Origin of the sequence: Klebsiella sp. CN_Kp097 (assembly GCF_040064495.1) — a bacterium.
Lineage (GTDB): Bacteria > Pseudomonadota > Gammaproteobacteria > Enterobacterales > Enterobacteriaceae > Klebsiella > Klebsiella aerogenes.
This window is the reverse complement of the sequence record NZ_JBEAIL010000019.1, coordinates 1-57,671: the sequence shown is the minus strand read 5'-3', so window position 1 is coordinate 57,671 and position 57,671 is coordinate 1. Positions and strand designations below refer to the sequence as shown.

Sequence of the window (57,671 nt, the reverse complement as noted above, 5' to 3'; positions counted from 1 at the left end):
GCCTGCCCGACCTGCGACGGCCTTGGTGTTCAACAGTATTTCGATCCCGATCGGGTGATTCAGAATCCGGAGCTATCGCTGGCTGGCGGCGCCATCCGCGGCTGGGATCGCCGCAACTTCTACTATTTCCAGATGCTGAAGTCGCTGGCGGATCACTATAAGTTTGATGTCGAAGCGCCCTGGGGCACCCTCAGCGCTAATGTTCAGAAAGTCGTGCTGTACGGTTCAGGTAAAGAGAATATTGAATTCAAATACATGAACGACCGCGGCGACACGTCAGTACGCCGCCATCCGTTTGAAGGCGTGCTGCACAACATGGAGCGCCGTTACAAAGAGACGGAATCCAGCGCGGTGCGCGAAGAGCTGGCGAAATTCATCAGCAACCGTCCGTGCGCCAGCTGCGAAGGCACACGTCTGCGCCGCGAAGCGCGCCACGTGTTTGTGGAGAACACACCGCTGCCGACCATTTCCGATATGAGCATCGGCCACGCGATGGACTTCTTCAACAACCTGAAGCTGTCCGGGCAGCGGGCGCAAATCGCTGAGAAAGTGCTGAAAGAGATTGGCGATCGTCTGAAATTCCTCGTCAACGTCGGTCTGAACTACCTGACGCTCTCTCGTTCGGCGGAAACGCTCTCCGGCGGTGAAGCGCAGCGTATTCGTCTGGCGAGCCAGATTGGCGCGGGGCTGGTTGGCGTGATGTACGTGCTGGATGAGCCCTCCATCGGCCTGCACCAGCGTGATAACGAACGCCTGCTCGGTACGCTTATCCACCTGCGTAACCTCGGTAACACGGTCATTGTCGTTGAGCATGACGAAGACGCTATTCGCGCCGCCGACCACGTGATCGACATCGGCCCCGGCGCTGGGGTTCACGGCGGCCAGGTGGTGGCCGAAGGGCCTCTGGACGCCATTATGGCGGTACCGGAATCCCTCACCGGGCAGTACATGAGCGGTAAACGCAAAATCGAAGTGCCGAAACAGCGCGTCGCCGCCGATCCGGAAAAAGTGCTGAAGCTCACCGGCGCGCGCGGCAACAACCTCAAGGATGTGACGCTGACGCTGCCGGTCGGCCTGTTTACCTGTATCACTGGCGTTTCCGGTTCCGGTAAATCAACGCTGATTAACGATACTCTGTTCCCCATCGCCCAGCGCCAGTTGAACGGCGCGACGATTGCCGAGCCTGCGCCGTATCGCGATGTTCAGGGGCTGGAGCACTTCGATAAAGTCATTGATATCGACCAGAGCCCAATTGGCCGCACGCCACGCTCAAACCCGGCAACCTATACCGGCGTCTTCACGCCGGTGCGCGAACTGTTCGCCGGAGTACCGGAATCACGTTCACGCGGCTATACGCCGGGCCGCTTCAGTTTTAACGTCCGCGGCGGCCGCTGCGAAGCCTGTCAGGGCGACGGAGTGATCAAGGTTGAGATGCACTTCCTGCCGGATATCTACGTGCCGTGCGACCAGTGCAAAGGCAAACGCTATAATCGCGAAACGCTGGAGATTAAGTACAAAGGCAAAACTATCCACGAAGTGCTGGATATGACCATCGAAGAAGCGCGCGAATTCTTTGATGCCGTTCCGGCGCTGGCGCGCAAGCTGCAAACCCTGATGGATGTTGGCCTGACCTATATTCGTCTCGGCCAGTCGGCGACCACGCTCTCCGGCGGTGAAGCCCAGCGCGTGAAGCTGGCGCGCGAACTCTCCAAGCGCGGAACCGGCCAGACGCTGTATATCCTTGATGAGCCGACTACCGGCCTGCATTTCGCCGATATTCAGCAGTTGCTGGACGTACTGCATCAGCTACGCGATCAGGGCAATACCATCGTGGTCATTGAGCACAACCTCGACGTGATTAAAACCGCCGACTGGATTGTCGACCTCGGCCCGGAAGGCGGTAGCGGCGGCGGGGAAATTCTCGTTTCCGGCACGCCGGAAACCGTTGTTGAATGTGAAGCCTCGCACACGGCGCGCTTCCTGAAGCCCTTGCTGAAGTAACCTCTCAGGCCTCTTCCTTCGTGGAAGAGGCCTCATTTCATCTCATTTCATCTCATTTTTTTACGCTGAGACTTCGTGATTTGCCCGGTGCGCTCACTCTGGCGTCTGATAGTCGCTATCGTCCACCGATGCCGGGAAAACTATGCGAGTACCACGCCTCATTCCGTTATTTGTTATCGCCGCCGCGCTATGTACGTTAAGCGCCTGCTCATGGGTTGGCCGCTACAGCGATACGGCCTATCAGCAATTGCTCACACTCAAGCAGTTGCATTTGCAGTTCATCGCCACCGCAGCGACGGAGGACGATCAACAATTGAACAAGGAAGATGAACAGATTCGCCAGCAGTTCACGCAGGCGATCGCCCAAGGCGACGCGCTGCGCCAGGAAAATTTCAGGATACTTGAAGGTAACTATTTACGCGTTTACGCCCATCGCCAGATGCTGGGCGCGCCCTTTACCCCTGCCGAAGCGCAATATTTAACGCGGCAGACCATTTATCTCTATCAACAGGCTATCGCTGGCGAATGTCAGCGTACAGGGAGGGAATAATGCCGACAACCATGGAGATTCGCGCACTGTTGTCCGCTTGCGCGATTGATAGCGCCGAATGGATGCCATTACTGAATAGAGTACTTGGCGATGAGCAGCGCGAAGTACGCGATAGCGCCATCTTTTTGCTACAGGCATTGCAGCAAAAAGCTCAGGGCTGGCTGACCGAAGACGATCTACGGCTACTGCTGGAAGGTCAGCGCGATATTGCCCGCATTCGCGCCAACAACCAGAGCATCGCGCGCCAGGCGCAGCTGAAGGCGACGTTGTTACGGCTGCTCGATATCACGCTGCTGGCGCTGGCTGGCAGGCTATAAGCTAGGCCAACTGCCTCCGCTTATCCTCCGACAGCAGGTCGACCGCCTGTTGATAGGAAGCATCCACCAGGTAGTAAATCTGCGAGTCTGGCAGAGAGCCATCGAGGAAAACCGTGCTCCAGTGAGCTTTATTCAGATGCCTGCTGGGGCGAACATCGCGATGTTGTTCGCGCAGCAGCTCGGCAAGCTCCGGGCTGGTCTTTAACGCAACGGCCGGCCGCTTATCCTCCACCTCTTTCACCATGGCGAATAACACATCCGCGACCTTGATTTGCGTCGCTTTCCAGTCGCTATGAACACTTTGCTCCGCGCCCGGCTTCGCCATGCAGTACTGCAGTAGATCCGATATGGTCATTTTTTATTCTCCCATGAGCGTTGCGACAATATGCCGCGAATCGCCGTGAATACGATGCTCCCCCAGCCAGATCCCCTGCCAGGTCCCTAACATGACGTTGCCGTTCTGCACCGGCAACATCAGGGAAACGCCCAGCAGCGATGATTTAATGTGCGAGGGCATATCATCAGGACCTTCATAATCGTGTTCATACGGCGCGTTGTCTGGTACGGCATTGAGGAAATGCTGTTCCATATCAAAACGGACCGTAGGATCGCAGTTCTCATTCAACGTCAGGGAAGCGGAAGTATGCTGGAGTAACAGATGCAGCAGGCCAACCTTGATATGCGAGAGTTCGCGGATTTGACCAATAATTTCATTGGTTACCAGATGGAAACCACGAGATTTCGGGCCTAATGTCAGGGTTTGCTGATGCCACATAAACGACTCCTGTAATGTGTGAATCCTTCTAAGTTTGCAGCAAGAAGCGAAAAGGTAAAACCTCAAAGGCTGAAATTCGTACAAAAAAAAGACAGCCTGCGGCTGCCTTCTCGTATTCAGATGCGTTGCGTTTTACACGCCTTAATATTCTGAATTCACAATCACCTCTTCTCCTTGCGACCCGGCCATCGGCAGCGGTTTATAGGAGGAGTTTGCCGCACGCAGCACGCGAATTCCTCGCGCATCGGCATCGCGGGCCGCCGAGATATCGTTGTCAGAGTCACCGTAGAAGACTTTGATATTCTTCTCGCGTAACCACTGAGTTTTCGTGTTCTGGCCGGGCTTATCGCCGGCAAAAATCACCGGGTTCATGTTAGCACCGGGGATCAGGAAATCATCCTGCAGGGTTTTGGAGACGGTCTCAGTTTTGGTCTGGCTGCGGCCGGTGACGAAATAGATGCTGTCGCCGCGCTTAATATGCATCGCGATCAGCTGGCGGCCCACTTCTTTCGGCATACTGAACTCGTCCCAGCCGTTATTCATCTTTTCCCAGAACTCCGGGTTCTTCAGATAGGCTTCGCTGCCGGGAGAATAGGTTTTTTGCCCGCGCCAGAAACCGGGGCTGGAAAATAACACGGTATCATCGATATCGAAACCCACCGCCATCGGCGCGCGACCCAGCAGGCTATTTTCGATTTGCGCCACCGATACCCAATGGATCGGCGCCTGTTCGGCGAGTTTCGCAACATTCGTCCCTTCCCAAATGGGCTGTGGAGTGGACGCGCGAGCGACAACGGAGCTATTTAAAGCAAACAACAGACAAGTGGCGCTAATGGCCAAAGTTAACTTACGCATATTTATCCCTATGCCCCTCATGCGCCAGGCCGCTTAGCGGCAACCTGAGTTATTTTGGGTCTAAATAATCGATTCGTTATTATTTTTAATAATGAGTGAGCGCATTAATGCCCCAAAACCTTAACGCCTGCCCACACAGATAGAAAGGACTTTCTGCTCAGATGTCATATAAAAAGAGCATGATCACACTTCGGAGGTAATACTACCCTCGCCTTAACGCTGGCGAGGGCAAGTTAGTAAGTAAGCACTTACATTACGACAGCAAACGCCTGAGCGACGCGCTGGACGTTACGCGAGTTAAGTCCCGCCACGCACATCCGGCCACTGGCAATCAGGTAAACGCCAAACTCTTCGCGTAGACGCTCCACCTGTGCCGCGCTCAATCCGGTGTAGCTAAACATGCCGCGCTGCTTCAGCAGGTAGTCAAAGTTTTTGCCGGGAACGGCCTCTTTCAGCGCATCCACCAGCGTCTGACGCATCACCAGGATGCGGGTACGCATCGCTTCCACTTCCGCCAGCCATGAGGCTTTCAGCGCCGGGTCGTTCAATACTGCCGCCACCACCTGCGCGCCAAAATTAGGCGGGCTGGAGTAGTTACGACGCACCGTCGCTTTCAACTGGCCCAGCACGCGGCCAGCGGTTTCCGCGTCATCGCAGACGATTGACAGGCCGCCGACGCGTTCGCCGTACAACGAGAAGATTTTGGAGAATGAGTTGCTAACCAGCATCGGCAGGCCGGCGCTGGCAATCGCGCGGATAGCGTAGGCATCGTCTTCCATGCCGGCGCCAAAGCCCTGATAGGCGATATCGAGGAAAGGAATTAAATTACGTGCTTTCAACACTTTAACAACTTCATCCCACTGTGCGTTACTCAGATCGGCGCCCGTTGGGTTGTGGCAACATGGATGCAGCAGCACGATATCCCGCTCAGGGAGCGTCTGTAGTTTGGCGAGGAAGGCTTCAAAACGTACGCCGTTGGTCTCATCATCGAACCATGGGTAAGTACTTACTTCGAATCCAGCCCCTTCAAATATGGCGATGTGGTTTTCCCAGGTCGGGTCGCTAACCCATACGCGAGACTGTGGGAAGTAGCGTTTAAGGAAATCGGCGCCAACCTTCAACGCGCCGGAGCCACCCAGGGTTTGAATTGACGCTACGCGGTTTTGTTTTAGCACCGGATGATCGGCGCCAAACAGCAGCGGCGCAATGGCGTGGCGGTAGCTATTGAGCCCTTCCATCGGCAGATACAGCGAGGCGCCGTGCGGCTGGGCATTGAGTCGTGCTTCGGCATCCGCCACGGCCTGTAGTTGCGGAATAATGCCGTCTTCGTTGTAGTAAAGACCGATGCTGAGGTTCACTTTGTCACTACGCGGATCTTCTTTGAAACGCTCCATCAAGGAGAGAATGGGGTCGCCGGCGTAGGCGTCAACTTTTTGAAACACGAGATGTATCTCCAGGTTTACGAAAGCAGGTATTTACACAATAAACCGGAAGTTGGGGAAGGTCGAGGGGATGTTGGTAAGTTATCGACAAAGATCGCTGCAAACCTGGGCGACGCCGCGCGCCGCCCCTGCTCATTACCCCGATAAGCGTAGCGTAATCGGGGAAATATGCCACTGACCGTAGTTAGTCGAGGTAACGGATAGCCAGCCTGGAGGTCAGGCGAGTGATAAGTTCGTAAGCACTCACTTTCGTTATTTCCGCGATGCGCTCAACGGGGAGCCCTTCCCCCCATAACACAACCGGATCGCCGGCTTGATCCTGCGCCTGAGGGCCGAGGTCGACGCAAATCATATCCATCGCCACGCGGCCGACTATCGGCACTTCGCGGCCGTTGACCAGCACCGGCGTGCCGGAGGGCGCGGCGCGTGGATAGCCATCGCCATAGCCCATCGCCACGACGCCGAGGCGGGTATCGCGCTCGCTAATCCAGGTGCCGCCGTAGCCCACCGGCTCCCCGGCTTTATGCTCGCGCACCGCAATCAGGCTGGAGGTCAGCGACATGACCGGCAGGCAGCCGAAATCCTCACCGGTAGAGTGGTTCTCCAGCGGCGAAACGCCATAGAGAATGATGCCCGGCCGCGCCCAGTCGAAATGCGACTGCGGCCACAGCAGGATCCCGCCCGAGGCGGCAATAGAACGCAGCCCCGGCTTACCTTCGGTAAAGGTGGTGAAAATATCCAGCTGACGCTCGGTCGCGCCGCATTCAGGCTCATCGGCGCGAGCGAAATGGCTGACGATATTCACCGGCTGGCGGACATTTTTGCACCGGCTTAGCCGCTGATAGAACGTTTCGGCCTGTTCCGGCAGTACACCAAGACGATGCATACCGGTATCCAGCTTCATCCAGACGGTAACCGGTTCGGCCAGTTCCGCTTGTTCGAGCGCCGCCAGCTGTTCCGGGCTATGTAACACGGTATGCAGGCGCTGCGCGGAAATCAGCGCCAGATCCGCCGCTTCAAAGAAACCTTCCAGCAGCAATATCGGTTGGGTAATACCCCCTTCACGCAGGCGCAGCGCCTCTTCCAGGCGGGCGACGCCGAAGGCATCGGCGTCGGTCAGCGTTCGCGCGGTCTCAAGAAGGCCGTGTCCGTAGGCGTTCGCTTTCACCACCGCAACCAGTTTGCTGGCAGGAGCCAGTTCACGCAGGCGTTGCAGGTTGTGTCGCAGAGCGCGGCGGTTGATAACTACAGTTGCCGCTTGCATTTGAATTCCTTAAAAAAAGACAGACAGAGGTTTACTCATCGTCATACTGAGGGCCGGCATAATTATCGAAACGCGACCACTGGCCGTTAAAGGTCAGTCGTACCGTACCGATCGGGCCGTTACGTTGTTTACCAATGATAATTTCAGCAATCCCTTTTAAATCACTGTTCTCGTGATAAACCTCATCACGGTAGATGAACATGATTAAGTCGGCATCCTGTTCAATAGAGCCGGATTCACGCAGGTCGGAGTTGACCGGGCGCTTATCGGCGCGCTGTTCCAGAGAGCGGTTCAGCTGCGACAGCGCCACCACCGGCACCTGCAACTCTTTTGCCAGCGCCTTCAGCGAGCGGGAGATTTCGGCGATCTCCAGAGTACGGTTGTCGGAGAGCGACGGTACGCGCATCAGCTGCAGGTAGTCGATCATGATAAGGCCGATACCGCCGTGCTCGCGGGCGATACGTCGGGCGCGCGAACGCACTTCCGTCGGCGTCAGGCCGGAGGAATCATCAATATAAATGTTCCGTTTTTCCAGCAAGATACCCATAGTGCCGGAGATACGCGCCCAGTCTTCATCGTCCAGTTGGCCGGTACGGATACGAGTCTGATCGACGCGCGATAGCGAGGCCAGAGAACGCATCATGATCTGCTCGGAGGGCATCTCCAGACTGAATATCAATACCGGCTTATCCTGCAACATCGCCGCGTTTTCCACGAGGTTCATCGCAAATGTCGTCTTACCCATCGAAGGACGCGCGGCGACGATAATCAGATCCGAAGGCTGTAGCCCAGCGGTCTTTTTGTTGAGGTCGTCATAGCCGGTATTCACCCCGGTGACGCCATCGTGCGGCTGTTGGAACAGCTGCTCAATACGGGCGACGGTGGCATCGAGCACATCGGCGATGTTCTTCGGCCCTTCATCTTTGTTGGCGCGGCTTTCGGCAATTTTAAATACCCGCGATTCCGCCAGATCCAGCAGATCCTCGCTGGTGCGCCCCTGGGGGTCGAAACCGGCTTCGGCGATTTCGTTGGCCACCGAAATCATTTCACGCACCACCGCGCGTTCGCGCACGATGTCGGCATAGGCGCTGATGTTCGCCGCGCTTGGCGTATTTTTGGAGAGTTCGGCCAGATAGGCGAAGCCGCCGACGCTATCCAGTTGCCCCTGACGCTCCAGCGACTCCGCGAGGGTGATCAGGTCAATCGGGCTACCTGACTCTTGCAGACGCGCCATCTCGGTAAAGATATGACGATGCGGACGGGTATAGAAATCTTCCGACACCACCCTTTCGGCGACGTCGTCCCAGCGCTCGTTATCCAGCATTAAACCGCCCAACACCGACTGTTCCGCTTCAATCGAGTGCGGCGGGACTTTCAACCCGGCGAGCTGCGGATCGCGTTCGCGAGGTTCTGTCTGTGGTTTGTTGAAGGGTTTATTTCCTGCCATAGTGAATGGAGTTACCTGTAAATGAGAGACACAAAATTATAAAGGAGTTCACATGGCAACACGAATTGAATTTCCCGCGCATGGAGGCCCCGAGGTGCTGCATGCGGTCGAGTTTACCCCCAACGATCCTGCCGAGCACGAAATCCAGGTAGAAAATAAAGCTATCGGTATCAACTACATCGACACCTACATCCGCAGCGGCCTGTATCCGCCGCCCTCGCTGCCGAGCGGTTTGGGCACCGAAGCCGCCGGTATCGTCAGTAAAATCGGCAGCGGCGTTAAACATATCAAGGTTGGCGATCGGGTGGTGTACGCCCAGGCCGCGCTTGGCGCTTATAGCTCGGTGCATAACGTGCATGCCGATAAAGCGGCGATTTTACCCAATGCGATTTCCTTTGAGCAGGCCGCCGCCTCGTTTCTGAAAGGGCTGACGGTATGGTATCTGCTGCGCAAAACCTACGAGATTAAAGCCAACGAGACCTTCCTGTTCCACGCGGCGGCGGGCGGCGTGGGGCTGATTGCCTGCCAGTGGGCGAAAGCGCTGGGGGCGAAACTTATCGGCACCGTCGGCAGCGAGCAAAAAGCGCAGCGCGCCCGGCAGGCCGGCGCCTGGGAAACCATTAACTACCGCGAAGAGAATATTGCCGAGCGCGTCAAGGCGCTGACCGGCGGCAAAAAAGTCGCCGTGGTTTACGATTCCGTAGGTAAAGATACCTGGGAGTCCTCGCTCGATTGTCTTCAGCGGCGTGGGCTGATGGTCAGCTTCGGCAATTCATCTGGCCCGGTAACCGGCGTAAATTTGGGTATCCTCAATCAGAAAGGCTCACTCTATGTGACCCGCCCTTCTCTGCAAGGCTACATCACCAACCGGGAAGAGCTGACGGAAGCCAGCAATGAACTGTTTTCGCTGATCGCCAGCGGCGTGATCAAGGTCGATGTCACGGATAATCAGAAATACGCCCTGCGTGACGCCCGGCACGCGCATGAGATTCTGGAAAGCCGGGTGACCGAGGGGTCGAGCCTGCTGCTGCCGTAACGGGGTGAGATCGCCAGAAAAGTTTAGGGCCTCCTGACGGAGGCCCTGACTTTTTTTGTTCGGCTGTATGTAGGGTACAGCGCGATGAATTCGTTATCGCGCTAATAGTGACAGATTTAATACGCAATGCCTACGCTGTTTTATGCAAAATTACTCAGGTTGTGACATACCGCTCAATACCCAAAATGTTGGCTTAATAGCGCCAGCGATCTTCACGACGATAGCGGGTGGTCGTCGGCGATTTCATCGCCCGAATGACCCATACGACAGCCACCGCCAGCAGCAGCCAGGGTAGCAGTTTAAACATTAATGCGAACAGGCCGCCGAAGAACATCAGCGCCGTGGCGACAACCAGCGCGGCAATAATGCCAAGCAGCGAGATGCCGGTGACCAGCAACATGACAAAAAAGCCAATAACAAATAAGAGTTCCAGCATGGTCTTCTCCCGAAAAAATAACCAGATAGCCGATTAGCTATTTCAAGAGTCATTTTCAAGAATCATGCCAGGTATAACTCATTGAATTAAAACAAAACGCCCTGCAGCAATAGCGCAGGGCGTGGCGAAAAAGACCAGGTTTTAGCGAAAAAATTAACGCTTATCGGCAACCAGCTTCAGCGCGTGCTCCAGCACGTTGATATCGGCGCCCGCTTTGTGGGCGTTTTCGCTGAGATAGCGGCGCCACTGACGCGCACCGGGGATCCCCTGGAACAATCCCAGCATATGGCGGGTGATATGACCCAGATAGGTACCGTTGCTGAGCTCACGCTCGATATAGGGGTACATTGCGCGCACCACCGCCACCGGATCGGCATCCGCGCCGTTGACGCCGAAAATCTCACGATCCACCGAAGCCAGAATGCCCGGATTTTGATAGGCTTCACGCCCCACCATCACGCCATCCATGTGCTCAAGCTGCAGTTTGGCCTCTGCCAGAGATTTAATTCCGCCGTTAATCGCCATCGTCAGATGCGGGAAATCACGTTTTAGTTGCCAGACGCGCGGATAATCCAGCGGCGGGATTTCACGGTTCTCTTTCGGGCTCAGGCCGGAAAGCCAGGCTTTACGGGCGTGAATGATGAACATTTCACACTCCCCTTTGCCGGAGACGGTCTCAATGAAATCACACAGGAATTCATAGCTATCCCGATCGTCAATGCCAATACGGGTTTTTACCGTTACCGGGATCGACACCACGTCGCGCATCGCTTTGATGCAGTCCGCCACCAGCGCGGCATTGCCCATCAGACAAGCGCCAAACATCCCGTTCTGCACGCGGTCAGAGGGGCAACCGACATTGAGGTTAATCTCATCATAGCCGCGCGCCTCGGCGAGCTTCGCGCATTGCGCCAACGCCGCAGGATCGCTACCGCCCAGCTGCAGCGCTACCGGATGTTCTTCCTCGCTATAGGCCAGATAGTCGCCTTTACCGTGAATAATCGCGCCGGTGGTGACCATTTCGGTATACAACAGAGTATGGCGCGACAGCAGACGCAGGAAGTAGCGGCAATGTCTGTCGGTCCAATCGAGCATGGGCGCGATAGAAAAACGGTGGGCGGCAAAAGCGGTAGACGTGGATTCTGGCATCATGGCGAATAAATAAGCATCCGGGTAAAAAGGGGCGCTACTATAGCACAAACACAAACCACGGCGCATAGCGTCGAACGCCACGCGCCATGGTCAAAATGTTGCCTATATTTTACGCGGTTTACCGTCGTGCGGGCCAAAGAACTGCGGAGGGTGATCCACCCAACGGTCCTGGCGAGTCGCTGCATAGCCCGGGTTCAGCGGATAGTAAATACGGTTGTGCTTTTTATTTGCCTCGCCAACGACCAGCAGTCGCACCTCCTGCTCGGTATTATTCAGGAAGGTATGACATACGCCAGTTCCCGCCGGAAAGCCGACGCTATCGCCCGGTTCCAGCTTCCATAGATAGCCATTGATCCAGACTTCCGGAAAGCCTTCCAGCACGTAGATAAACTCTTCTTCATCGCTTTCCGCGTGCGGATAAGAGGTTCTGCGTCCCGGCGGTAAACGTTCATGATGGATGCCCAGCCGATTTAGCCGTAGGCCGCGGGCAAGAGGCGCGCCAATAGAAAAAAGCTCGTGACTATCGGGGTAGGTGGAATCATCCGCACCTTCCAGTTCGCGCCAATGTCGAATGCAATCAGGTCGTTTCATCGTTTTCTCCCGAAAATGAGATACATCAGGTATAGCAAAGCTTGCAGGTTCTCGGCGTTTTACCTGGTTCGTGATAAAGTAACAGTTTCAACATCACGCAACCAGAGGATGCTCATGGATAACACCACTTCGCAAGAAATGTTAGCGCAGGCTGAAAAGCTTTGCGTGCAACGTGGCGTACGCCTGACCCCGCAGCGTCTGGAAGTGTTGCGTCTGATGAGCCTGCAGCAAGGGGCGATTAGCGCCTACGATCTGCTGGATCTGCTGCGTGAAAAAGAGCCGCAGGCGAAGCCGCCGACGGTCTATCGCGCGCTGGAGTTTCTGCTGGAGCAAGGTTTTGTGCACAAAGTGGAATCGACCAACAGCTATGTGCTGTGCCACCTTTTCGATCAGCCAACCCATAGTTCGGCGATGTTTATCTGCGATCGCTGCGGCGTGGTCAAAGAAGAGTGTGCGGAAGGCGTAGAAGATATTATGCATACGCTGGCGGCCAGAATGGGCTTCGCTCTACGGCATAATGTGATTGAAGCGCATGGCCTGTGCGCGGCCTGCGTGGAAGTCGAAGCCTGCAGTACTCGCGAACACTGCCATCACGATCATACCATCCAGATTAAAAAGAAAGCCCGCTGAGTCGGGCGACGTCAGCGGGAAGCTACGGCATATCACTATGCCGTTAGACAGGCATAAACAGGGGGTCAAAACCGCGTTCGCTACCAGCGCGTATCGTTCTTACGCTCCCAGTCAGACACCTCTTTTTCGGCCTGATCTTTCGCATAGCCGTAGCGTTCCTGAATTTTACCGACCAACTGGTCGCGCTTCCCTTCAATGACCGTCATATCGTCATCGGTCAGCTTACCCCACTGTTCCTTGGCTTTACCTTTCAACTGTTTCCAGTTACCGCTGATTTCGTCTTTATTCATCATTACGTCCTCATCATTCGGTGGGTTAACAGCCCGTTTTGTTCCGGACATGGTAATAACTATAGATGACAATGCTGGCACCGATTCGTTATTCGGAATTTTTAACCATCAGGTCGATTGAAAACGCTGGGGGGATTTTCCCGGCTCGCGCTACGCTGAGCCGGGCTTTTTACATTCAGGAGGGTGAGTTAAACCAGGTGCCACGCTGCCAGTGGCGGCGCCAGATGAGCGCCAGCGAAAGCCCACGCAAAGCCAGGAACACGGCCAGCGCCAGCCACAGGCCGTGATTGCCGAGCATGGGCACAGAGAGCAACGTCACCGCAAACCCCGCAGCGGCAACCGCCATGCTATTACGCATCTCCGCGCCGCGCGTCGCGCCGATAAACATGCCATCCAGCAGATAACACCAAACGCCAATCACCGGTAGGATCATCTGCCAGAACAGATAGCGGTCTGCCAGCTGCTGCAATGATGGGATAGAGGTCAATAGCGCGATGATATGCTCACCGGCCACGCTGTAGATTAACGCGAACGCCAGCGCTACCATTCCCGACTGCCGACAGGCAGCGCGCCAGACTTCCAGCAGTTGGCTACCGTCACGCGCGCCGTAGGCTTGCCCGGAATGAGCTTCGACGGCATAGGCAAAACCGTCCAGCGCGTATGCGGTAAAGGTCAGCATGGTCATCAGTACCGCATTGACCGCCACCACGTCGCTGCCAAGACGGGCGCCGAAGACGGTGATGGCGCCAAAGCAGAGCTGCAGCAGCAGCGAGCGCAGCATGATGTCGCGGTTAAGCGCCAGCAGGCGCCGCATATTGCCGCGCCACGCCTCCTTCAACATGGCATACGTCACGCCACGCAGCGCCAGCACCCGTTTCGCCATCAGCAGGCCGATGATAAAGGTGGCGTATTCCGACAGCGCCGTCGCCAGCGCCGCCCCCTGCACGTTCATATGCAGCCCCATCACCAGCCACAGATCGAGCACGATATTCAGCACGTTGCCGACCACCAGCAGGATGACCGGGGCGCGAGCGTACTGCACGCCAAGCAGCCACCCTAACAGCACCAGGTTGGCCAACGACGCTGGGGCGCTGAGCCAGCGGATTTCCAGGAACCGCCTGGCCTGTTCCAGTACCGCCTCGCTGCCGCCGACGATATGCAGCGCGAGGTCAATGAGCGGCATGCGGAACAGAACGATGAGCAGCCCGGCGGCCAGCGCCAGGATCAGCGGTTGCACCAGCGCGCGCGCCAGGCGCTGCGGATCTTTGGCGCCATAGGCCTGAGCGGTTAAGCCAGTGGTGCTCATTCGCAGGAACAGCAGCAGCATAAAGAGGAAACTGGTGGCCGTCGCACCGACGGCAACGCCGCCAAGATAGACGGGGCTATCGAGATGACCGACAACGGCGGTATCGACCAGCCCTAACAGCGGAACGGTGATATTGGAGAAAATCATTGGTAGCGCGAGGCGCCACAATGCTTTATCGGCGGCGTTGAGCAGCATGAAGAGGGACCAGACAGAGGAGGAACATCGCAGCGTCATGCATCATGCATCATGCATCATGCATCATGCATCATGATGACGCTGCGTTAAGACGGGAGTTACAGCCACTCACCGTTACGGATCACGCCGACGGCCAAACCTTCAATGGTGAAGCTCTGCTGGCGCAGATCGACGACGATTGGGGAAAACTCGCTGTTTTCCGGCAGCAGTTCAACGACGTTGCCCTGCTTTTTCAGACGCTTAACGGTCACTTCTTCATCGATACGCGCGACAACCACCTGGCCGTTACGCACGTCCTGAGTTTTATGCACCGCCAGCAGATCGCCGTCGAGGATACCGATGTCTTTCATCGACATCCCGCTTACGCGCAGCAGGAAGTCGGCATTCGGTTTAAACATCGCCGGATCAACCTGGTAGTGACCCTCAATATGCTGCTGCGCCAGCAGCGGCTCGCCGGCGGCAACGCGGCCAATCAGCGGCAGGCCATGTTCTTCTTCCGTCAGCAGACGAATGCCGCGGGAAGCGCCGGAGACGATTTCAATCGCGCCTTTACGCGCCAGCGCTTTGAGGTGTTCTTCCGCCGCGTTTGGGGAACGGAACCCCAAGCGCTGAGCAATTTCCGCACGCGTCGGCGGCATGCCCGTTTGGCTGATGTGATCCCGGATGAGATCAAACACCTCTTGCTGCCTGGTCGTTAACGCTTTCATTCCGCCCCCTGGGTGTATATACAGTTATGCTGTGAGTATATACAGCTAATGGTGATTTTGGAACCACATATCATATAAAAATCAGGAGATTCTTTCCGTTTTGCGAGCGTTGCCGACAAGACTTAACGGTAATGCGACCACAGCAGCATGGCCCAGGTGATCAGCGCGATGATTATCGCCAGTAGTACCGCTGCCGACCCCATATCCTTGGCGCGCCCGGAAAGTTCATGGTGTTCAGGCCCGATACGATCAACCACCGCTTCAATCGCGCTGTTAAGAATTTCGACTATCATCACTAACAGGACCGAGCCAATAAGCAGGACTCGCGTAATGACATCGACATCCAGCCAGCAGGCTATCGCCACGGCCACAATAGCGGCGACCCCTTCCTGACGGAAAGCGGCTTCATTAACCCATGCCGCGCGGAAACCTTTCCAGGAATAACCTGCTGCTTTAATGATTCTGGTTAACCCAGTGGTATTATTGGCCATCAAAAAGAACCTTTTAATGTAAATGACGTCGCTGAGTGTACGTGTTTGCCGTGTGACAACGGAAATTTTGTACGCTTTCTGTTATTCTTGCCGCGCATTTGCATGATTAACCAGAGGCTTCACATCGTTTATGTCCGGCTGGCAACGAATTTACTATAAATTACTGAATTTACCATTACGGGTGCTGGTAAAAAGCAAGTCTATTCCGGCAGAACCTGCTCAGGAATTAGGGCTCGATACCTCGCGTCCGATAATGTACGTCTTGCCTTATAACTCCAAGGCGGACCTGCTGACCCTGCGCGCCCAGTGCCTGGCGCATGATTTACCCGACCCTTTTGAACCGCTGGAAATCGACGGCACACTGCTGCCGCGCTACGTTTTCATCCACGGCGGCCCGCGCGTGTTTACCTACTACACGCCGAAAGAAGAGTCCATCAAGCTATTCCACGACTACCTGGATCTGCACCGTAACCATCCCGACCTCGACGTGCAAATGGTACCGGTGTCGGTCATGTTCGGCCGCGCGCCGGGTCGTGAAAAAGGTGAAGAGAATCCGCCGCTGCGGATGCTTAACGGTATTCAGAAATTCTTCGCCGTCTCCTGGCTTGGCCGCGATAGCTTCGTGCGTTTCTCGCCGTCGGTCTCTCTGCGCCGCATGGCGGATGAGCACGGGACCGATAAAATCATCGCCCAGAAGCTGGCCCGCGTGGCGCGTATGCACTTCGCCCGTCAACGTCTGGCCGCCGTCGGCCCGCGCCTCCCTGCCCGTCAGGATCTTTTCAACAAGCTGCTGGCGTCGAAAGCTATCGCCCGCGCGGTAGAAGATGAAGCGCGCAGCAAGAAGATTTCTCACGAGAAGGCCCAGCAGAACGCCATTGCGCTGATGGAAGAGATTGCCGCTAACTTCTCTTATGAAATGATCCGCCTGACTGACCGTATTCTGGGCTTTACCTGGAACCGTCTGTACCAGGGGATTAACGTGCACAATGCCGAGCGCGTACGCCAGCTGGCGCATGACGGCCATGAGATTGTCTATGTGCCTTGTCACCGTAGTCACATGGACTACCTGCTGCTCTCCTATGTGCTCTATCATCAGGGGCTGGTGCCGCCGCATATCGCTGCCGGCATAAACCTCAACTTCTGGCCGGCTGGGCCGATTTTCCGCCGCCTGGGCGCTTTCTTTATTCGTCGTACTTTTAAGGGCAACAAGCTCTACTCCACGGTATTCCGCGAATATCTTGGCGAGCTGTTCAGCCGTGGTTATTCGGTGGAATACTTTGTCGAAGGCGGGCGTTCCCGTACCGGCCGTCTGCTGGATCCGAAAACCGGCACCCTGTCGATGACTATCCAGGCGATGCTGCGCGGCGGTAGCCGCCCCATCACGCTGGTGCCGATTTATATCGGCTACGAGCACGTGATGGAAGTGGGTACCTACGCCAAAGAGCTGCGCGGCGCGACAAAAGAAAAAGAGAGCCTGCCGCAGATGATGCGCGGTCTCAGTAAGCTGCGTAATCTTGGCCAGGGCTACGTTAACTTCGGTGAACCGCTGCCGCTGATGACCTATCTCAATCAGCACGTGCCGGAATGGCGCGAAGCCATCGATCCTATCGAAGCCGTCCGCCCTTCCTGGCTGACGCCGACGGTGAATAATATCGCCGCCGACCTGATGGTGCGCATCAACAATGCCGGGGCAGCTAACGCCATGAACCTGTGCTGTACGGCGCTTCTGGCGTCACGTCAGCGTTCTTTGACCCGTGAGCAGCTAACCCAACAGTTGGATTGCTACCTCGACCTGCTGCGTAACGTGCCGTACTCCACCGATTCGACCGCGCCGACGGCTTCCGCCAGCGAGCTTATCGACCACGCGCTGCAGATGAACAAGTTCGAAGTCGAGAAAGACACCATCGGCGATATCATCATCCTGCCGCGCGAGCAGGCGGTGCTGATGACCTACTATCGCAACAACATCGCCCATATGCTGGTGATGCCATCGCTGCTGGCCGCTATCGTGACCCAGCATCGCCGCATCTCCCGTAGCGAAGTGCTGCGTCATGTCGAGATGTTCTATCCGTTCCTGAAAGCCGAACTGTTCCTGCGCTGGGAAAAAGAAGAACTGGCGGGCGTTATCGATGCGCTGATGGCAGAGATGCAGCGTCAGGGGCTGGTGGTGCTGAATGGCGATGAGATGAGCGTCAATCCGGCGCACTCTCGTTCCCTGCAGCTGCTGGCCGCCGGCGCGCGCGAGACGTTACAGCGCTACGCGATCACCTTCTGGCTGCTGAGCGCCAACCCGTCCATCAACCGCAGTACGCTGGAGAAAGAAAGCCGCACCATGGCGCAGCGTCTGTCGGTACTGCACGGTATCAACGCGCCGGAGTTCTTCGATAAGGCGGTGTTCAGTACCCTCGTGCTGACCCTGCGTGACGAAGGCTACATCAGCGATACCGGCGATGCCGAGCCGGCAGAGACCCTGAAGGTCTACCAGATGCTGGCGGATTTGATTACGTCGGATGTACGTTTGACGATTGAAAGCGCCGCTCAGGACGACGCATAACGTTGCGGCTTCTGTTCCCCGACTCGCGCCGCGAGCCGGGGAACAGAAGGATTTACTGCAGGTAACTCATCGCCAGACCGAGAAACAGCACCAGCCCAACGTAGTTATTATTCATAAACGCTTTGAAGCAGTTATCGCGTTCGCGCTTGAAGATAAGTTTCTGCTGCCAGACAAACAGTCCTGCCGCGATAAACAGCGACCAGTAAAACGCCCAGTTCAGCCCATTCAGCCAGCCTATCGCTCCCATCAATACCAGCACGGCAACCTGCAGAATACCGATAATCAAACGATCGTTTTCGCCGAATAGGATCGCCGTCGACTTAATGCCGATTTTGACATCATCGTCGCGATCGACCATCGCGTACTGGGTGTCGTAGGCTACCGCCCACAAAATATTGGCGAGGAACATCAGCCAGCAGCTGAGCGGCAGCGCTTCACTTACCGCCGAGAACGCCATCGGGATCGACCAACCAAAGGCCGCGCCCAGCACCACCTGCGGCAGATGGGTGTAGCGCTTCATAAAGGGGTAGACCCAGGCCAGCGCCAGCGCCGCGACCGACAGCAGGATGGTCATGGTATTGAGCGTCAGCACCAACAGGAAGGAGAGCCCCACCAGCACCGCGAATAATATGCGCGCCTCTTTTTCCGTGACCTCGCCGCTTGGTAACGGCCGGCGAGCCGTACGCTTAACGTGACCATCAAATTTACGGTCGGCATAGTCATTCACGACGCAGCCGGCGGCGCGCATCAACCAGACGCCAGCGACAAATACCGCCAGAATCCACAGCGGCGGCACCCCGGGCGAAGCCACCCATAACGCCCACAGCGTCGGCCACAGCAGCAATAGCGCGCCGATTGGTTTGTCAGTACGCATCAGGCGGTGAAACGCCAACAGCTTATTCTGCGTCAGACTCCACTCCATTTTCTCTTCCTCTTAATACAATGGCGATGCAGGCAGAAAAAGCTCTGTCAGCAGCAGCGGTTTGCCGCTCAGCCGGAGACGGGAACGTCGCCCCCACAGCTGTGCACTACGGCCAATCTCAATAAAATCACGGGTTAACGTCGACGACGTAAACAGATACCGGCCCAGCGGCGTCTGCCCCAACTGCTGCAGGGCTAATTCCGGGCCGCATAGCGTCGATTCCGGCACGAGAGTACGACCGGCAAGCCAGGGTTCGCCATCGGCGCAAAGAATGATCTCCCGCAGCCAATACCGCGCCTCTTCCGGCAGCAGGGCTTCTTCGCCCGCCAGCGCGTCGCGCCCGACGAAACCTTCGTTAATCATGGTCACGGTGACCTTTTTCCCTTGTTGCTCAAAGCGTTTGGTCATTGAGTCTTCCAGCAACAGCCAGTCGCGCAGCGGCGCGTCCAGCTCGGGTATGGCGGCAAAATAGCGCAGCGCACGCAGTTGCGTAAGCGCAGGATGTGGCATGCCTGATTCTCCGGTACAAAACGTGCAGGCATTGTATCGCAGAATAGCGTTTTGAGGGCGGGCAAACGTCAATATACGATCATCCGCGCAACAGGCATGCAACAGTTGCCGCTGCGCGATAAAAAAAAGTGCGTCCAGGCGGACGCACCTAAAGGCTGTGCCTAAACATCAGCATTGTGGGGAGACGGTCACCCCTTGCCTTTTACACTGCTGATAAAGGTGGAACGAGCAGATTTCGAGCCGAGGCGTTCAGCTTCGTTCATCAATTTCAGGGCTTTGTCGATATCACCTTGTTTCACCGCCTGCTTAATACCGTTGTTGAAGTAGGTTTCGGTATCGTCAAGCATCGGTTCGCTTTTGGCTGCTGGGGCTGGCGCGGCTACCGGCGCAGCGGCCGGGGCGTTATAGACCGGCGCCGCGGTATTGCCGACGGTCACCGGGCCCGGGCCGGAGGAGCCGAACAGTGGGCCCACCAGCACGCTGGAACTCGAAGACGTTTTCACCTTCAGGCTCAAGGTGCCGTCAGTGGTATGTTTAGCAATCGGATCCGGAATGTCCGGCACCGCGTTACCGGTGCCTTTCGCGTAGGCTTTCGCCGGGTCGATTAATTTGGTGGTCTGCTGCAGATCCTGCGGAGTGGTAAACACCAGCACATAAATTTTCTGCTGTCCCAGCGCCGGCGTCAGGCGCATTACCCCTTCCAGGCGGTCGGCGCTCATCACGCCCGGCTCCAGATAAGTGAAATAGCTGCTCGGGAAGAAGGCGGACGGCGTCATGCTCTGATCGAGGATCAGGACATTTGGCGCGTAGACGCTAGTCTGTTTGTCGACTTCGCTGGTCAGCGTCAGAGTTAACTCGCCGATATTGGCCGGTACGCTATAGGCCACCACCGGCCCGGCGATACCGGGGACATTCAGCGTTTGACCGGCGACCGCCACTTTAGAAGTTTGGGTTTTCGATTGATCGACAGGCGTCCAGGTCAACTGCTGCAGCGAGGAGGCCGGGATTGACGGCGCGGCAGAGGTATTCTGCGGCACGAAATTGACATCAGCAAAACTGACTGCGGGTACGCTGGCCAGCAGGCCGGCGGACAGGCAGAGGGCAACGAGACTTTTCTTCATATTCATTGTTATCACCTCAATTCCTATGGCCGAGCGTTAGCCAGGCAATAGCGCGCTGGGCCGAAAACAGAGGGGCTGCTGCCCCTCTTTTACTCATCATGATGCGGATTGCATTACCACCAGATTTCCATCTGGGCGCCGAAGGTCCACTCATCGTCGTCGCCGCGGCTGGAAGTGTTGATGCCGGTACCAGAGGTATCGCGCATGGCGACGCCGCTATCGGTGTAACCCCACTTCTCATCCCACTTCGCGTAGGTGGCGAACAGACGAATTGCCGGACGAGACCAGATGCTGTCGCCCGCCTGCCACTGTTGCGCCAGGGTAATTTTGTACTGGTTGTTGCTGTCGCCGGTTTTCTGCGATTTGACGTTGTCGTAGCCGACTTCCAGCAGGGTGCTCATGATCGGCGTCCATTTGTACATAGGACGTACGCCGACGGTCCACCATTTGGTACCGTTGTTGTTGTCCAGGTTGACGTCCTGGTACATGGCGACGTACATCATGTCCCAATCGTCCGCCAGAGAGACCGCGCCGTGGTCAAGCACACGCCACATGGAACCATCATTATTTATGCTGCCGCCCTGCGGTACGCCTTTACCGTTGGAGGTCATGGCGTCGGTCGCGTACTGCAGAACAAATTTGTTGTAGCCTTTCAGGATGCTCTGGGTATGTTCAGCGGTGAACATCCAGCCATCTTTCGATGCATCCGGCTGCAGGTAGTAGTCATCCGGCACGTTGGTGTGACCATAGTCCACGCCCAGCTCCAGCGTACCGCCTGGGTTGGTTTCCATCTGCGCTAAACGCACATCGAAGACGTCGTTCGGTACCAGATGATCATAAACGCGTTCGCCAGTCAGCGGATCGCGGTCAGCATAGGTTGCCGAGCCGCCGGATTCAGAAGAACGAGTGGCGGCCAGAGAGAGTTTACCGAAGCCCAGATCGATGTTTTCGATACCGGCGCCAGGACCGGAGATATCCCAGTAGTAGAAGTCGATCATGTGAACGTCATGACGCTGATAGAAGCGCTTACCGGCCCACAGGGTTGAACCCGGCAGCCAGTCGATCAGGTTCTTACCCTGCACGTTAACTTCACGGAAGGCCGGGCTGGTAGATTCCCAGTCGTTCTGCTGCGATACCGAGTAGGCAACGTTGGTATCGAAGTAGAAGCTCTTATCGCCCTCTTTCCACACTTCCTGGCCCAGTTTCAGTTCAGCGTAAGTTTCACATTCGTTACCGAGACGGTATTTACTTTGAGCGCCGGTGGCCTGGAAGCACTGCTGTTCGCCGCCGCTGCCGGTCCAGCCAATGCCGGAACGCGCGTAACCATGGAAATCGACAGCCAGCGCCTGGGCAGACATCACGCCCGCCGCAACGGCTACCGCCAGTGGAAGTTTGCGCAGAGTAATCATCATTCTATCTCCTGAGATCATTGCTTTTCTTTGAACACTTCCCCGTCGGCCGCCGCATGGTTGGCTGCGCGCTGGGTTCGCGTCTTCTTTTAATGGGGAACCTTATACGCCCGGCTCTTTATGCAACCGACGACAAGCGGTGCCATCCTCACGGAATAAATGGCAGCGCTCCGGCGGCAAACCGATGGCGAATGTGGCTCCCTCTTCTACCAACACCACGTCATTCTGGCGGTACACCAGGTTCTGACGGATGGCGGGGATCTGGATATGAATTTGCGTTTCGTGACCAAGCTGTTCGACCACCTGCACTTCGCCCTCAAGGGTGACATCGGCGATGTCGCTCGGCAGCAGGTGTTCCGGGCGGATGCCCAAAGACATATTGGCGCCGACCTGAACGTGGGCGCTGTCTACCGGCAGCCAGACCTGCTGGCGGTTCGGTAGTTCGACCTGTACCTGTTCGATAGCGGTCGCGGTGACTTTGACCGGCAGGAAGTTCATCTTCGGCGAGCCAATAAAGCCCGCGACGAAGCGGTCTGCCGGATAGTGATAGAGTTCCAGCGGTTTCCCGACCTGCGCGACGCGGCCGGCATCCAGCACGACGATTTTGTCGGCCAGGGTCATGGCTTCCACCTGATCGTGGGTGACGTAAATCATCGTGCGACCAAGGCGCTTATGCAGACGGGAGATTTCGATACGCATCTGCACGCGCAGAGCGGCATCGAGGTTGGACAGGGGCTCATCAAGCAGGAAAACCCGCGGCTCGGCGACCAGGGTGCGGCCGATGGCCACGCGCTGACGCTGGCCGCCGGAGAGCGCTTTCGGCTTACGCTCCAGCAGGTGCGCCAGCTGCAACACCTCGGCGACCTGAGTCACGCGCTGGTTAATCACCTCTTTTTTCGCCCCGGCCAGTTTCAGGCCAAAAGACATATTTTCGGCAACGGAAAGGTGGGGATAGAGCGCATAAGACTGGAATACCATGCCGATGCCGCGCTCGGCGGGCGGCACATCGTTCATTCGGGTATCGCCAATAAACAGATCGCCGCTGGTGACCGTTTCCAGTCCGGCAATCATACGCAGCAGGGTGGATTTGCCGCAGCCCGACGGTCCTACAAACACGACGAACTCCCCATCCTGGATCTCGAGATTGATATCTTTAGATACCACCACGTCGCCCCAGGCTTTCGTTACATTTCGTAGCTGTACGCTCGCCATGCCCTTCTCCCTTCGTTACAACCTGTCACTTAAAGACACATTCAAGATGGGCTGACTATGCGGCATTCATTACGTTGGCAAATCCTCCACCCCCCGGGTTTTTGATGGGGGAGGAGACGGGAGGATGAGAAATTGCCTCTCGCCGCCGGAAGTTCCCGGCAAAAGGTCATTTCGTGATCGAAGCGACAAAAACGGTGGCTTTTTTATGTGCTCCAGGGCCCATTACCGGCATTTCTGCAATACGGATCACATAAACGGCGGGCGGGGCGTAGACATAGGGAGGATGGAAAGAGGTTGTTAAAAAAGGAAACTCATCAGCGTTAAACCACTCAAGTGTATCCACGAGCACATCACCAAATAGGACGGGTATATGAAAATCAAAACTGGCGCTCGCATCCTCGCGCTGTCTGCATTGACGACGATGATGTTTTCCGCCTCTGCCCTCGCAAAAATTGAAGAAGGTAAGCTGGTTATCTGGATTAACGGCGATAAAGGCTATAACGGCCTCGCTGAAGTGGGTAAAAAGTTCGAAAAAGATACCGGCATTAAAGTTTCCGTAGAACATCCGGATAAGCTGGAAGAGAAGTTCCCGCAGGTTGCAGCGACCGGCGACGGCCCGGATATCATCTTCTGGGCGCATGACCGCTTTGGCGGCTACGCGCAGTCCGGTCTGCTGGCGGAAATCACCCCGGATAAAGCGTTCCAGGACAAGCTCTATCCGTTCACCTGGGATGCCGTACGTTACAACGGCAAACTGATCGCTTACCCGGTGGCGGTGGAAGCCTTATCGCTGATTTATAACAAAGACCTGGTCCCGAACCCGCCGAAAACCTGGGAAGAGATCCCGGCGCTGGATAAAGCGCTGAAGGCGAAAGGTAAGAGCGCGCTGATGTTCAACCTGCAAGAACCGTACTTCACCTGGCCGCTGATCGCCGCCGATGGTGGATACGCGTTTAAGTTTGAAAACGGCAAATACGACGTGAAAAACGTCGGCGTCGATAGCGCCGGGGCAAAAGCCGGTCTGACCTTCCTGGTCGACCTCATCAAAAATAAACACATGAACGCCGACACCGACTACTCCATCGCGGAAGCGGCATTCAACAAAGGCGAAACCGCGATGACCATCAACGGTCCGTGGGCGTGGTCTAACATCGACAAGAGCAAGGTTAACTACGGCGTCACTCTGCTGCCGACCTTCAAAGGCAAACCGTCTAAACCGTTCGTTGGCGTACTGAGCGCCGGGATTAACGCCGCCAGTCCGAATAAAGAACTGGCGAAAGAGTTCCTCGAAAACTACCTGATGACCGATCCGGGCCTGGAAGCGGTGAATAACGATAAACCGCTGGGCGCCGTGGCGCTGAAATCCTTCCAGGAGAAGCTGGAGAAAGACCCGCGTATCGCCGCCACCATGGCTAACGCCCAGAAAGGCGAAATCATGCCGAACATCCCGCAGATGTCGGCGTTCTGGTATGCCGTCCGTACCGCGGTTATCAACGCCGCAAGCGGCCGTCAGACCGTCGATGCCGCGCTGAAGGATGCACAGGGCCGTATCACCAAGTAAGACCGTCGCACACGTGCCGGATGGCGGCATAAATGCCTTATCCGGCCTACACGCTTTGTAGGCCGGATAAGCACAGCGCCATCAGGCACTCTTGTCGACAGATATTTAACGTTGTAGAGGATGATCCCCATGGATGCCGTTAAAAAGAAACACTGGTGGCAAAGCCCGCAACTCACATGGTCTGTGATTGGTTTGCTGTGCCTGCTGGTGGGTTACCTTGTTGTTTTAATGTACGCCCAGGGGGAGTACCTGTTCGCCATCATGACGCTGATTTTAAGCTCAGTTGGCCTGTATATCTTTTCCAATCGCAAGGCTTACGCCTGGCGCTATGTTTATCCGGGTCTCGCCGGGATGGGGCTGTTTGTTCTGTTCCCGCTGATCTGCACCATTGCCATCGCCTTCACCAACTACAGCAGCACCAACCAGCTCACCTTCGAACGCGCCCAACAGGTACTGATGGATCGTTCTTTCCAAGCCGGCAAAGCCTATAACTTCTCACTCTACCCGGCAGGCGATGAGTGGCAGCTGGCGCTGACAGACGGTGAAAGCGGTAAAAATTATCTCTCTGAAGCCTTTAAATTTGGCGGCGAGCAGAAGCTGGCGTTAAAAGAAGCCGATGCCCTGCCGCAAGGCGAACGCGCGAATTTACGCGTAATCACCCAGAACCGCGCCGCGCTGAACCAACTGACCGCCGTGCTGCCGGATGAAAGCAAAGTGATTATGAGTTCACTGCGCCAGTTTTCCGGCACCCAGCCGCTGTACGCGCTGGCTAACGACGGCACGCTCACCAACAACCAAAGCGGCGTGAAATATCGCCCCAACGCCGACATCGGCTTTTATCAATCCATCAATGCCGACGGCAGCTGGGGCAATGAGAAGCTGAGCCCGGGTTATACCGTCACCATCGGCTGGGATAACTTCACCCGCGTTTTCCAGGATGAAGGGATCCAGAAGCCGTTCTTCGCCATTTTCGTCTGGACCGTGGTGTTCTCGGTGCTGACGGTGATTTTGACCGTCGCCGTGGGAATGGTGCTGGCCTGCCTGGTGCAGTGGGAAGCGTTGAAGGGCAAAGCGATTTACCGCGTGCTGTTGATTCTGCCGTATGCGGTGCCGTCATTTATTTCAATACTGATTTTCAAGGGGCTGTTTAACCAGAGCTTTGGTGAAATCAACATGATGCTGAGCGCGCTGTTCGGCATTAAACCGGCCTGGTTTAGCGACCCAACCACCGCGCGCACGATGATCATCATCGTCAACACCTGGCTGGGCTATCCGTACATGATGATCCTGTGCATGGGACTGCTGAAGGCGATTCCGGACGATCTGTACGAGGCGTCGGCGATGGATGGCGCGGGCCCGTTCCAGAACTTCTTTAAAATTACGCTACCGCTGCTGATCAAGCCGCTCACGCCGCTGATGATTGCCAGCTTCGCCTTTAACTTTAACAACTTCGTGCTGATTCAACTGTTAACCAACGGTGGCCCGGACCGTCTCGGCACCACCACGCCGGCCGGTTATACCGACCTGCTGGTGAGCTACACCTATCGCATCGCCTTTGAAGGCGGCGGCGGTCAGGACTTCGGCCTGGCGGCGGCTATCGCCACGCTTATCTTCCTGCTGGTTGGGGCGTTAGCGATTGTGAATCTGAAAGCCACGCGCATGAAGTTTGATTAAGGGAGATAACGATAATGGCTATGGTCCAACCCAAATCGCAGAAGCTACGTTTATTTACCACGCATCTCCTGCTGCTGATTTTTATCGCCGCGATTATGTTCCCGCTGCTGATGGTTATCGCTATCTCGCTGCGCGAAGGCAACTTCGCGACCGGCAGCCTGATCCCGGATACCATCTCCTGGGAGCACTGGCGTCTGGCATTAGGCTTCAGCGTCGAACACGCCGATGGCCGGGTAACGCCGCCGCCATTCCCGGTCCTGCTGTGGCTGTGGAACTCAATTAAGGTGGCCGGGATTACTGCGATCGGCATCGTCGCCCTCTCCACCACCTGCGCTTACGCTTTCGCCCGTATGCGCTTCCCGGGTAAAGCGACGCTGCTCAAAGGGATGTTGATTTTCCAGATGTTCCCGGCGGTACTGTCGTTGGTGGCGCTGTATGCGTTGTTCGACCGCCTCGGTCAGTATCTGCCTTTCGTCGGCCTCAACACTCACGGCGGGGTGATCTTCGCCTATATGGGCGGTATCGCGCTGCACGTCTGGACGATTAAGGGCTACTTCGAAACTATCGATGGTTCACTGGAAGAAGCGGCCGCGCTGGATGGCGCCACTCCGTGGCAGGCCTTCCGCCTGGTGCTGCTGCCGCTGTCGGTGCCGATTCTGGCGGTCGTATTTATTCTGTCGTTCATCGCCGCGATTACCGAAGTGCCGGTGGCCTCGTTGCTGCTACGCGATGTGAACAGCTATACCCTGGCGGTGGGGATGCAGCAGTATCTCAATCCGCAGAACTACCTGTGGGGCGACTTCGCCGCGGCGGCGGTACTGTCGGCGATTCCGATTACCGTCGTCTTCCTGCTTGCTCAGCGTTGGTTGGTTAACGGCCTGACGGCGGGCGGGGTGAAAGGTTAAGTTTCATCATGTTAGACCCTTGTTTTATCGCCCCAAATTTCAGAGAGGGTGGGATGTGGTACACGACCCCAACCGGGTACGGCAGCCCACCTCTCCCTGAAAAAGTAGGGCAAATGCCACTGCAATCCTCTACTGGACCCTACATAAATTTCATTTGTGATTGTCGGTCAAGCGGCCCTGGAGGCCGCTTTTTTTATTCCCGTTTCAGGCGGTTGGAATTACACAACCACAGGGTAATCACCAGGATAAGGATCGCCGCAGAGTAAATCAGCACCGCCATCGGCGACTCATGGTCGACGATAATAAGCCGTACAATCGCGGTAATGCCGATATAGACGAAATAACGCAGCGGGAAGTGAAAACCGGACTCAAAGTATTTCACAATCAACGCGATAAATTCGAAGTAGAGAAAATAGACCACCAGCCCTTCGACCAGCTTGTACTTACTCACCGGCTCCGGCGTAAACAGCACGTGCGCCAGATGCAGGGTCTCCTTTCCCAGGAACACCACCAGAATAATTCCCAGGCACAATAGCGCCAGGTTGAGCACGGCCTGCATGGCCTTCGCAACAAAATTAACCAGCGGACGATATACCGACGGCATAGTGACACCTCAAATGCATGAACGTTATTGATCTGTATAGCGCAAAAGTGTGATCCAGATCTACTTCGCTTTGCGAGCAGCATCGGTCCTTCAACGCGGTAAATGCAACTAAGAGAAAATTTTACTTCCTACAATGCTGTGAGCAAGTTAACCAAATCATCCATTACGCTTAGGATAAAACCAAATAAACAACTGAAATTTAAAATATTTACCATTTGAAACAGTTATATCTTAAAACCTGCCACAAGATAAAATTTTTCTCTAATCCGCATTATTTATATGGCTATTAGGGTAAGATTTTTCTTATCCTTTGTCTTAGCATTATCGCAGTTGAATAAAATTTAATTTTGGACATTAAATCATTATGAACACCGATAACGCTTCCCTGTACGTAAAATGGCTCAAACAAGAAGTTGCCCCGGCTTTAGGTTGTACTGAACCCGTCGCTATTTCCTTCACTGCCGCCTACGCCGCACAATATCTGGATCAGCCTTGCACTAAAATTAGCGGTTTTATTTCCGCCAATCTCTATAAGAACGCGATGGGTGTCACTATTCCCGGCACCACCGTTTGCGGTGTAGCGCTGGCCGCCGCAATTGGCGCATTCGGCGGCAACCCGCAAAAGGGATTAAAAACGCTGGAAGATATCACCCCGCTACACGTCGAAATGGCGCAGAAGCTGATCGCCAATAATGCCGTTGATATTGCCGTCGAAGAAACCCCAGACTTTATTCATCTCGATTTAACCCTCTCTGCTGGCGAGAATAACTGTCGCGTTGTGGTGAAAGGAACCCACACCAACGTGGTCGAACTTTATATTAATGGCCAGCCACAGCCATTAAGTGCAAAACAGAATGCGAGCGCCCGGCACGAAACGCTGCCCACATTTTCGCTACAGCAGGCTTACGAATTTATTAATAACGCCGACTTTAATGATATTCGCTTTATTCTCGAAGCCGCGCGCTTAAACTCCGCGCTGGCGGCAGAAGGCAAAACCAAAAAATATGGCCTGAACATTAACGGTACCTTTGCTGACGCCGTGAAAAACGGCCTGATGAGCAACGATCTGTTAAGCAAGGTGATCATCAACACCGTCGCCGCTTCAGATGCCCGCATGGGCGGCGCGCCGGTGGTAGCGATGTCTAACTTTGGTTCGGGCAATCAGGGCATTACGGCAACCATGCCGGTAGTGGTGGTTGCAGAGCATCTCGGCGCCGATGAAGAGACCCTGGCGCGCGCTTTGTCTCTATCTCATCTCACCGCCATCTCAATTCATTCTCGTTATACGCGCTTATCTGCGCTATGCGCGGCCTCAACCGCCGCCATGGGCGCCGCCGCCGGGATGGCCTGGCTATTTACTCGCGACATCAACACCATTAACACCGCGATTATTAATATGGTCAGCGATATTACCGGCATGATTTGTGATGGCGCCTCTAATAGCTGTGCGATGAAAGTCTCATCTGTGGTATCCAGCGCCTTTAAGGCAGTACTGATGGCAATGCAAAATAGCTGTGCTGGCGCCAATGACGGTATTGTCTGCGCCGATGTCGAGCAGACTATTAATAACCTGTGTCGCCTGGTGATTAAACCAATGGCCCTCACCGATAAAGAAATCATCAGCATCATGGTCGCTAAATAATAATATTTAACGGGCCTGAACATTCAGGCCCTGATTAACCTACCCTACCCACACTATTATTTATAAATTAGCAGGTATAGCAGATGAATAAAAAAGTCATCTTACGCGGCGCCAGCGCCATTATGCCGCTGTGCATCGGCGACTTTCCATTTTCATTTATTGTCGGCGCATTAAGCGTCAGCGCCGGAATGAGCGTCTGGCAGAGTACGGCGTGGTCAGCGATTGTTATTGCCGGTTCGGCGCAAATGCTGGCATTAAATATGCTTAAAACCGGCGCCACGCTCGGGGTTATTATATTCACCACATTAATAATTAACCTACGTCACGTACTGTACAGCGCCTCTATTTCCGGTACCGTCCGTGAAGCATCGTTCTTTAAAAAATGCTTTATGTCCTACGCGCTGACCGATGAAGTGTACGCCACCACCGTCAAAGAGATGGAAGGCAATAAGCAGGATAAGTATCTGTTTTATGGCTCGGCGATGATCACCTTCTGGGCGATTTGGGTACTGGCCGATTTCCTCGGCGCGCTGGTCGGCGCCTCATTCCCGAATATTGAAAAGTATGGTCTGGATTTCGCCATGGTCGCCGCCTTTATCGCCATCGTGGTGCCGCAAATAAAAAGCCAGGCCTGTACCGTCGCCGCCGTGGTGGCCGCCGTCTCCGGCGTGCTGTTGGTCATCCTGCCCTACTCCCTGGGTATTGTCGTCGCCTCAGTACTTGGCGTGCTCGCCGGGCTGTGCGTCGACCTGGCTGAAGAACGTAAACAGGCAGCGATTGCCGAATCCGACATGCCGCTCGTGGAGGCGCTGGAACATGAATAATAGCTACTTTATCGCCCTGACTTTGGGTATGGCCGCCGTGACCTTCCTGATCCGATTTTCGTTTATCGGCCTGGCCGGAAAAATCCAGATGTCCGAGCGGGTGACGAAAACGCTGCGCTTCGTCCCGGTCACCGTCCTGCCGGCCATTATCACCATTCAGATCCTTAGCGTGAATTCCAGCATGGAGTTCGACTTAAAGAATCCGAAGGTGATCGCCGCCATTATCTGCACGCTCGCCAGCTTCCGTTTAGGCCTGGTGTGGGTGGTGGTGAGCGGCGTCGGCTCGCTGGTGTTGTTGAATTACTTTATGTAACCGTTTGAAGGATAACCCGTATGATTATTACCACCGCTGACGCGCCTGCCGCTATCGGCCCGTACGTGCAGGGCGTCAATCTCGGCGCGATGACCATCACCTCCGGTCAGCTGCCGATTAATCCGCTGGACGGCACCATGCCCAGCGATATCGCCGAACAGGCGCGGCAATCGCTGGAAAATGTGAAAGCCATCGTTGAAGCAGCCGGACTCACGGTCGGGCAGATTGTTAAAACCACGGTGTTTGTCAAAGACCTGAAGGATTTTGCCGCCATCAACGCCGCCTATGAGGCCTTCTTTACCGAACATCAGGCCACCTTTCCGGCACGCTCCTGCGTGGAGGTCGCAAGACTGCCGAAAGACGCCGGCGTCGAAATCGAAGCCATCGCCTTCGCTCGTTAATCTCCTGGCTGGGGGGGAAAACCTCCAGCCTCCTTCCCCACCGTTTTTCGCCGTTCCTCCTTGCTCATTTTGCAGGCACTATACGATGAGATCCGAACGAGGAATGCAGCATGTCGAATGAGCCAAATATTCCCCCTTTTACGCTTCGCGATACCGGCGTTCGCAACGTCATTTGCGGCGAAAACGTGGTCATATACCAGCCCGCCAACCTTTATGATTGCCAGCTTGACGATAACGTTTTTGTCGGGCCGTTCGTCGAGATTCAGGGGCACACGCGCATCGGTGCGGACAGCAAAATCCAGTCCCACAGTTTTATCTGCGAGTACGTCACCATCGGCCAACGCTGTTTTATCGGCCACGGCGTGATGTTCGCTAACGATATGTTCCGCGATGGCAAACCGAATGCCGACCGCGACAGTTGGGGGCGTATTGAAATCGGCAATGACGTGTCTATCGGCAGCGGCGCCACCATTCTGGCGGTGAGTATCTGCGATGGCGTGGTCATCGGCGCCGGGAGCGTGGTGACAAAATCCATCACCGAGAAAGGCGTTTGGGCGGGCAACCCGGCGAGGCTGCTGCGGCGACTATAAATAAAAATGCCGACCCGAGGGTCGGCATTAAGGTTTAATTGCGCAGCGCTTATGCGCGCCAGGCTTTATAACGGTTAATCAGGCCGTTGGTAGAGCTGTCGTGGCTGCTGACGTCCGCGCCATCTTTCAGTTCCGGCAGGATACGGTTAGCCAGCTGTTTACCCAGCTCAACGCCCCACTGATCGAAGGTGAAGATGTTGAGGATCGCGCCCTGGGTGAAGATTTTGTGCTCATACAGCGCAATCAATGCGCCCAGGCTGAACGGGGTAATTTCACGCAGCAGGATGGAGTTGGTCGGACGGTTGCCTTCGAACACTTTAAACGGCACCACGTGCTCAAGCTGAGCCGGATCTTTACCCTGATCGCGATATTCCTGCTCAACCACTTCGCGGGATTTACCAAAGGCCAGCGCTTCGGTCTGAGCGAAGAAGTTAGACAGCAGTTTCTGATGGTGGTCAGACAGCGGGTTATGGGTGATAGCCGGGGCGATGAAATCGCACGGTACCATTTTGGTGCCCTGGTGGATCAGCTGATAGAACGCGTGCTGACCGTTAGTCCCCGGCTCGCCCCAGATGATAGGGCCAGTCTGGTAATCCACGACGTTGCCGTTACGGTCAACGTACTTACCGTTGGATTCCATGTTGCCCTGCTGGAAGTAAGCGGCAAAGCGATGCATGTACTGATCGTACGGCAGAATTGCTTCGGTTTCGGCGCCGAAGAAATTGTTGTACCAGATACCAATCAGCGCCAGCAGTACCGGCAGGTTTTTCTCAGCCGGCGTGGTAGAGAAGTGTTTGTCCATGGCGTGGGCGCCGGACAGCAGCTGAACGAAGTTGTCGAAGCCGACGGACAGAATGATAGACAGACCGATGGCGGACCACAGGGAGTAACGACCGCCGACCCAGTCCCAGAACTCAAACATGTTAGCCGTATCGATACCGAACTCGCCAACCGCTTTACCGTTGGTGGAGAGCGCCGCGAAGTGTTTCGCCACGTGTTTCTCGTCGCCCGCGGTCGCCAGGAACCAGTCACGCGCGCTGTGGGCGTTGGTCATGGTTTCCTGAGTGGTGAAGGTTTTAGAAGCCACCAGGAACAGCGTGGTTTCCGGATTCACCGCTTTCAGCACTTCGGCGATATGGGTGCCGTCAACGTTAGAAACGAAGTGCATGTTGAGGTGGTTTTTATACGGGCGCAGCGCTTCGGTCACCATGAACGGGCCGAGATCTGAACCACCAATACCGATGTTCACCACGTCGGTGATCGGTTTGCCGGTATAGCCTTTCCAGCTACCAGAGATAATCGCTTCTGAGAAGGCTTTCATCTTCTCCAGTACAGCGTTGACTTCCGGCATCACATCTTTGCCGTCAACCACAATTGGCGTATTGCTGCGGTTGCGCAGTGCGACGTGCAGTACCGCGCGGTCTTCGGTACGGTTAATTTTTTCACCGGAGAACATCGACTTGATAGCGCCGGCCAGATCGGTCTCTTTCGCCAGATCCTGCAGCTTAGACAGCGTCTCTTCAGTGATGCGGTTCTTGGAGAAGTCCACCAGCATCAGATCGTCAAAAGTGGCGGAGAATTTAGAGAAACGATCGCTATCTTTGGCGAAAAGCTCGCTGATAGTGACGTCTTTCATTTCATCGAAGTGTTTCTGTAATGCCTGCCATGCAGCGGTCTGCGTTGGGTTGATATTTTTCATTAGCAATACTCTTCTGATTTGAAAAATGTGACTTCGGTCGATTGTAGCCTCAGCGGCGGAAAATTGTGATGATTTTTGTGTTATGCCGTTGACGGGGGTCAGAAATAGGGTAAAGAGCTCCCATATTATAGCGATCATTAGGCTTTTTTCTGTTATCCGCCGATGCATGAAAAATCCGCATAACCCTGTCGTTGACATACCCGTCCGGAAGCCTTTATATAGCTGAACTGCCTACGGAACCGTAGGTATGTATTGCTCGCGCATTTCACGCTACAGCGAAGAGTATCGTTGGGGGGTATAATGACCAGTCTCTCCCCAGGCATAGTGAAAGACGTCAGTAATTGCCAGAAGAGGTGCGTTGCCCAGGTAACCGTATTGGAGGAACCAGTCCGGGGATAATACGTGAGGGGGAGCAACGCCGAGGCGCACAGACATCTGGTTAAGTCTGTCGCCGGCCACAGGGGCTGAATCCCCTGGGTTGTCACCAGAAGCGTTCGCAGTCGGGCGTTTCATACTCGCGAACCGATGCGCGTCATCGGCGAACGGGTCTACAAGGTGGAGCACTTCTGGGTGACATCGTAGTTTGTTTATCGCTCTGCGCCCACCCTACTTTTCGCTCTTCCCTTGTGCCATGGCTGAGTTAATTTGGCCTGGCTTATTAAGACATTTTGTAGCGCTCCGGTTATTTCCAGCCCGAACCAGGAGCGGTTGTTCAGGAATCGTTTTAATAAGTCAGGCCCCCTGACACGAGGTTGTTATGACAGATTTAGTTGTTGCTAAGTTCGGCGGCACCAGCGTGGCCGATTTCGACGCGATGAACCGTAGCGTCGACGTCGCGCTGCTGGATGCGAATACCCGCGTAGTGGTGTTATCCGCATCGGCTGGCGTTACCAATATCTTAGTTGCTTTAGCGGCAGGGCTGGAACCCACCGAACGTTTCGCTAAGCTCGATGAAATGCGCCAAATCCAGTTCAATATTCTGGAGCGTTTACGTTATCCCAACGTTATTCGTGAAGAAATTGAACGTCTGCTGGAAAACATTACTACCCTGGCGGAAGCTGCCTCGCTGGCGAGCTCGGAAGCCTTGACCGATGAACTGGTGAGCCACGGCGAACTGATGTCCACCTTACTGTTCGTTGAGATCCTGCGCGAACGCGGTATTGCGGCGCAGTGGTTCGACGTACGTAAAGTGATGCGCACCAACGATCGTTTCGGCCGTGCCGAACCGGATATCGCCGCGCTGGCGGAGCTAACGCAACAACAACTGGCGCCGCGCCTGCAAGAAGGCCTGGTTATTACCCAGGGCTTTATCGGCAGCGAAGCCAAAGGACGCACCACTACCCTTGGTCGCGGCGGCAGCGACTATACCGCTGCGCTGCTCGGCGAGGCCTTAAACGCCAGCCGTGTGGATATCTGGACCGATGTCCCAGGGATCTACACAACCGACCCGCGCGTCGCGCCCGCGGCGAAACGCATCGATGTGATCGCTTTCGCTGAAGCCGCGGAGATGGCCACGTTCGGGGCCAAGGTATTGCATCCGGCCACCCTGCTGCCGGCCGTACGCAGCGATATTCCGGTATTCGTCGGTTCCAGTAAAGAACCTAAAGCCGGCGGCACGCTGGTCTATCATAAAACCGAAAATCCACCGCTGTTCCGCGCGCTGGCGCTGCGTCGTCGTCAGACGCTACTGACCCTGCACAGCCTGCATATGCTGCACTCCCGCGGCTTCCTTGCTGAAGTGTTCGGTATTCTGGCGCGGCATAATATTTCCGTCGATCTGATCACCACCTCGGAAGTGAGCATTGCGCTGACCATGGACACCACCGGTTCTACCTCCGCTGGCGATACCCTGCTCACCCAGGCGCTGCTGACCGAGCTCTCTTCGCTGTGCCGCGTCGAAGTGGAAGAGAATCTGGCGCTGGTCGCCCTGATCGGCAACGAGCTGTCGAAAGCCTGCGGCGTCGGTAAAGAGGTGTTTGGCGTACTGGAACCGTTCAATATCCGCATGATCTGTTACGGCGCATCCAGCCACAATCTGTGCTTCCTGGTACCGGGCGACGATGCGGAGAAAGTGGTGCAGAAGCTGCATCATAATTTGTTTGAATAATCGCGACGGGAAAGCCCGTTAGCAAAAGGCCCGGTTTCGTCAGAAGCCGGGCCTTTTTTATGGCGCCAGTACCGTGCTCATCAGCAAGCGATCGAGTTGCTCAACGCGCCCCGTTCGGCTATCCGGCAGTTCCGGCGCTACCTCGCCACGCGCCAGCTCATGTTGAATAAAGGCATGCAAAAGCGGGCGTCGTATGCCGTACTCTGCTTCGCCGGCACGTTGTTTGCGAACCAGCAGCTCATCGATTTCATTACGCAGGGCGGGTTCCAGTTCGCTGCCCGCCAGCAGTTCGCTAAAACGCATCGGCGGCACGCCTTTACCGGCTTCAACCCAGCGCACGGCCAACAGCGGGCGCAGTACATAAAAGTATTTTTTCAACCGTACCTGCTCACCCTGCAGGTAGCCGCGAAAGTTCTTCCGCGCCATTGAATAGTAGTGCCAACGGGCGCGCAGTGGTGAAAACCATTGCGGCACCAGCGCTTTTAACGCCGCCACTGTCGACGCGTCCTGCTGATACACCACCGGTGAATCCAGCCACTCTATAAGAGTAGGGTTCGCCGCTTTCAATAACCCCAGCGCTTTGCGCCACTCCCAGCCGCAGACATCCAGCTCATCATCTATCGGCAGTTCGATAACATCGCGCTGCGCTTCCACGCGTAAATACCATTCGGGTTGATGAACATATAAAAAGCGAACATCATAATCGCTATCCGGCGAGGCAAAACCCCAGCCGCGGCTACCCGATTCACAGGCATACAGCACCCTGACCTTGTAGCGTTGTTCTATGTCGGCTAACTGCCGCTGCACGCGCTGGCGCATCGCGGCATCGACGCTATTTTCACTCATTATTTTTTTATCCTTTAACACAGACGACCTGACGCAGGGTATGTACCACCTCTACCAGCGACGATTGCGCGGCCATCACCGCCTCAATGTCTTTATAAGCCAGCGGAATTTCGTCGATCACCTCACTATCTTTTCGGCATTCGACATGGGCGGTCGTGCGGATCTGGTCTGCGACGGTGAACCGCTTTTTCGCCGCCGTTCGGCTCATCACGCGTCCTGCGCCGTGGCTACATGAGCAGAAACTCTCTTCATTACCCAATCCGCGCACAATGAAGCTTTTTGCCCCCATTGAGCCGGGAATGATGCCCATTTGCCCCTTCTGCGCCGATACCGCGCCTTTACGCGTGACCAGAACCTCTTCGCCAAAGTGCCGCTCTTTCTGCACATAGTTATGGTGGCAATTGACCGCCTCCTGCTGGGTCATAAACGGTTTCGTCACAATGGCCGATAGCGCCGCCAGTACCCGCGCCATCATTACCTCGCGATTATGCCTGGCGAAATCCTGCGCCCATTCCACCGCCTCGATGTAATCCTCGTAGTGCGGGTTACCTTCCTGAAAGTAGGCCAGATTTCTGTCCGGCAGATTAGCGATATGCTGCTGCATATCGTTCTGCGCCAGGGTAATAAACAGGTTGCCAATAGCATTGCCGACGCCGCGCGAACCGCTATGCAGCATTACCCATACCCGCTGCTGTTCATCCAGGCACACTTCAATAAAGTGATTGCCGGTACCCAATGTTCCGAGATGCTGATGATTATTGGTTTTCAACAACTGCGGATATTTGTCCGTCAGGCGCTTAAAGCGCGGAGCCAGTAGCGACCACTGCTGATCGACTTCCTGCGGCGGCGTCTCCCAGGCGCCTTTATCGCGCCGGGAGCGCGTATTAGTTCGCCCGTGCGGTACCGCCTGCTCGATCGCGCTGCGCAATCCGCCCAGGTTATCCGGCAGATCGCTGGCAATGAGCGAAGTACGCACCGCCATCATACCGCAGCCAATATCCACGCCGACGGCCGCCGGAATGATTGCCCCTTTTGTCGGGATCACGCTGCCAATGGTCGAGCCTTTCCCGAGATGCACGTCCGGCATCACCGCCAGATGTTTAAAGACAAACGGCATTTTTGCCGTATTCAGCAACTGGACGCGAGCTTCCGGCTCTACCGGCACGCCGCGGGTCCACATTTTGATCGGCGCACTATTTTCCGCCGTCAGCAGGTGATAATCGTTATGCGCCATGGTTCACTCCATTAATGTTGATAAGTCCATGTAATACCTGGTCCAGCCCGCCAAATACGGAGATTTTATCGATTCGCTCCGCGACGCGTTCGAGCGTTTCAAGCTCTTTTAAGCGCAGGGCGACCGGATTGTTTTCCATTACTTTGGCCGTGTTCAATAAAGAACGAGTTGCCGCCGTCTCTTCCCGGCGGCGGATAACGTTGGCCTGGGCCGATTTCTCCGCTTCCACCAACTGCGACAAAATGGCCTTCATGTCGCCTGGCAGGACGATATCTTTTACTCCCAACGAGGCGATCTCGATGCCGAATGGCGCCATACGCTCTTTCACCTGCGCGCTCACCACTTCATCAATCATCTGTTTATTTTCCAGAAGCTCATCCAGCGTACGTGTACCGACCGCTTCGCGCAGCGCGAACTGCAGTTCACGATACAGATGATCCAGCGGTTTAGTTAACTGGCAAAATGCCGTCAGCACGTCTTGATAACGCCAGTTCGCCGCCAGATTCAGGCGTAAATTAACTTTGTCTTTGGTCAGGATCTCCTGACCGCTGACCTCCAGCACCTGCAGACGAGTATCCACCACTTCGGCTTCCAGCAGATGGTTAATCTTCCAGTAGGCAGTCAAGCCGGGCGGTAGAGCTTTCTGCAACTGGCCGTCAATTTTCAACACCCCAACATGCCAGGCAGGAACCTGTACCGTCAGTATCGACTCACGCCCTTTTACCGCGCCGCTGCGTCGAGGTTGCAGTACCGCGTTCATCACCTCTGCGGGTACCAGCACCTCGCGAGTATCCATGCGTACCAGCTTCAGCGCATTGCCATATTGCCAGTACAGACGGCGCGTCGCTGGCGGGATGATCTCCTGCAGTACGCCATCGATATACAGCGCGCCGGCTTCCTCTTCCGCCATATCAGCCGCCAGGCAGTAACGGTCGATCCATTCAGGCTGGAAGCGGCGCATATAGTCGGCCAACGCCTGCGGTACTTCGCTGCCATCGGTGGTGACGATCAGCACTTCCGGTGTGGAAAACCACGGTAAGCGATGCTCGCCGGCTTCCAGCACCTGATAGTAGTCGCCCGCTTTCGCCAGCAGACCTAATTGACCTTTTCGTATCGTCATTTTCTTAGCCATTATTCGTTCCTTAAAAATGGAGCAGGCGCGGATGCAAAGGCGAAGCGGCAGGGGAACTCCCTTTTGCCTGGCGCCCGGCATTATTATCGGCAACCTGCTTTGGGGACCGCCAAACACGCAGTTCCCCGGTTTATTATTTTGATTTACAACCAGTTTCATCGAGGAGATGAATGAGGGAATCGAACCCTCCACTTATGTGGTCAGTTGCTGACGGAACGCGGCAGAAAAACGAACTGCGCCGTTTCTACAGCGCCGGCGGGGTTTTAACCCCCTGCATTTCAGCGCGTTGACAATAGAGTTATTGCCAGAAGCGTGCCAAAAACGTAAAACAACAAAATAATTTTTTAACAAACTGAAAATTAATGACTTTTATTTATTAAGCATCTATTCCGATTGCCTGCAGAAAGATATATTTTTATCTTTAAGTATCTAATTTTATCTTGTGGGATAAATCATGAGAAAACGTCGGGTGGTTATTGGCGTACTGGGGACGGTGCTCGATAAACGTGGCAAGCGCGCCAACCGTTTTCGCAAGTGGCGGCCAACGGTTGGGTTGTGCCAACAAGCTGAAATGCCCATTGATCGGCTGGAACTACTGCATCAGCCGCGTGACATCGGCATGGCGCAGCAGCTCGCCGAAGATGTGGCGTTGGTTTCGCCACAGACCGAAGTACATCCGCATGCTGTAGCCATCGCCAATCCCTGGGATTTCGAAGAGGTGTATGCCGCCTTTCTTGATTTTGCGACCCGCTACCCGTTCGATACCGACAATGAAGAGTATCTGGTGCATATCACCACCGGAACGCACGTGGCGCAGATCTGCTGGTTCCTGTTGACCGAGGCGCGCTATCTGCCCGCCAGTTTGCTGCAGACCGGCCCGGCGCCAAAAGGCGCCACCGACGAGCAGATCGCGGCCGGTACCGCCTCGGTTATCGATCTGGATTTAAGCCGCTATGCCACTCTAACCAGCCGTTTTCAGCGTGAACAACAGCAGTCCGTTTCATTTCTTAAGGACGGGATTGAAACCCGCAACGCCACCTTCAATAAGCTTATCGATCGCATTGAGCGGGTTTCTCTGCGTTCAACCGATCCGATTCTACTCACCGGGCCTACCGGCGCGGGCAAATCCTTTCTCGCGAAACGCATTTTCCAGCTACGCCAGTCACGCCACCTGGTGGCGGGTAAGTTTGTCGCCATCAACTGCGCCACGCTGCGTGGCGATAACGCCATGTCGACGCTTTTCGGCCACGTCAAAGGCGCTTTTACTGGCGCGCAAGCGGCACGTAGCGGCCTGCTACGCGAGGCCGATGGCGGGGTGTTGTTTCTCGATGAAATTGCCGAACTGGGCCTCGATGAACAGGCGATGTTGTTAAAAGCGATTGAAGAAAAAAGCTTTTTCCCGTTTGGCTCCGACAAAGAAGTGCACAGTGATTTTCAACTGATTGCGGGTACCCACCGCGACATGCGCCAGTGGGTCGCCGATGGCCGCTTTCGTGAGGATTTATACGCGCGTATCAACATGTGGAGCTTTGCGCTACCCGGTCTGGCGCAGCGTAGAGAAGATATTGCGCCCAATATTGAGTACGAATTGCAACGTTTCTCCAGCGCCAGACAGCAGCAAATACGTTTTGATAAAGACGCGCGCGTGCGCTATTTGGCTTTCGCCAGTTCGCCGCAGGCCCAGTGGCGCGGAAATTTTCGCGAGCTTGGCGCCTCGGTGACCCGCATGGCGACCCTCGCCGAACAGGGCCGAATTACGCTGGATGTAGTCGATGAGGAAATTTCGCGACTGAGCGAGAGCTGGCAGATCAACGATCCTCTTCCCGCCGTCATCGACGAGATCGATCTGTTCGATCGCCGTCAGTTGGAAACGGTGCTGGAGGTTTGCCGCCGCAGCGCTTCGCTATCTGAAGCCGGCCGTGAGTTGTTTGCGGTCTCCCGGCTGAAAAAGGCCAATCCGAATGATGCCGACCGGTTACGCAAGTACCTCGCCCGCTTTGGTCTCAGTTGGGAAAGCCTGGGCTAATCATCATGAGCATAATTTGTTTGAATATTATTCCTTAGCGCGATAAACAATAGCTATAGCCGGGCTCGAACCCGGCTTTTTTATAACAACATCAACACAACAAACACTGTCGCAAGGAATACACTATGCTCGCCACGCTTACGCGGCTGTTCCCCTTATGGGCGCTGCTGCTCTCCGTCCTGGCTTATTACACGCCAACCACTTTTACCCCTATCGGCCCGTGGGTCACCACACTGCTGATGCTGATTATGTTCGGCATGGGCGTCCATTTGAAGCTGGACGATTTTAAGCGCGTGCTGTCACGTCCGGCGCCGGTCGCTGCGGGAATTTTTCTGCATTACCTGGTGATGCCGCTCGCCGCCTGGCTACTGGCGCTGCTGTTCCACATGCCGCCAGAACTCTCCGCCGGGATGGTGCTGGTCGGCAGCGTCGCCAGCGGCACGGCATCCAACGTCATGATCTACCTGGCGAAAGGCGATGTCGCGCTGTCGGTAACCATCTCTTCCGTTTCTACGCTGGTTGGCGTGGTTGCCACGCCGCTGCTGACGCGCCTGTACGTTGATGCGCACATTCAGGTCGATGTGATGGGCATGCTGCTAAGCATCCTGCAAATCGTGGTGATCCCAATCGGCCTCGGTCTGATTGTCCATCACCTGTTGCCAAAAGTGGTAAAGGCGGTGGAACCCTTCCTTCCCGCCTTCTCCATGCTGTGCATCCTGGCGATTATCAGCGCCGTGGTCGCCGGTTCCGCATCGCATATCGCCTCGGTTGGCCTGGTAGTCATCGTGGCGGTCATTCTGCATAACGCCATCGGCCTGCTCGGCGGCTACTGGGGCGGGCGCCTGTTCGGTTTTGATGAATCCACCTGCCGCACCCTGGCGATCGAAGTGGGTATGCAAAACTCCGGCCTCGCCGCGGCCCTCGGGAAAATCTACTTCGGCCCGCTGGCCGCCCTGCCCGGCGCGCTGTTCTCGGTATGGCATAACCTTTCCGGCTCGCTGCTGGCGGGTTACTGGTCCGGTAAGCCGACGACCAAAAAAGGCAACCAGCGCTAATCGTATACGTCCGGGAAAATGCCCGGACGTGTCTTCCCTTCCTTTGCATTCTCGCAAGGGTAAGCTATCGGTAATTCACCTATTGCCGTACACTGGGTTCTCTGGTCTGATTGAGGGCACCACCATGGCACTCCCCCGCATTACACAAAAAGAGATGACCGAGCGCGAACAGCGCGAATTGAAAACGCTGTTGGACCGCGCGCGTATCGCGCACGGCCGCCCGCTGAGCAATGCGGAAACGAACAGCGTAAAAAAGGAATATATCGATAAGCTGATGGCGCTGCGCGAAGCGGAAGCGAAGAAAGCCCGCCAGGCGAAAAAACAGCAGGCTTACAAAGTAGACAAAGAGACGACATTTTCGTGGTCGGCGAATACGCCGACCCGCGGCAGGCGTTAGCGGCCTTTCTTTTTACGTCCCGGCTGAGCGAAACGTTTACCGTTCGAGGCCGGGCGGCCTCCTTTATCGTTGGTTTTTTCCATCTTCACCACCGGGCGTTTGATCCCGGCGGTCGCCGCTTTGGCCTTCGGTTTAGCTTTTGGCTTCGCTTCGGAAGAGGAGTTTTCAATCAGCTTGAACAGGTCGATCAGCTCATCATCGGTTAAATCGCGCCACTCACCCAGGGGAATGCCCGTCAGGCTAACGTTCATAATGCGCGTCCGCTCCAGCTTCGTGACTTCATAGCCGAAATGCTCGCACATGCGGCGGATCTGACGGTTTAACCCCTGAACCAGCGTAATGCGGAACACGAACGGCGCTTCTTTCTTGACCTTACATTTCTTGGTCACGGTACCAAGAATCGGCACCCCCGCGCCCATGCCACGAATAAACTCATCGGTAACCGGCTTATCGACGGTGACCAGATACTCTTTTTCGTGGTCGTTGCCGGCGCGCAGGATTTTGTTGACCAGATCGCCATGGTTGGTCAGGAAAATTAACCCCTGGGAGTCTTTATCGAGACGGCCAATCGGGAACACACGTTTACTGTGGTTCACGAAGTCGACAATATTATCGCGCTCGCCATCTTCGGTAGTGCTGACAATACCTACTGGCTTATTCAGCGCAATCAGCACCAAATCATCGGCTTCTCGCGGCTCAATCAGCTGACCGTTGACTTTCACCACATCGCCCGGCTTCACTTGATCGCCAATGGCGGCGCGCTTACCGTTGATAAAGACGTTGCCTTGTTCAATAAAGCGGTCCGCTTCGCGACGCGAGCAAATCCCGCTTTCGCTGATGTATTTATTTAATCGAGTAGATGAGTCGGTCAGCATAGTTTCTCCTTTGACAGCGAAATATACCTCACCTTACTGGCGATAAAAAACAGGGATAGCGTTATTCATTACCCCATTGATTGAGGAAATTGGCGATATCGTCGATACGCTGTTCGGCAATGCCTGCTTCACGGGCCATCTCCTGCTGCGCTTCCTCGCTGATCTCCTCGTTATTCATTAAGCGCGTAATCAGCAGCTGGAAGTAATGCGCCAGACAATCGCGCTCGGAATCTTTTACCGCTTCTGCGCACTCCGTCGAGTACTCATCCACGATGTCATAATATTTCAGCGGTATTTCATTGTTCATAGGTCGTCTCCGGGGTGGCTAGCATCTGCGCTTTCGGCCCCGATGATAGCATTCAGCTTATCTGCACCGTGAGCCATATCAGCGCCCCGACGCCGGGCCAATGATAGAATCGGCGTCAAATGACATGTTTACACAGGATGAAAAGATGGAACTGCTGTTACTGAGTAACTCAACGCTACCGGGCAAAGCCTGGATGGAACATGCGCTGCCGCTGATTGCCGGCCAGGTCAAAGGCCGCCGTTCGGCGGTATTTATTCCCTTCGCCGGGGTGACGCAAAGCTGGGATGATTACACCGCCAAAGCCGCCGCAGTCATGGCGCCTATGGGCGTCAGCGTGACCGGTATTCACAGCGTCGCCGACCCTATCGCCGCCATTGAAAACACCGAGATGGTTATCGTCGGCGGCGGGAACACCTTCCAGCTTCTGAAAGAGTGTCGCAGCCGCGGGCTGCTGGCGCCGATTGTCGATGTCGTCAAGCGCGGAGCGTTGTATATCGGCTGGAGCGCGGGATCTAACCTCGCCTGCCCGACCATTCGCACCACCAACGATATGCCGATTGTCGATCCTCAGGGGTTTGACGCGTTAGGGCTGTTCCCGCTGCAGATTAACCCGCACTTCACCAACGCGCTGCCGACCGGACATCAGGGTGAGACCCGCGAGCAACGTATTCGCGAATTGCTGGTCGTGGCGCCGGAATTAACGGTGATTGGCCTGCCGGAGGGGAACTGGATTCAGGTCAGCGACGGACACGCCACGCTCGGCGGCCCGAACCCGACGCTGTTGTTCAAAGCGGGAGAAGAAGCGGTAACCCTGGCCGCGGGACACCGTTTCTAGGCTGGTTTGGCGAACATTACCCGGATAGCGGCGCGTTGCGCCTTATCCGGGCTACCCTGCGTAAATCCCGCTAATAATCATCCCGCTCGTCGTCTTCATCCGGCTGCTCCATCACGCTATAGGCAACAGCGCAGAACAGCGAGTTCAGACGCTTCATATCGCCCAGCAGCGCCAGATGCAACGTACTGGTTTCGATACTCTGCACGTTTTGCTGATGCAGGCGGTCAACGTGCGCGTGCGAGTAACGGCGGTTGAGAATACGGAAACGGTGCTTACTGCGGCGCAACCGACGGGCGCTCGGCACGTCGCCCGAAAAGAAGACCGACATTGCCAGCTGCAGGTTACTGAGCAGTAGCTCGTATAACGCATCCAGCTCTTTTAGCCCCTCGACGGAAAATGCGCGCCGCGCCGCCAGAGATTTATCGGCGATTTCGCTGCCCATTCGCTCGACGATGTCAGACGCCTGCTCCAGGTTGAGCGACATCTCGATAATTTCCGCCCAGCGGCGAGACTCCTCTTCCGCCAGCTCGTCCTTCGGCATCCGCGCCAGATAAAGCTTAATCGCCGTATACAGCACGTTGATATCGTCCGCCATCCGCCTCAACTCTTTCTCTTCGCGCGGCTCGCCGTGCATCACCTTGCGCAGGCTTTCCAGCATCTGCTCCATGGCGTCGCCGATACGTAGGGTTTCACGCGCGGCATTGGCCAACGCCAATGCCGGCGTATCCAACGCCGAGGGATCCAGATGCTTCGGCTTAAGATGGTTATCCAGCTCCGGCTCATCGCGGATCAGGCGTTTACACAGATTCGCCATCGGCCCGGCGAACGGCACCATCGCCACACAGCGAATCAGGTTGTAGAAGACGTGGAAGTAGATGACCAGCTCCGACTCTTCCAGCGGCAATTTGTGCATGACATCCGCCAGTACGTGCACAAATGGCAAAATTATCAAGCTCCCCACCAGCTTGAACAGCAGGCTGCCAAGCGCCACCCGCCGCGCCGCCGCATTGGCGCCGCTGTTGTTAAGCATCGCCAGCAGGCCTGAGCCAAGGTTAGCGCCGATGACCAGACATAGCGCCACCGGGAAAGAGATCACCCCGGTGCCGGTTAACGTTGCGGTCAGCAGCACGGCCGCCAGGCTGGAGTAACTGATAATGGCGAACACGGCGCCAATCAGCGCATCCAGCATGATATCGCCGGTCAGCGAGGCGAAAATCACCTGAACGCCGTTGGCCTGGGTAATCGGATGCACCGCCTGGACGATGAGCTCCAGCGCCAGCAGGATAAGCCCGAGGCCGATACCCACCCGTCCAAGCTGGCCCGCGCGCGTCTGTTTACGCCCGAGGAAGAAAATAACGCCGATAAATATCAGCAGCGGCGATAGCCAGGAGAGGTCGAAGGTCAGTACCCTCGCCATCAGCGCCGTCCCCACATCCGCACCCAGCACCATGACCAGCGCTGGCGCCAGCGCGACCAGATCCTGGGCCACAAACGACGTCACCAGCATGGTGGTGGCGTTACTGCTCTGCACCAGCGCGGTGACGCCAATCCCCGCGCAGAAGGCGAGCGGTTTTTTCTCCACGCTACTGCTGAGCACGGTACGCAGGCGCGCGCCAAAGACGCGCATCACGCCGGTGCGCACAATATGGGTACCCCACACCAGTAGGGCTACGGCGGAAAGTAGGTGTAACAGCGTTAACACAGAATCAGCTTCTCCTTATCGTTATAAGTGTTCCTGAGGTTTAAACCTCCCTTCAGTATAAGGGGTTAACTTCAATAAAGAGACAAGGCGCTCAAAGAGCGCCCTGTTTGTTGTAACGAAACATATTTCGTTAGTCAGCATCATAGCCGAGGTTAGGGGCGAGCCAACGCTCAACTTCGGCCGCCGTCATCCCTTTACGCAGGGCGTAATCTTCTACCTGGTCGCGCTGAATCTGCGCCACGGCGAAGTACTTACTATCAGGATGGCTGAAGTACCAGCCGGAAACCGATGCGCCAGGCCACATGGCGAAGGACTCGGTGAGCTTCATGCCGGTATGCGCTTCCACATCCAACAGTTCCCAGATGGTCGCTTTCTCGGTGTGTTCCGGGCAGGCCGGATAACCGGGCGCCGGGCGGATCCCCTGGTAATTTTCGCGGATCAGCTCTTCATTGCTGAGGTTCTCATTGGCCGCATAGCCCCAGTAAACCTTACGCACTTTCTCATGCAGATACTCGGCGAAGGCTTCCGCCAGACGGTCGGCGATGGCCTTAACCATGATCTTGTTATAGTCGTCGTGCTGCGCTTCATAGGCTTCCGCCAGCGCGTCTTCTTCCAACCCGCCGGTCACCGCGAAAGCCCCGATATAGTCCGCTTTACCGCTCAGCTTCGGCGCAACAAAATCAGCGAGGCAGTAGTTCGCGAAGCCGACTTTTTCCGTTTGCTGGCGCAGGTGATGGCTGACCGTCAGCACGTGGGTGCGGGTTTCATCACGATAGATTTCCACGTCGTCGCCAACTCGGTTGGCCGGGAACAGCCCGACCACGCCGCGCGGGTTGAGCGTTTTTTCGGCGCTGAGTTTATCCAGCAAATCGTTGGCGTCTTTAAACAGGCGTTGCGCCTCTTCACCCACCACTTCATCTTCCAGGATACGCGGATATTTACCCGCCAGCGACCAGGTCATAAAGAACGGCGTCCAGTCGATGTAGTTACGCAACGTTTCGATGCTGGCTTCCACCTCCTGCACGCCCAGACGGTGGGCTACCGGCGGCGTGTAGCTCTCCCAGTCAAACGCCAGATCGTTTTCCCGCGCCGCCTGCAGAGTCACCGGCGGCGTGCGCGGCTTTTTACGCCCGTGCTGGATTCGCACGGTTTCATACTCTTTACGGGTACGGGCGACAAAATCATCGCGCTGGGTTGCCGACAGCAGGGCTGAAACCACGCCTACGGTACGCGAGGCGTTCTGCACGTAGACCGTCGGGCCACTGTAGTTCTGTTCGATTTTCACCGCGGTATGGGCTTTCGAGGTCGTCGCTCCGCCAATCAGCAGCGGAATGGTAAAGCCCTGACGCTCCATCTCTTTCGCCACGTTGACCATTTCGTCCAGCGACGGCGTGATAAGCCCGGAGAGACCAATCAGATCGGCGTTTTCTTCGCGCGCGGTACGCAGGATTTTCTCTGCCGGCACCATCACGCCGAGATCGATAATTTCGTAGTTGTTGCACTGCAGCACTACGCCGACGATGTTTTTACCAATATCGTGTACATCGCCCTTCACGGTGGCGATCACCATCTTACCGTTGCTGGAGCCCTGTTCTTTGCTGGCTTCGATGTAAGGTTCGAGGTAGGCCACCGCCTGTTTCATCACCCGCGCGGATTTTACCACCTGCGGCAAGAACATTTTCCCTTCGCCGAACAGATCGCCGACCACGTTCATGCCATCCATCAGCGGCCCTTCAATCACCTCAATCGGCCGTTCGGCCTGCTGGCGCGCCTCTTCCGTATCCTGCTCGATAAATTCGGTAATCCCTTTGACCAGCGAGTATTCAAGACGCTTTTTCACCTCCCAGCTGCGCCATTCCGCCTGCTGAGCGCTCGCGCTATCGTCCGCTTTGCTGCCGCGATATTTTTCCGCCAGCTCAAGCAATCTTTCGGTACTGTCATCGCGGCGGTTAAGGATCACATCTTCAACCGCGTCGCGCAGCTCGCCAGGCAGATCGTCGTAAATCGCCAGCTGGCCGGCATTGACGATGCCCATATCCATACCGTTGCGGATAGCGTAGTAGAGGAATACGGCGTGGATCGCTTCACGTACCGGATCGTTACCGCGGAACGAGAACGACACGTTGGAGACGCCGCCGGAAATCAGCGCATGCGGCAGCTCGCGTTTTATGTCTTCACAGGCGCCGATAAAGTCCTGAGCGTAGTTGTTGTGCTCTTCAATACCGGTGGCGACGGCAAAAATGTTGGGGTCGAAGATAATATCTTCCGGCGGGAAGCCGACCTCTTCGGTGAGGATTTTGTAGGCGCGACGGCAAATTTCGATTTTGCGCTCGCGGGTATCGGCCTGGCCTACTTCATCAAAGGCCATGACCACCATTGCCGCGCCGTAGCGGCGAACCAGCTTAGCGTGATGAATAAAGGGTTCGACGCCCTCTTTCATCGAGATCGAGTTAACGATGCCCTTGCCCTGAATGCACTTGAGCCCTTTTTCGATGACTTCCCACTTGGAGGAGTCGATCATAATCGGCACGCGGGCAATATCCGGTTCACCCGCTATCAGGTTGAGGAAACGCACCATCGCCGCTTCGGCATCGAGCATCCCCTCATCCATATTGATATCGATAATCTGCGCGCCGCTTTCCACCTGCTGGCGCGCCACGTCCAGCGCTTCGCTGTATTTCTCTTCTTTGATTAAGCGCTTAAATTTAGCGGAGCCGGTGACGTTGGTCCGCTCACCCACGTTGACGAACAGGCTATCGTCGCCGATGTTCAGCGGCTCCAGGCCAGACAGACGGCAGGCGACCGGCAGTACCGGCAGCTGGCGCGGCGGTAAGCCTTCTACCGCCCGGCTCATGGCGGCGATATGTTCCGGGGTGGTGCCGCAGCAGCCGCCGACGATATTAAGGAAACCAGCCTGCGCCCATTCGCGAATTTGCGCCGCCATGGTGTCGGCATCCAAATCGTATTCGCCGAAGGCGTTCGGCAGTCCGGCATTCGGGTGCGCGGTAACGTAGCATTCGGCGATCCGCGAAAGCTCCTGCACGTACTGGCGCAGCTCATCCGGCCCCAGCGCGCAGTTCAGGCCGAAGGTCAGGGCATCGGCGTGGCGCAGCGAATTATAGAACGCTTCGGTCGTCTGCCCGGACAGTGTACGTCCGGAGGCATCGGTGATAGTGCCGGAAATCATAATCGGCAACTCGACGCCGAGCGCCTCAAATTCTTCTTTGACCGCGAAAATCGCCGCTTTGGCGTTCAGGGTGTCAAAGACCGTTTCAATAAGAATGAGATCCGAGCCGCCTTCCACCAGCGCTTTGGTGGATTCACGATAGGCGGCCACCAGCTGATCGAACGTGATATTCCGAAATGCCGGATCGTTGACGTCCGGAGAAATAGAAGCGGTGCGGTTGGTCGGCCCGAGCACCCCCGCCACATAGCGCGGTTTTTCCGGCGTACGCGCGGTCCACGCGTCGGCGCTGGCGCGGGCCAGCTTTGCGGCGGCAAAGTTGATTTCCGCCGACAGGGATTCCATTTGGTAATCCGCCATCGCGATGGTTGTCGAGTTGAAGGTATTGGTCTCGATAATATCCGCGCCGGCGGCGAAATAGGCGTCGTGGATCTCGCGAATAACCTCAGGCTTGCTGAGGACCAGCAGGTCGTTATTGCCTTTCAGGTCGCACGGCCAATCGGCAAAGCGTTCGCCGCGGAAATCCTGCTCACTCAGACGATAGCCCTGGATCATGGTGCCCATGCCCCCGTCCAGAACCAGAATGCGTTCTCTTAACTGCTGATGTAATTGTTCTACTTTGTTACTCACACAGACTCCCGACAGCGCTCAACTCAGACCAAAAAGCCAACAAACCATACTGGCATAAACCAACCTGCCGGAAAAGGAAACCTGCAGCAACATGAGACAAGTTCAACTTCACTCCTCCGATCAGTCTGGTTGTGATTGCATTATCGCCAAATAAAACGAAAATCATTTCCACGATACAGAAAAAAGGAGTTCATCATGGCTACCCCGGTTCCCGCCAAACGCGGCAGAAAACCCGCCGCTGCCGCCCCTGCCGCGCAGGCTGGCGGGCAAGTGCAGTCGCTTACCCGCGGCTTAAAACTGCTTGAATGGATTTCTGAATCGCATAGCAGCGTCGCGCTCACCGAACTGGCGCAGCAGGCGGGACTGCCTAACTCCACGACCCATCGTCTGCTCACCACCATGCAGCAGCTCGGTTTTGTCCGCCAGGTCGGCGATCTGGGGCACTGGGCGATTGGCGCGCATGCGTTTGTCGTCGGCAGCAGCTTCCTGCAAAGCCGCAATCTGCTGGCCATCGTCCATCCTATTCTGCGCCAGCTGATGGAAGATTCCGGCGAAACGGTCAACCTGGCGGTGCTGGATAAAAGCGATCATCAGGCGATTATCATTGACCAGGTGCAATGTACGCAGCTGATGCGCATGTCGGCGCCGATTGGCGGCAAATTGCCGATGCACGCGTCAGGCGCCGGAAAAGCGTTTCTGTCGCAGTTGAGCGAAGAAGAGGTCACCACGCTGCTACATCGGAAAGGGCTGCACGCTTACACCCACGCCACCCTGGTTTCTCCGGTACATTTGAAAGAGGATTTGGCCCAAACGCGTAAACGCGGCTATTCATTTGATGATGAAGAACATGCGCTGGGGCTGCGCTGTATCGCCTCCTGCATTTACGACGAACACCGCGAGCCGTTCGCCGCTATCTCCATCTCCGGGCCGATTTCGCGCATGACCGATGACCGGGTGACCGAGCTTGGCGCGCTGGTTATTAAGGCTGCAAAAGAAGTCACGCTGGCATACGGCGGGGTTAAATAATAAAAATGCCCCAAAGGGGCATTTTTAGTAGGCCTGATAAGCGTAGCGCCATCAGGCAGATCGGCGCACCTTGCCGGATGGCGGCGTAAACGCCTTATCCGGCCTACTGTCGGCGCCATAGCGCACGCTAAAACGCTGCCTACGCCGGTAAGCATAAACATCTTCCACGTGTCCGTTTTTAATTCGCGTCTGTAATTCGCGCCAGTAATCGGCACGCAGCAAATCGGCGTGCATTTCCTCCAGTAATGGTCCGATCCGCGGATCGGCGCACAACCAGTGACGGAACTCTTCCGGGAAGACATCGCCAGGGGACACGCTATACCAGGGTTCACTAGCCAGCTCATCTTCCGGATAGCGCGGCGGCGGAATATCGCGAAAATTCACCTCTGTCATGTAGCAAATTTCATCGTAATCATAGAATACCACCCGCCCGTGGCGCGTGACGCCGAAGTTTTTGAACAGCATGTCGCCGGGGAAGATATTGGCGGCCGCCAGTTGGCGAATGGCATTACCATACTCTTCTACCGCGTCGCGCAGCGCCTGACCTTCCACCTGCTCCAGCCAGATATTGAGCGGCACCATCCGTCGTTCAATATAAAGATGGCTGATGGCAATGCGATCGCCGAGGTCGGTCAACTTATTTCCCGCTTCCGCCTGCAACAGCGTCATCAGCTCGGGCGCAATTTGCCGCTTATCGAGCACAAAGTTTTCAAATTCCTGAGTATCCGCCATCCGCCCGACGCGGTCGTGTTCTTTGACCAGCTGATAGCAGGCGCGGACGTGGGCGGCAGTCATCTCTTTTTGCGGCGCAAAGCGGTCTTTAATCACCTTAAATACCCGGTCGAATCCCGGCAGGGTAAAGACCAACATCACCATCCCACGGATGCCTGGCGCTTCAATAAACTGCTCATCGCTGCGGGTAACATAGTGCAGGTACTCGCGATAACTTTCCGTTTTAGCATGCTTCTGGCAGCCAATCGCCATATATAGCTCGGCGGTAGTTTTTCCCGGCAGAATCTCGCGCAGCCATTCAACCAGCGCCGCGGGCAGCGGCGCGTAGACCATGAAATAGGAGCGGGCGAAACCAAAGACGATACTCGCCTCGGCGTGGGTCGTCAGGCAGGTATCCACAAACAGCTGACCGTCATCGCTACGATGTATCGGCAGCAGGAACGGCAGCGTCGCCATCGGCGTAATCAGTTTACCCACCAGCCAGGCGGCTTTATTACGGTAAAACAGCTCATTCGCCACCTGCAGATGCGACTGCGACAGCAACTCGCCGCCAAGCGCTTCGCGTAAATGACTGACGATATAACCGATATCACGCCCTTTGTTTTGCCACGGCAGGCGCAGCGGCAAATCGGCAAGCAGGTTATGCATCAGGTATTCCCAGCCGCGTTCGGGATAAAAGTCCTTCGCCAGCGGTCGCGAAATCGTGCGAAAACGCCGTTCCGGCTGGGAGCTGAAAATAAAGAGCCGCTCGGGGGTCAGCGAGCGGTGGTCAAACAGTCGGCAGTAGACCGAGTTGAAAAAGCTCTCCGCAATTTCAAAGCGAGGGTAATCCGGCAAAAGTTGGGTGTACTGCTGTTTCACCCGCAGAAGAAAATCGACGTCGGTACTTTTCCCTTCGGTAATACAGCGCAGCTGTTCTACCACCAGACCCACGTGGTGATCGTAGAGGTGGATACGCTGCTTCATCGCCTGCTGCACGGCGTGCCAGTCAGCCTGTTCAAAGCGCTGCTGCGCGCCGGAAGTGACTTCCAGAAAACGCCCGTACTGGGCGTCGAATCCCTGTAAAATGGTTTGGGCAATCAGTAGTTCCAGGCCACGCGTCATCGCTTTCCCCCATCCGGCACAACATCATGCCGGATGGCGCGTTCGCTTATCCGGCCTACACCTTTGTAGGCCCGGTAAGCACAGCGCCACCGGGCATTGCTTAAAACTGCGATTCTTCGGTCGAGCCGGTCAGCGCCGTTACCGACGAGGTCCCCCCCTGGATAATGGTGGTCACTTTATCGAAGTACCCGGTACCCACCTCCTGCTGATGCGACACGAAGGTGTAGCCTTCCGGCCCGGCGGCAAACTCCGGCTGCTGAACTTTTTCGACGTAGTGACGCATGCCTTCACCCTGCGCGTAGGCGTGGGCCAGGTCGAACATGTTGAACCACATGCTGTGAATACCCGCCAGGGTAATGAACTGGAATTTATAGCCCATATCCGACAGCTGCTGCTGGAAGCTGGCGATGGTTTTATCGTCGAGATTTTTCTTCCAGTTAAAAGATGGCGAGCAGTTATAGGCCAGCAGCTTGCCCGGGAAGCGGGCGTGGATCGCCTCGGCAAAACGACGCGCCTGTTCAATGTCCGGTTTGGAGGTTTCACACCATACCAGGTCAGCGTAAGGGGCGTAGGCCAGGCCGCGGCTGATTGCCTGTTCGATTCCGGCATGGGTGCGATAAAAACCTTCGCTGGTGCGATCGCCGGAGATAAACTCGCGATCGTAAGGATCGCAATCCGAGGTAATCAGGTCAGCGGCATCGGCGTCGGTACGGGCGATAAGCAGCGTCGGCACGCCCATCACATCCGCCGCCAGGCGCGCGGCGACCAGCTTCTGAATCGCCTCTTGTGTCGGCACCAGCACCTTGCCGCCCATATGTCCGCACTTCTTCACCGACGCCAGCTGATCTTCGAAATGCACGGCCGCTGCACCGGCCGCAATCATCGATTTCATCAGCTCAAAGGCGTTCAGCACGCCACCAAAACCGGCTTCCGCATCGGCGACGATCGGCAGGAAATAGTCGATAAAACGCGGATCGTTCGGCTCAATCCCCGCCGCCCACTGGATCTGATCGGCGCGACGGAAGGTGTTATTGATCCGATCAACCACCGACGGAACCGAGTTAGCCGGGTACAACGATTGATCCGGGTACATACTGGAGGCCAGGTTGGCGTCGGCGGCGACCTGCCAGCCAGACAAGTAGATGGCTTCAATGCCCGCCTTCGCCTGCTGCAGCGCCTGACCGCCGGTTAACGCGCCAAGGCTGTTGATATAACCCTTTTTCGCTTCACCATGCAGCAGACGCCACATTTTCGCCGCGCCAAGCTGCGCCAGCGTGCATTCCGGGTTCACCGAGCCGCGTAACTTCACCACCTCTTCCGCGCTGTATGGGCGGGTAATGCCTTCCCAGCGCGGGTTCGTCCACTCTTTGTTTAATTCTTCGATTTGTTGGGTACGGGTTTTCATGTGCAGATGCTCCATATAGTGATGGGGTGAATTACGCCAGCAGGCGGTAACCTGGCAGAGTCAGGAAGTCGATCAGTTCGTCGGAAGTGGTGATTTGCTCCATCAGTCGCGCCGCATCGTCAAAGCGACCGTGGCTGAAGCGGTGTTCTCCCAACTCTTCCTGAATCACCATCAGCTCTTCAGCCAGCCACTGGCGGAACAGCGCCTTGGTAACCGGTGTGCCGTCGTTCAGGGTTTTCTGGTGATGGATCCACTGCCAGATAGAGGTACGCGAAATCTCAGCCGTCGCCGCATCTTCCATCAGGCCGTAAATCGGTACGCAGCCGTTGCCGGAGATCCAGGCCTCGATGTACTGCACCGCCACGCGGATATTAGCGCGCATGCCGGCTTCGGTGCGCTCGCCCTCGCAGGGAGCCAGCAGCTGCTCGGCGGTAATCGGCGCGTCGTCATTGCGGGTAACAAACAGCTGGTTAGGATGTTCGCCCAGTACGCGGTTAAAGACGCCCATCGCCGTATCCGCCAGTCCCGGATGCGCAATCCAGGTGCCATCGTGGCCATTGTTGGCCTCCAGCTCTTTATCGGCGGTGACTTTATTCAGCACCTGACGATTGCGCTCGGCGTCTTTGCTCGGGATAAAGGCCGCCATACCGCCCATCGCGAAGGCGCCGCGTTTATGGCAGGTCTTAATCAGCAGGCGTGAATAGGCGCTGAGGAAGGGCTTATCCATCGTCACCACCTGGCGATCCGGCAGGACGCGGTCTGGGTGGTTTTTCAGCGTCTTGATATAGCTGAAGATATAGTCCCAGCGCCCGCAGTTCAGGCCGACAATGTGGTCGCGCAGCGCATGCAGGATTTCATCCATCTGGAACACCGCCGGCAGCGTTTCAATCAGCAACGTGGCCTTAATGGTGCCGCGCGGCAGTTCAAAGCGATCCTCGGTAAAGCTGAAGACTTTGCTCCACCATGCCGCTTCCTGCCAGGCCTGGGTTTTCGGCAGATAGAAATAGGGGCCGCTCCCTTTCGCCAGCAGTGCCCGGTAGTTGTGGAAGAAATAGAGCGCAAAATCGAACAGACTGCCGGGAATCGCCTCACCACGCCAGGTAACGTGTTTTTCCGGCAGATGCAGGCCGCGAACGCGGCAGACCAGAACCGCCGGATCGGGCTGCAACTGATAAATTTTCCCCGCTTCGTTGGTGTAGCTGATGGTGCCGTTGACCGCATCACACAGGTTGATTTGGCCATCAATGACTTTGTGCCAATCCGGCGCCAGCGAGTCTTCGAAATCAGCCATAAAGACTTTGACGTTAGCATTCAGGGCGTTAATTACCATCTTGCGTTCAACCGGACCGGTGATTTCTACGCGGCGGTCCTGTAAATCGGCCGGAATACCTCGAATCTTCCAGTCACCATTACGAATGGAAGCCGTTTCCGAAATAAAATCAGGAAGATTTCCATCATCAATGGCCTGCTGTTGCTGGACGCGTACCGCCAACAGTTGATTACGCTCAGGCATAAAGCGGCTCACCAGTTCCGTCAGGAACTCCACCGCTTCCGCAGTCAGAATTTGCTTCTCCTGCTCGCCATAAGGCTGGCTGAAGGCCAGTTCATCGGTCATTGTCGCCTGGTGCGTCATTGTGCAGCTCCTCTTGGTTGATCCTGGTAGCGCGAACGAAAGATCGTTGTCTGCTTTTCGCTCAGCACAATTAAGACTACTCAAGAATTTTCCAAAATCAAAAACAATTTCCATTTTCAATTTAAAATTTATACAACATCTTGATAACAAAGAAATTAAAGTTTAAATAGAAGGGGAAGTGATTTTCGGAAATAAAAAAGGCACCCGAAGGTGCCTGAGGCGAGATGCTGAAACGCTTTAGGATCGTACGCGCTGGTAGATTAATCCAGCGTGGGATTCATATGTCGCAGATCGTATGGTGTGATTTGGTAGACGTAATAGTTAAGCCAGTTGGCAAACAGGAGATTGCCATGACTGCGCCAGGTCGCCCGCGGTTTATTGTTTGGATCGTTATTCGGGAAGTAGTTGTCCGGAAGCTGTGGCGCTAAACCTGCCTCCAGATCGCGGAAGTATTCACTTGCCAGGGTATGCGGATCGTATTCAGGGTGACCGGTAACAAAAGCGATACGCTTGTCTTTGCTGGCGAACAGATAGGCATCGCCATCTTCGGTTTCAGCAAGAATATCGAGGTCGGTGTAGTCACGAATCAGCCCGGCCGGGAAGTCGGCATAGCGCGAATGAGGCGCAAGGAAGGTGTCATCAAACCCGCGAGTCAGCAGCGCATGCGGGTGCAAAATATGGTGTTCATAAACGCCAGAGATCTTTTCGGTACGAGTTTGCTTAGGGATGCCATACAGAATATTCAGTGCTGCCTGTACCGCCCAACAGACAAATAGCGTTGACGTGACGTGATCCTTAGCCCACTCCAGTACCTGTTTAATCTGCGGCCAGTAGGCAACATCGTTAAACTCGACCAGCCCCAACGGCGCACCGGTAACAATCAGACCATCGAAGTTCTGCTCGCGAATATCTTCGAAATTGCAGTAAAAGTTATTCAGGTGCTCCGTCGGCGTATTACGCGACTCACGCGCATCGATGCGTAGCAGCTGGATATCAACCTGCAGCGGCGAGTTCGACAGCAGCCGCAGGAACTGATTCTCCGTCTCGATCTTCTTGGGCATCAGATTGAGAATTAACACCTTCAGCGGGCGGATTTCCTGAGTTGTAGCACGCGATGTGGTCATCACGAAGACGTTTTCATCGCGCAAGAAATTGACGGCCGGTAGCTCGTCCTGCACCCGAATTGGCATAGCTGTATCACCTCATTACATACGTATAAACGTTTAGACATCCAGATAGCTGACAATAACCAGGAATAAACAAAATGTCGAGTCTGCAAGCGGAAGGTGAGAAAGTTTCAATATCGACAACAGCCGTCAGAGCGTGGAATTAGCCAGCAACGCACGAACTTCAACATCATTGCGTACATGGCTGCTGCAGCGAACTTCTAGCTGGCGGTAACGCATTGATACGGCGCTGGCAACCATTTCCATTATTGCGCGCTCTTCGACTTGTGATAACCCTCCTTCATTTAACTCCATGGCATCGACCAGAATGCGAAAGCGCTTTCTTTTCAGCAAACGCGCCAGCCAGTTTTCGCCTTTTTGTTGTTGGATCAGGGGATATAAGACGTCATGCGCAGCAAAAAACTGTGCCACGAGGAGACGTTGATTGCTAAATGCCCCGCTGCCACTGTATTCGCGGTTATCATCGAGGTTGCGTACGGTCATTCGGTTTTTATACAACGAGATATATAAGATGGTCACGCGTCCTTTCCTGTTTCAGCAAGATCCTGAGAGGATAATAACAGCTGACAGGAGACTTTAGACGCTCCGTATCAAGTTTCGGAATAGGGAGTGGGATTTCCCCGGAGGCGGCACAGGCCGGGGGGAGGAGCGGTAGCCCCGGTAAGCGCAGCGCCACCGGGGAGATGGCAGCACCTCTGGCCGCAAAACACAAAAACAAAAGGCCCGGTCTTCCGACTGGGCCTTTCGTTTACGTTGCTATAACAGTGGCTTTCCCCGGAGGCGGTGCTGCGCACCTTTTCCGGGCTACGGGGTCTGTAGCCCCGGTAA

Annotated in this window: 52 protein-coding genes and 1 riboswitch (1 of these 53 running past the window's edge); of the genes, 20 read left to right on the top strand and 32 right to left on the bottom strand. The window is 55.7% G+C overall.

Translation table 11 applies throughout. The annotated features are described in order from the left end of the window. The 3 genes from uvrA to ABLV07_RS16615 all read left to right on the top strand — a co-directional run. Positions 1-2,001, top strand: partial view of an excinuclease ABC subunit UvrA gene (gene uvrA, locus ABLV07_RS16625; protein ID WP_047075914.1) — the 3' portion only. It extends 825 nt beyond the left edge of the window; 2,001 of the gene's 2,826 nt are visible here — the last part of the coding sequence; its start codon lies off the left edge, out of view; it ends in the stop codon at positions 1,999-2,001. A 142-nt stretch (positions 2,002-2,143) separates the two neighbouring features. Continuing rightward, positions 2,144-2,551, top strand: coding sequence for a hypothetical protein (locus ABLV07_RS16620; protein WP_126338554.1), 408 nt, complete (start codon positions 2,144-2,146; stop codon positions 2,549-2,551). Continuing rightward, the gene (locus tag ABLV07_RS16615) at positions 2,551-2,868 is read left to right on the top strand and encodes a hypothetical protein (RefSeq protein WP_058674352.1); all 318 of its coding nucleotides are present in this window, start codon (positions 2,551-2,553) and stop codon (positions 2,866-2,868) included. Before ABLV07_RS16620 ends, ABLV07_RS16615 begins: the two co-directional genes overlap by 1 nt. A gap of 1 nt (position 2,869) precedes the next feature. Here the strand turns inward: ABLV07_RS16615 and ABLV07_RS16610 are convergent, their stop codons facing one another. The 6 genes from ABLV07_RS16610 to dnaB form a co-directional block, all read right to left on the bottom strand. After that, entirely contained in the window at positions 2,870-3,223 is a 354-nt protein-coding gene (locus tag ABLV07_RS16610; RefSeq protein WP_020079872.1) for an MmcQ/YjbR family DNA-binding protein, read from the bottom strand. Between the two features lie 3 nt (positions 3,224-3,226). Next, a complete protein-coding gene (locus ABLV07_RS16605) occupies positions 3,227-3,643 on the bottom strand; it encodes a secondary thiamine-phosphate synthase enzyme YjbQ (protein ID WP_171824964.1) in 417 nt (138 codons plus the stop codon). A gap of 141 nt (positions 3,644-3,784) precedes the next feature. Further along, on the bottom strand, positions 3,785-4,498 hold the full coding sequence (gene aphA, locus ABLV07_RS16600; protein WP_015368752.1) for an acid phosphatase AphA: 714 nt from the start codon (positions 4,496-4,498) through the stop codon (positions 3,785-3,787). Between the two features lie 248 nt (positions 4,499-4,746). Beyond that, on the bottom strand, positions 4,747-5,940 hold the full coding sequence (tyrB, locus tag ABLV07_RS16595) for an aromatic amino acid transaminase (RefSeq protein ID WP_110916348.1): 1,194 nt from the start codon (positions 5,938-5,940) through the stop codon (positions 4,747-4,749). A 184-nt stretch (positions 5,941-6,124) separates the two neighbouring features. Beyond that, on the bottom strand, positions 6,125-7,204 hold the full coding sequence (alr, locus tag ABLV07_RS16590; protein WP_110916349.1) for an alanine racemase: 1,080 nt from the start codon (positions 7,202-7,204) through the stop codon (positions 6,125-6,127). Between the two features lie 31 nt (positions 7,205-7,235). Continuing rightward, on the bottom strand, positions 7,236-8,651 hold the full coding sequence (gene dnaB / locus ABLV07_RS16585; RefSeq protein ID WP_015368755.1) for a replicative DNA helicase: 1,416 nt from the start codon (positions 8,649-8,651) through the stop codon (positions 7,236-7,238). 52 nt (positions 8,652-8,703) lie between these two features. Between dnaB and ABLV07_RS16580 the strand changes: the two genes are divergently transcribed. Continuing rightward, complete coding sequence (locus ABLV07_RS16580; RefSeq protein ID WP_110916350.1) at positions 8,704-9,687, top strand: quinone oxidoreductase; 984 nt, start codon at positions 8,704-8,706, stop codon at positions 9,685-9,687. A 193-nt stretch (positions 9,688-9,880) separates the two neighbouring features. Here ABLV07_RS16580 and pspG read toward each other — a convergent pair whose 3' ends face one another. The 3 genes from pspG to ABLV07_RS16565 all read right to left on the bottom strand — a co-directional run bounded on the left by pspG (position 9,881) and on the right by ABLV07_RS16565 (position 11,866). Next, positions 9,881-10,123 carry an envelope stress response protein PspG gene (pspG, locus tag ABLV07_RS16575; RefSeq protein ID WP_015368757.1) on the bottom strand — a complete coding sequence of 81 codons (243 nt, stop codon included), beginning with the start codon at positions 10,121-10,123 and terminating at the stop codon, positions 9,881-9,883. Between the two features lie 153 nt (positions 10,124-10,276). Then, positions 10,277-11,275, bottom strand: coding sequence for a tRNA dihydrouridine(20/20a) synthase DusA (dusA, locus tag ABLV07_RS16570; protein WP_080709064.1), 999 nt, complete (start codon positions 11,273-11,275; stop codon positions 10,277-10,279). Between the two features lie 102 nt (positions 11,276-11,377). Beyond that, a complete protein-coding gene (locus ABLV07_RS16565; protein ID WP_015368759.1) occupies positions 11,378-11,866 on the bottom strand; it encodes a cupin domain-containing protein in 489 nt (162 codons plus the stop codon). 114 nt (positions 11,867-11,980) lie between these two features. Between ABLV07_RS16565 and zur the strand changes: the two genes are divergently transcribed. Then, positions 11,981-12,496, top strand: coding sequence for a zinc uptake transcriptional repressor Zur (zur, locus tag ABLV07_RS16560; protein ID WP_015368760.1), 516 nt, complete (start codon positions 11,981-11,983; stop codon positions 12,494-12,496). Between the two features lie 80 nt (positions 12,497-12,576). Here zur and ABLV07_RS16555 read toward each other — a convergent pair whose 3' ends face one another. The 4 genes from ABLV07_RS16555 to ABLV07_RS16540 form a co-directional block, all read right to left on the bottom strand. Next, a complete protein-coding gene (locus ABLV07_RS16555) occupies positions 12,577-12,786 on the bottom strand; it encodes a CsbD family protein (RefSeq protein ID WP_015704042.1) in 210 nt (69 codons plus the stop codon). A 175-nt stretch (positions 12,787-12,961) separates the two neighbouring features. Further along, positions 12,962-14,287 (bottom strand): MATE family efflux transporter DinF, encoded by a 1,326-nt coding sequence (gene dinF, locus ABLV07_RS16550; RefSeq protein ID WP_015704041.1) that lies wholly within the window; start codon positions 14,285-14,287, stop codon positions 12,962-12,964. Positions 14,288-14,385: 98 nt separating this feature from the next. Next, positions 14,386-14,994, bottom strand: coding sequence for a transcriptional repressor LexA (lexA, locus tag ABLV07_RS16545; protein WP_015704040.1), 609 nt, complete (start codon positions 14,992-14,994; stop codon positions 14,386-14,388). A 122-nt stretch (positions 14,995-15,116) separates the two neighbouring features. Beyond that, positions 15,117-15,485 carry a diacylglycerol kinase gene (locus tag ABLV07_RS16540; RefSeq protein WP_015368764.1) on the bottom strand — a complete coding sequence of 123 codons (369 nt, stop codon included), beginning with the start codon at positions 15,483-15,485 and terminating at the stop codon, positions 15,117-15,119. Between the two features lie 130 nt (positions 15,486-15,615). On the opposite strand from ABLV07_RS16540, the gene plsB reads away from it, so the two are divergent. Next, on the top strand, positions 15,616-18,039 hold the full coding sequence (gene plsB, locus ABLV07_RS16535; protein WP_015368765.1) for a glycerol-3-phosphate 1-O-acyltransferase PlsB: 2,424 nt from the start codon (positions 15,616-15,618) through the stop codon (positions 18,037-18,039). A 52-nt stretch (positions 18,040-18,091) separates the two neighbouring features. Here plsB and ubiA read toward each other — a convergent pair whose 3' ends face one another. The 5 genes from ubiA to malK all read right to left on the bottom strand — a co-directional run bounded on the left by ubiA (position 18,092) and on the right by malK (position 23,213). Beyond that, positions 18,092-18,961, bottom strand: coding sequence for a 4-hydroxybenzoate octaprenyltransferase (ubiA, locus tag ABLV07_RS16530; protein WP_015704039.1), 870 nt, complete (start codon positions 18,959-18,961; stop codon positions 18,092-18,094). Positions 18,962-18,973: 12 nt separating this feature from the next. After that, complete coding sequence (gene ubiC / locus ABLV07_RS16525; RefSeq protein WP_015704038.1) at positions 18,974-19,471, bottom strand: chorismate lyase; 498 nt, start codon at positions 19,469-19,471, stop codon at positions 18,974-18,976. Between the two features lie 188 nt (positions 19,472-19,659). Then, positions 19,660-20,598, bottom strand: coding sequence for a maltose operon protein MalM (gene malM, locus ABLV07_RS16520; protein ID WP_015704037.1), 939 nt, complete (start codon positions 20,596-20,598; stop codon positions 19,660-19,662). 107 nt (positions 20,599-20,705) lie between these two features. Next, a complete protein-coding gene (locus tag ABLV07_RS16515) occupies positions 20,706-22,004 on the bottom strand; it encodes a maltoporin (RefSeq protein WP_015704036.1) in 1,299 nt (432 codons plus the stop codon). Positions 22,005-22,103: 99 nt separating this feature from the next. Then, on the bottom strand, positions 22,104-23,213 hold the full coding sequence (gene malK / locus ABLV07_RS16510) for a maltose/maltodextrin ABC transporter ATP-binding protein MalK (RefSeq protein ID WP_015368770.1): 1,110 nt from the start codon (positions 23,211-23,213) through the stop codon (positions 22,104-22,106). A gap of 370 nt (positions 23,214-23,583) precedes the next feature. Between malK and malE the strand changes: the two genes are divergently transcribed. From malE to malG, 3 genes are all read left to right on the top strand, one after another. Next, positions 23,584-24,774, top strand: coding sequence for a maltose/maltodextrin ABC transporter substrate-binding protein MalE (gene malE, locus ABLV07_RS16505; RefSeq protein WP_015368772.1), 1,191 nt, complete (start codon positions 23,584-23,586; stop codon positions 24,772-24,774). A 129-nt stretch (positions 24,775-24,903) separates the two neighbouring features. Next, the gene (malF, locus tag ABLV07_RS16500; protein WP_015368773.1) at positions 24,904-26,448 is read left to right on the top strand and encodes a maltose ABC transporter permease MalF; all 1,545 of its coding nucleotides are present in this window, start codon (positions 24,904-24,906) and stop codon (positions 26,446-26,448) included. A gap of 14 nt (positions 26,449-26,462) precedes the next feature. Next, positions 26,463-27,353, top strand: coding sequence for a maltose ABC transporter permease MalG (malG, locus tag ABLV07_RS16495; protein ID WP_015368774.1), 891 nt, complete (start codon positions 26,463-26,465; stop codon positions 27,351-27,353). A gap of 193 nt (positions 27,354-27,546) precedes the next feature. Here malG and psiE read toward each other — a convergent pair whose 3' ends face one another. After that, positions 27,547-27,957, bottom strand: coding sequence for a phosphate-starvation-inducible protein PsiE (gene psiE / locus ABLV07_RS16490; RefSeq protein ID WP_015368775.1), 411 nt, complete (start codon positions 27,955-27,957; stop codon positions 27,547-27,549). Between the two features lie 364 nt (positions 27,958-28,321). Here psiE and ABLV07_RS16485 point away from each other — a divergent pair, with 364 nt between their 5' ends. The 5 genes from ABLV07_RS16485 to ABLV07_RS16465 all read left to right on the top strand — a co-directional run bounded on the left by ABLV07_RS16485 (position 28,322) and on the right by ABLV07_RS16465 (position 31,727). Continuing rightward, positions 28,322-29,599, top strand: a complete 1,278-nt coding sequence (locus ABLV07_RS16485; RefSeq protein ID WP_047064399.1) for an L-serine ammonia-lyase, iron-sulfur-dependent, subunit alpha — start codon at positions 28,322-28,324, stop codon at positions 29,597-29,599. Between the two features lie 83 nt (positions 29,600-29,682). Further along, positions 29,683-30,423, top strand: a complete 741-nt coding sequence (locus ABLV07_RS16480; RefSeq protein ID WP_045412649.1) for an AzlC family ABC transporter permease — start codon at positions 29,683-29,685, stop codon at positions 30,421-30,423. Then, on the top strand, positions 30,416-30,736 hold the full coding sequence (locus ABLV07_RS16475; protein WP_015368778.1) for an AzlD domain-containing protein: 321 nt from the start codon (positions 30,416-30,418) through the stop codon (positions 30,734-30,736). Before ABLV07_RS16480 ends, ABLV07_RS16475 begins: the two co-directional genes overlap by 8 nt. Before the next feature lie 20 nt (positions 30,737-30,756). Further along, the gene (locus ABLV07_RS16470; RefSeq protein ID WP_015368779.1) at positions 30,757-31,137 is read left to right on the top strand and encodes a RidA family protein; all 381 of its coding nucleotides are present in this window, start codon (positions 30,757-30,759) and stop codon (positions 31,135-31,137) included. Between the two features lie 110 nt (positions 31,138-31,247). Continuing rightward, the gene (locus ABLV07_RS16465; protein WP_015368780.1) at positions 31,248-31,727 is read left to right on the top strand and encodes an acyltransferase; all 480 of its coding nucleotides are present in this window, start codon (positions 31,248-31,250) and stop codon (positions 31,725-31,727) included. Positions 31,728-31,776: 49 nt separating this feature from the next. On the opposite strand, the gene pgi is transcribed toward ABLV07_RS16465, so the two are convergent. After that, positions 31,777-33,426, bottom strand: coding sequence for a glucose-6-phosphate isomerase (gene pgi / locus ABLV07_RS16460; RefSeq protein WP_020079879.1), 1,650 nt, complete (start codon positions 33,424-33,426; stop codon positions 31,777-31,779). Between the two features lie 340 nt (positions 33,427-33,766). After that, a riboswitch (Lysine riboswitch) is annotated at positions 33,767-34,000 on the top strand. Between the two features lie 183 nt (positions 34,001-34,183). Here pgi and lysC point away from each other — a divergent pair. Beyond that, positions 34,184-35,533, top strand: coding sequence for a lysine-sensitive aspartokinase 3 (gene lysC, locus ABLV07_RS16455; protein WP_348853869.1), 1,350 nt, complete (start codon positions 34,184-34,186; stop codon positions 35,531-35,533). A 57-nt stretch (positions 35,534-35,590) separates the two neighbouring features. Here lysC and ABLV07_RS16450 read toward each other — a convergent pair whose 3' ends face one another. Genes ABLV07_RS16450 through ABLV07_RS16440 form a run of 3 tightly spaced genes read right to left on the bottom strand, consistent with a single transcriptional unit; the run spans position 35,591 to position 38,745 of the window. Next, positions 35,591-36,379 carry a nucleotidyltransferase domain-containing protein gene (locus tag ABLV07_RS16450; protein ID WP_045362411.1) on the bottom strand — a complete coding sequence of 263 codons (789 nt, stop codon included), beginning with the start codon at positions 36,377-36,379 and terminating at the stop codon, positions 35,591-35,593. A 7-nt stretch (positions 36,380-36,386) separates the two neighbouring features. Further along, on the bottom strand, positions 36,387-37,613 hold the full coding sequence (locus ABLV07_RS16445) for an RtcB family protein (protein ID WP_045362408.1): 1,227 nt from the start codon (positions 37,611-37,613) through the stop codon (positions 36,387-36,389). Then, positions 37,603-38,745, bottom strand: coding sequence for a slipin family protein (locus ABLV07_RS16440; RefSeq protein WP_020079881.1), 1,143 nt, complete (start codon positions 38,743-38,745; stop codon positions 37,603-37,605). Before ABLV07_RS16440 ends, ABLV07_RS16445 begins: the two co-directional genes overlap by 11 nt. A 454-nt stretch (positions 38,746-39,199) precedes the next feature. On the opposite strand from ABLV07_RS16440, the gene rtcR reads away from it, so the two are divergent. From rtcR to ABLV07_RS16425, 3 genes are all read left to right on the top strand, one after another. Then, the gene (rtcR, locus tag ABLV07_RS16435; protein WP_015368788.1) at positions 39,200-40,771 is read left to right on the top strand and encodes an RNA repair transcriptional activator RtcR; all 1,572 of its coding nucleotides are present in this window, start codon (positions 39,200-39,202) and stop codon (positions 40,769-40,771) included. Positions 40,772-40,896: 125 nt separating this feature from the next. Continuing rightward, a complete protein-coding gene (gene panS, locus ABLV07_RS16430; protein ID WP_020079882.1) occupies positions 40,897-41,826 on the top strand; it encodes a ketopantoate/pantoate/pantothenate transporter PanS in 930 nt (309 codons plus the stop codon). Positions 41,827-41,950: 124 nt separating this feature from the next. Then, the gene (locus ABLV07_RS16425) at positions 41,951-42,223 is read left to right on the top strand and encodes a DUF3811 domain-containing protein (RefSeq protein ID WP_348853868.1); all 273 of its coding nucleotides are present in this window, start codon (positions 41,951-41,953) and stop codon (positions 42,221-42,223) included. On the opposite strand, the gene rluF is transcribed toward ABLV07_RS16425, so the two are convergent. Next, complete coding sequence (gene rluF / locus ABLV07_RS16420; RefSeq protein WP_015368793.1) at positions 42,220-43,098, bottom strand: 23S rRNA pseudouridine(2604) synthase RluF; 879 nt, start codon at positions 43,096-43,098, stop codon at positions 42,220-42,222. The genes ABLV07_RS16425 and rluF overlap by 4 nt on opposite strands. A gap of 61 nt (positions 43,099-43,159) precedes the next feature. Next, positions 43,160-43,405 carry a YmjA family protein gene (locus ABLV07_RS16415; RefSeq protein WP_015368794.1) on the bottom strand — a complete coding sequence of 82 codons (246 nt, stop codon included), beginning with the start codon at positions 43,403-43,405 and terminating at the stop codon, positions 43,160-43,162. Positions 43,406-43,550: 145 nt separating this feature from the next. On the opposite strand from ABLV07_RS16415, the gene pepE reads away from it, so the two are divergent. Then, entirely contained in the window at positions 43,551-44,240 is a 690-nt protein-coding gene (gene pepE, locus ABLV07_RS16410; RefSeq protein ID WP_015368795.1) for a dipeptidase PepE, read from the top strand. Between the two features lie 70 nt (positions 44,241-44,310). Here pepE and ABLV07_RS16405 read toward each other — a convergent pair whose 3' ends face one another. Then, positions 44,311-45,942 (bottom strand): Na/Pi cotransporter family protein, encoded by a 1,632-nt coding sequence (locus ABLV07_RS16405; RefSeq protein ID WP_015368796.1) that lies wholly within the window; start codon positions 45,940-45,942, stop codon positions 44,311-44,313. A 130-nt stretch (positions 45,943-46,072) separates the two neighbouring features. Next, positions 46,073-49,756: a methionine synthase gene (gene metH / locus ABLV07_RS16400; RefSeq protein WP_063445218.1), complete on the bottom strand. Its 3,684-nt coding sequence runs from the start codon at positions 49,754-49,756 to the stop codon at positions 46,073-46,075. 195 nt (positions 49,757-49,951) lie between these two features. Here metH and iclR point away from each other — a divergent pair, with 195 nt between their 5' ends. After that, a complete protein-coding gene (iclR, locus tag ABLV07_RS16395) occupies positions 49,952-50,782 on the top strand; it encodes a glyoxylate bypass operon transcriptional repressor IclR (RefSeq protein WP_015368798.1) in 831 nt (276 codons plus the stop codon). A 51-nt stretch (positions 50,783-50,833) separates the two neighbouring features. On the opposite strand, the gene aceK is transcribed toward iclR, so the two are convergent. The 5 genes from aceK to ABLV07_RS16370 all read right to left on the bottom strand — a co-directional run bounded on the left by aceK (position 50,834) and on the right by ABLV07_RS16370 (position 57,362). Beyond that, the gene (gene aceK, locus ABLV07_RS16390; protein ID WP_015704022.1) at positions 50,834-52,618 is read right to left on the bottom strand and encodes a bifunctional isocitrate dehydrogenase kinase/phosphatase; all 1,785 of its coding nucleotides are present in this window, start codon (positions 52,616-52,618) and stop codon (positions 50,834-50,836) included. A gap of 100 nt (positions 52,619-52,718) precedes the next feature. Continuing rightward, entirely contained in the window at positions 52,719-54,023 is a 1,305-nt protein-coding gene (aceA, locus tag ABLV07_RS16385; RefSeq protein WP_015368800.1) for an isocitrate lyase, read from the bottom strand. Between the two features lie 31 nt (positions 54,024-54,054). Further along, positions 54,055-55,656, bottom strand: a complete 1,602-nt coding sequence (gene aceB / locus ABLV07_RS16380; RefSeq protein WP_348853864.1) for a malate synthase A — start codon at positions 55,654-55,656, stop codon at positions 54,055-54,057. A 260-nt stretch (positions 55,657-55,916) separates the two neighbouring features. Next, positions 55,917-56,846, bottom strand: coding sequence for a homoserine O-succinyltransferase (metA, locus tag ABLV07_RS16375; protein ID WP_015368802.1), 930 nt, complete (start codon positions 56,844-56,846; stop codon positions 55,917-55,919). A gap of 126 nt (positions 56,847-56,972) precedes the next feature. Beyond that, the gene (locus ABLV07_RS16370) at positions 56,973-57,362 is read right to left on the bottom strand and encodes a YjaA family stress response protein (protein WP_020079891.1); all 390 of its coding nucleotides are present in this window, start codon (positions 57,360-57,362) and stop codon (positions 56,973-56,975) included. Between the last annotated feature and the right edge of the window lie 309 nt (positions 57,363-57,671).

Excerpts from the sequence above, each read along its gene's own strand:
- aceA (WP_015368800.1), bottom strand. The coding sequence starts at position 54,023 with ATGAAAACCCGTACCCAACAAATCGAAGAATTAAACAAAGAGTGGACG.
- ABLV07_RS16580 (WP_110916350.1), top strand. The coding sequence starts at position 8,704 with ATGGCAACACGAATTGAATTTCCCGCGCATGGAGGCCCCGAGGTGCTG.
- ubiC (WP_015704038.1), bottom strand. The coding sequence starts at position 19,471 with ATGCCACATCCTGCGCTTACGCAACTGCGTGCGCTGCGCTATTTTGCC.
- ABLV07_RS16425 (WP_348853868.1), top strand. The coding sequence starts at position 41,951 with ATGGCACTCCCCCGCATTACACAAAAAGAGATGACCGAGCGCGAACAG.
- dusA (WP_080709064.1), bottom strand. The coding sequence starts at position 11,275 with ATGATGCCAGAATCCACGTCTACCGCTTTTGCCGCCCACCGTTTTTCT.
- malF (WP_015368773.1), top strand. The coding sequence starts at position 24,904 with ATGGATGCCGTTAAAAAGAAACACTGGTGGCAAAGCCCGCAACTCACA.
- ABLV07_RS16515 (WP_015704036.1), bottom strand. The coding sequence starts at position 22,004 with ATGATGATTACTCTGCGCAAACTTCCACTGGCGGTAGCCGTTGCGGCG.
- psiE (WP_015368775.1), bottom strand. The coding sequence starts at position 27,957 with ATGCCGTCGGTATATCGTCCGCTGGTTAATTTTGTTGCGAAGGCCATG.
- ABLV07_RS16440 (WP_020079881.1), bottom strand. The coding sequence starts at position 38,745 with ATGGCTAAGAAAATGACGATACGAAAAGGTCAATTAGGTCTGCTGGCG.
- ABLV07_RS16445 (WP_045362408.1), bottom strand. The coding sequence starts at position 37,613 with ATGGCGCATAACGATTATCACCTGCTGACGGCGGAAAATAGTGCGCCG.
- pgi (WP_020079879.1), bottom strand. The coding sequence starts at position 33,426 with ATGAAAAATATCAACCCAACGCAGACCGCTGCATGGCAGGCATTACAG.
- malG (WP_015368774.1), top strand. The coding sequence starts at position 26,463 with ATGGCTATGGTCCAACCCAAATCGCAGAAGCTACGTTTATTTACCACG.
- ABLV07_RS16480 (WP_045412649.1), top strand. The coding sequence starts at position 29,683 with ATGAATAAAAAAGTCATCTTACGCGGCGCCAGCGCCATTATGCCGCTG.
- lysC (WP_348853869.1), top strand. The coding sequence starts at position 34,184 with ATGACAGATTTAGTTGTTGCTAAGTTCGGCGGCACCAGCGTGGCCGAT.
- rluF (WP_015368793.1), bottom strand. The coding sequence starts at position 43,098 with ATGCTGACCGACTCATCTACTCGATTAAATAAATACATCAGCGAAAGC.
- ABLV07_RS16615 (WP_058674352.1), top strand. The coding sequence starts at position 2,551 with ATGCCGACAACCATGGAGATTCGCGCACTGTTGTCCGCTTGCGCGATT.
- alr (WP_110916349.1), bottom strand. The coding sequence starts at position 7,204 with ATGCAAGCGGCAACTGTAGTTATCAACCGCCGCGCTCTGCGACACAAC.
- ABLV07_RS16605 (WP_171824964.1), bottom strand. The coding sequence starts at position 3,643 with ATGTGGCATCAGCAAACCCTGACATTAGGCCCGAAATCTCGTGGTTTC.
- ABLV07_RS16470 (WP_015368779.1), top strand. The coding sequence starts at position 30,757 with ATGATTATTACCACCGCTGACGCGCCTGCCGCTATCGGCCCGTACGTG.
- ABLV07_RS16465 (WP_015368780.1), top strand. The coding sequence starts at position 31,248 with ATGTCGAATGAGCCAAATATTCCCCCTTTTACGCTTCGCGATACCGGC.
- ABLV07_RS16415 (WP_015368794.1), bottom strand. The coding sequence starts at position 43,405 with ATGAACAATGAAATACCGCTGAAATATTATGACATCGTGGATGAGTAC.
- ubiA (WP_015704039.1), bottom strand. The coding sequence starts at position 18,961 with ATGGAGTGGAGTCTGACGCAGAATAAGCTGTTGGCGTTTCACCGCCTG.
- ABLV07_RS16620 (WP_126338554.1), top strand. The coding sequence starts at position 2,144 with ATGCGAGTACCACGCCTCATTCCGTTATTTGTTATCGCCGCCGCGCTA.
- aceB (WP_348853864.1), bottom strand. The coding sequence starts at position 55,656 with ATGACGCACCAGGCGACAATGACCGATGAACTGGCCTTCAGCCAGCCT.
- ABLV07_RS16555 (WP_015704042.1), bottom strand. The coding sequence starts at position 12,786 with ATGAATAAAGACGAAATCAGCGGTAACTGGAAACAGTTGAAAGGTAAA.
- ABLV07_RS16565 (WP_015368759.1), bottom strand. The coding sequence starts at position 11,866 with ATGAAACGACCTGATTGCATTCGACATTGGCGCGAACTGGAAGGTGCG.
- ABLV07_RS16450 (WP_045362411.1), bottom strand. The coding sequence starts at position 36,379 with ATGAGTGAAAATAGCGTCGATGCCGCGATGCGCCAGCGCGTGCAGCGG.
- aphA (WP_015368752.1), bottom strand. The coding sequence starts at position 4,498 with ATGCGTAAGTTAACTTTGGCCATTAGCGCCACTTGTCTGTTGTTTGCT.
- ABLV07_RS16475 (WP_015368778.1), top strand. The coding sequence starts at position 30,416 with ATGAATAATAGCTACTTTATCGCCCTGACTTTGGGTATGGCCGCCGTG.
- dnaB (WP_015368755.1), bottom strand. The coding sequence starts at position 8,651 with ATGGCAGGAAATAAACCCTTCAACAAACCACAGACAGAACCTCGCGAA.
- iclR (WP_015368798.1), top strand. The coding sequence starts at position 49,952 with ATGGCTACCCCGGTTCCCGCCAAACGCGGCAGAAAACCCGCCGCTGCC.
- pspG (WP_015368757.1), bottom strand. The coding sequence starts at position 10,123 with ATGCTGGAACTCTTATTTGTTATTGGCTTTTTTGTCATGTTGCTGGTC.
- rtcR (WP_015368788.1), top strand. The coding sequence starts at position 39,200 with ATGAGAAAACGTCGGGTGGTTATTGGCGTACTGGGGACGGTGCTCGAT.
- malM (WP_015704037.1), bottom strand. The coding sequence starts at position 20,598 with ATGAATATGAAGAAAAGTCTCGTTGCCCTCTGCCTGTCCGCCGGCCTG.
- malK (WP_015368770.1), bottom strand. The coding sequence starts at position 23,213 with ATGGCGAGCGTACAGCTACGAAATGTAACGAAAGCCTGGGGCGACGTG.
- dinF (WP_015704041.1), bottom strand. The coding sequence starts at position 14,287 with ATGCTGCTCAACGCCGCCGATAAAGCATTGTGGCGCCTCGCGCTACCA.
- aceK (WP_015704022.1), bottom strand. The coding sequence starts at position 52,618 with ATGACGCGTGGCCTGGAACTACTGATTGCCCAAACCATTTTACAGGGA.
- ABLV07_RS16610 (WP_020079872.1), bottom strand. The coding sequence starts at position 3,223 with ATGACCATATCGGATCTACTGCAGTACTGCATGGCGAAGCCGGGCGCG.
- lexA (WP_015704040.1), bottom strand. The coding sequence starts at position 14,994 with ATGAAAGCGTTAACGACCAGGCAGCAAGAGGTGTTTGATCTCATCCGG.
- metA (WP_015368802.1), bottom strand. The coding sequence starts at position 56,846 with ATGCCAATTCGGGTGCAGGACGAGCTACCGGCCGTCAATTTCTTGCGC.
- zur (WP_015368760.1), top strand. The coding sequence starts at position 11,981 with ATGGATAACACCACTTCGCAAGAAATGTTAGCGCAGGCTGAAAAGCTT.
- ABLV07_RS16485 (WP_047064399.1), top strand. The coding sequence starts at position 28,322 with ATGAACACCGATAACGCTTCCCTGTACGTAAAATGGCTCAAACAAGAA.
- plsB (WP_015368765.1), top strand. The coding sequence starts at position 15,616 with ATGTCCGGCTGGCAACGAATTTACTATAAATTACTGAATTTACCATTA.
- panS (WP_020079882.1), top strand. The coding sequence starts at position 40,897 with ATGCTCGCCACGCTTACGCGGCTGTTCCCCTTATGGGCGCTGCTGCTC.
- pepE (WP_015368795.1), top strand. The coding sequence starts at position 43,551 with ATGGAACTGCTGTTACTGAGTAACTCAACGCTACCGGGCAAAGCCTGG.
- malE (WP_015368772.1), top strand. The coding sequence starts at position 23,584 with ATGAAAATCAAAACTGGCGCTCGCATCCTCGCGCTGTCTGCATTGACG.
- ABLV07_RS16540 (WP_015368764.1), bottom strand. The coding sequence starts at position 15,485 with ATGGCCAATAATACCACTGGGTTAACCAGAATCATTAAAGCAGCAGGT.